The sequence below is a fragment of the Neptunicoccus cionae genome (genome assembly GCF_002860325.1).
Classification (GTDB): domain Bacteria; phylum Pseudomonadota; class Alphaproteobacteria; order Rhodobacterales; family Rhodobacteraceae; genus Amylibacter; species Amylibacter lutimaris.
Map to the genome: position 1 here is coordinate 230,686 of NZ_PKOJ01000006.1, position 57,671 is coordinate 288,356.

The 57,671-nt window shown below is 56.5% G+C and carries 50 protein-coding genes, 2 tRNA genes and 2 pseudogenes (2 of these 54 only partly in view); 29 read left to right on the plus strand and 25 right to left on the minus strand.

Going from position 1 to position 57,671, the window contains the following annotated elements:
* The 3 genes from C0U40_RS14915 to C0U40_RS14925 form a co-directional block, all read right to left on the minus strand.
* A protein-coding gene (locus tag C0U40_RS14915) for a calcium-binding protein (protein WP_101656599.1) crosses the window boundary here: on the minus strand, window positions 1-1,062 show its 5' portion. Its footprint begins 414 nt before the window's first position; the window shows 1,062 of its 1,476 coding nt (coding positions 1-1,062); its start codon is at window positions 1,060-1,062; its stop codon lies off the left edge, out of view.
* Window positions 1,063-1,474: 412 nt separating this feature from the next.
* A complete protein-coding gene (gene ychF / locus C0U40_RS14920; RefSeq protein ID WP_101656600.1) occupies window positions 1,475-2,572 on the minus strand; it encodes a redox-regulated ATPase YchF in 1,098 nt (365 codons plus the stop codon).
* Window positions 2,573-2,669: 97 nt separating this feature from the next.
* Window positions 2,670-3,497 (minus strand): PhzF family phenazine biosynthesis protein, encoded by an 828-nt coding sequence (locus C0U40_RS14925; RefSeq protein ID WP_101656601.1) that lies wholly within the window; start codon window positions 3,495-3,497, stop codon window positions 2,670-2,672.
* A gap of 178 nt (window positions 3,498-3,675) precedes the next feature.
* On the opposite strand from C0U40_RS14925, the gene trpA reads away from it, so the two are divergent.
* The gene (gene trpA / locus C0U40_RS14930; RefSeq protein ID WP_101656602.1) at window positions 3,676-4,467 is read left to right on the plus strand and encodes a tryptophan synthase subunit alpha; all 792 of its coding nucleotides are present in this window, start codon (window positions 3,676-3,678) and stop codon (window positions 4,465-4,467) included.
* 129 nt (window positions 4,468-4,596) lie between these two features.
* Window positions 4,597-6,309, plus strand: a complete 1,713-nt coding sequence (metG, locus tag C0U40_RS14935) for a methionine--tRNA ligase (protein WP_101656603.1) — start codon at window positions 4,597-4,599, stop codon at window positions 6,307-6,309.
* Window positions 6,310-6,409: 100 nt separating this feature from the next.
* On the opposite strand, the gene C0U40_RS14940 is transcribed toward metG, so the two are convergent.
* The 4 genes from C0U40_RS14940 to C0U40_RS14955 all read right to left on the minus strand — a co-directional run bounded on the left by C0U40_RS14940 (window position 6,410) and on the right by C0U40_RS14955 (window position 13,253).
* Window positions 6,410-8,305 carry an acyl-CoA synthetase gene (locus C0U40_RS14940; protein ID WP_101656604.1) on the minus strand — a complete coding sequence of 632 codons (1,896 nt, stop codon included), beginning with the start codon at window positions 8,303-8,305 and terminating at the stop codon, window positions 6,410-6,412.
* A 440-nt stretch (window positions 8,306-8,745) separates the two neighbouring features.
* A complete protein-coding gene (lysM, locus tag C0U40_RS14945; protein WP_101656605.1) occupies window positions 8,746-9,171 on the minus strand; it encodes a peptidoglycan-binding protein LysM in 426 nt (141 codons plus the stop codon).
* Between the two features lie 92 nt (window positions 9,172-9,263).
* The gene (locus C0U40_RS14950) at window positions 9,264-11,807 is read right to left on the minus strand and encodes a penicillin-binding protein 1A (protein WP_101656606.1); all 2,544 of its coding nucleotides are present in this window, start codon (window positions 11,805-11,807) and stop codon (window positions 9,264-9,266) included.
* A gap of 195 nt (window positions 11,808-12,002) precedes the next feature.
* Window positions 12,003-13,253, minus strand: a complete 1,251-nt coding sequence (locus C0U40_RS14955) for an N-acetylmuramoyl-L-alanine amidase (protein WP_101656607.1) — start codon at window positions 13,251-13,253, stop codon at window positions 12,003-12,005.
* A gap of 501 nt (window positions 13,254-13,754) precedes the next feature.
* Between C0U40_RS14955 and C0U40_RS14960 the strand changes: the two genes are divergently transcribed.
* From C0U40_RS14960 to C0U40_RS14975, 4 genes are all read left to right on the plus strand, one after another.
* Window positions 13,755-16,616, plus strand: a complete 2,862-nt coding sequence (locus C0U40_RS14960) for a ribonuclease E/G (protein WP_101656608.1) — start codon at window positions 13,755-13,757, stop codon at window positions 16,614-16,616.
* A gap of 146 nt (window positions 16,617-16,762) precedes the next feature.
* A complete protein-coding gene (locus C0U40_RS14965) occupies window positions 16,763-17,662 on the plus strand; it encodes a DMT family transporter (RefSeq protein ID WP_101656609.1) in 900 nt (299 codons plus the stop codon).
* A 190-nt stretch (window positions 17,663-17,852) separates the two neighbouring features.
* Window positions 17,853-19,016 carry a tyrosine-type recombinase/integrase gene (locus C0U40_RS14970; RefSeq protein WP_101656610.1) on the plus strand — a complete coding sequence of 388 codons (1,164 nt, stop codon included), beginning with the start codon at window positions 17,853-17,855 and terminating at the stop codon, window positions 19,014-19,016.
* A gap of 356 nt (window positions 19,017-19,372) precedes the next feature.
* Entirely contained in the window at window positions 19,373-20,806 is a 1,434-nt protein-coding gene (locus C0U40_RS14975; protein WP_101656611.1) for a DUF2235 domain-containing protein, read from the plus strand.
* Window positions 20,807-21,010: 204 nt separating this feature from the next.
* Here the strand turns inward: C0U40_RS14975 and C0U40_RS14980 are convergent, their stop codons facing one another.
* Complete coding sequence (locus C0U40_RS14980) at window positions 21,011-21,907, minus strand: LysR substrate-binding domain-containing protein (RefSeq protein ID WP_180957717.1); 897 nt, start codon at window positions 21,905-21,907, stop codon at window positions 21,011-21,013.
* Between the two features lie 123 nt (window positions 21,908-22,030).
* Here C0U40_RS14980 and C0U40_RS14985 point away from each other — a divergent pair, with 123 nt between their 5' ends.
* A complete protein-coding gene (locus C0U40_RS14985; RefSeq protein ID WP_286135015.1) occupies window positions 22,031-24,514 on the plus strand; it encodes a CoA transferase in 2,484 nt (827 codons plus the stop codon).
* A 594-nt stretch (window positions 24,515-25,108) separates the two neighbouring features.
* Here C0U40_RS14985 and C0U40_RS14995 read toward each other — a convergent pair.
* Window positions 25,109-26,104 carry a LysR family transcriptional regulator gene (locus C0U40_RS14995; protein ID WP_145991947.1) on the minus strand — a complete coding sequence of 332 codons (996 nt, stop codon included), beginning with the start codon at window positions 26,102-26,104 and terminating at the stop codon, window positions 25,109-25,111.
* Between the two features lie 63 nt (window positions 26,105-26,167).
* On the opposite strand from C0U40_RS14995, the gene C0U40_RS15000 reads away from it, so the two are divergent.
* From C0U40_RS15000 to C0U40_RS20425, 7 genes and pseudogenes are all read left to right on the plus strand, one after another.
* Entirely contained in the window at window positions 26,168-27,106 is a 939-nt protein-coding gene (locus C0U40_RS15000; RefSeq protein WP_180957718.1) for a tripartite tricarboxylate transporter substrate binding protein, read from the plus strand.
* Window positions 27,107-27,112: 6 nt separating this feature from the next.
* Window positions 27,113-27,625, plus strand: a complete 513-nt coding sequence (locus C0U40_RS15005) for a tripartite tricarboxylate transporter TctB family protein (RefSeq protein WP_101656615.1) — start codon at window positions 27,113-27,115, stop codon at window positions 27,623-27,625.
* Between the two features lie 11 nt (window positions 27,626-27,636).
* The gene (locus tag C0U40_RS15010) at window positions 27,637-29,127 is read left to right on the plus strand and encodes a tripartite tricarboxylate transporter permease (RefSeq protein ID WP_101656616.1); all 1,491 of its coding nucleotides are present in this window, start codon (window positions 27,637-27,639) and stop codon (window positions 29,125-29,127) included.
* Between the two features lie 14 nt (window positions 29,128-29,141).
* The gene (locus C0U40_RS15015) at window positions 29,142-30,341 is read left to right on the plus strand and encodes a CaiB/BaiF CoA transferase family protein (protein ID WP_101656617.1); all 1,200 of its coding nucleotides are present in this window, start codon (window positions 29,142-29,144) and stop codon (window positions 30,339-30,341) included.
* 2 nt (window positions 30,342-30,343) lie between these two features.
* Window positions 30,344-31,198, plus strand: a complete 855-nt coding sequence (locus C0U40_RS15020) for an HpcH/HpaI aldolase/citrate lyase family protein (RefSeq protein ID WP_101656618.1) — start codon at window positions 30,344-30,346, stop codon at window positions 31,196-31,198.
* A 546-nt stretch (window positions 31,199-31,744) separates the two neighbouring features.
* Window positions 31,745-32,188 (plus strand): IS110 family transposase, encoded by a 444-nt coding sequence (locus C0U40_RS20420; protein WP_353616046.1) that lies wholly within the window; start codon window positions 31,745-31,747, stop codon window positions 32,186-32,188.
* 38 nt (window positions 32,189-32,226) lie between these two features.
* Window positions 32,227-32,585: pseudogene (locus C0U40_RS20425) on the plus strand (transposase).
* Window positions 32,586-32,829: 244 nt separating this feature from the next.
* On the opposite strand, the gene C0U40_RS15030 reads toward C0U40_RS20425, so the two are convergent.
* Window positions 32,830-33,435 carry a hypothetical protein gene (locus C0U40_RS15030; RefSeq protein WP_101656619.1) on the minus strand — a complete coding sequence of 202 codons (606 nt, stop codon included), beginning with the start codon at window positions 33,433-33,435 and terminating at the stop codon, window positions 32,830-32,832.
* An 81-nt stretch (window positions 33,436-33,516) separates the two neighbouring features.
* On the opposite strand from C0U40_RS15030, the pseudogene C0U40_RS15035 reads away from it, so the two are divergent.
* Window positions 33,517-34,575, plus strand: a pseudogene (locus tag C0U40_RS15035) (IS110 family transposase).
* A 58-nt stretch (window positions 34,576-34,633) separates the two neighbouring features.
* On the opposite strand, the gene C0U40_RS20230 reads toward C0U40_RS15035, so the two are convergent.
* From C0U40_RS20230 to C0U40_RS15075, 9 genes are all read right to left on the minus strand, one after another.
* The gene (locus C0U40_RS20230) at window positions 34,634-34,810 is read right to left on the minus strand and encodes a hypothetical protein (protein ID WP_180957719.1); all 177 of its coding nucleotides are present in this window, start codon (window positions 34,808-34,810) and stop codon (window positions 34,634-34,636) included.
* 43 nt (window positions 34,811-34,853) lie between these two features.
* Window positions 34,854-35,603, minus strand: a complete 750-nt coding sequence (gene map / locus C0U40_RS15040; protein WP_101656620.1) for a type I methionyl aminopeptidase — start codon at window positions 35,601-35,603, stop codon at window positions 34,854-34,856.
* Window positions 35,604-36,175: 572 nt separating this feature from the next.
* Window positions 36,176-36,445, minus strand: a complete 270-nt coding sequence (locus tag C0U40_RS15045) for a hypothetical protein (RefSeq protein WP_180957720.1) — start codon at window positions 36,443-36,445, stop codon at window positions 36,176-36,178.
* Window positions 36,446-36,485: 40 nt separating this feature from the next.
* A complete protein-coding gene (locus tag C0U40_RS15050) occupies window positions 36,486-36,677 on the minus strand; it encodes a hypothetical protein (protein WP_101656621.1) in 192 nt (63 codons plus the stop codon).
* Window positions 36,678-36,726: 49 nt separating this feature from the next.
* Window positions 36,727-37,848, minus strand: a complete 1,122-nt coding sequence (locus C0U40_RS15055; RefSeq protein ID WP_101656622.1) for an alanine/ornithine racemase family PLP-dependent enzyme — start codon at window positions 37,846-37,848, stop codon at window positions 36,727-36,729.
* Window positions 37,845-39,044 (minus strand): DUF1611 domain-containing protein, encoded by a 1,200-nt coding sequence (locus tag C0U40_RS15060; protein WP_180957721.1) that lies wholly within the window; start codon window positions 39,042-39,044, stop codon window positions 37,845-37,847. The genes C0U40_RS15055 and C0U40_RS15060 overlap by 4 nt, the downstream gene beginning before the upstream one ends.
* Before the next feature lie 70 nt (window positions 39,045-39,114).
* Window positions 39,115-39,912 (minus strand): hypothetical protein, encoded by a 798-nt coding sequence (locus tag C0U40_RS15065; protein WP_286135016.1) that lies wholly within the window; start codon window positions 39,910-39,912, stop codon window positions 39,115-39,117.
* A gap of 19 nt (window positions 39,913-39,931) precedes the next feature.
* Window positions 39,932-40,285 (minus strand): hypothetical protein, encoded by a 354-nt coding sequence (locus C0U40_RS15070; protein ID WP_101656623.1) that lies wholly within the window; start codon window positions 40,283-40,285, stop codon window positions 39,932-39,934.
* Between the two features lie 446 nt (window positions 40,286-40,731).
* On the minus strand, window positions 40,732-41,277 hold the full coding sequence (locus tag C0U40_RS15075; protein WP_101656624.1) for a hypothetical protein: 546 nt from the start codon (window positions 41,275-41,277) through the stop codon (window positions 40,732-40,734).
* Between the two features lie 81 nt (window positions 41,278-41,358).
* Here C0U40_RS15075 and C0U40_RS15080 point away from each other — a divergent pair, with 81 nt between their 5' ends.
* The gene (locus tag C0U40_RS15080; RefSeq protein WP_101656625.1) at window positions 41,359-41,964 is read left to right on the plus strand and encodes a Crp/Fnr family transcriptional regulator; all 606 of its coding nucleotides are present in this window, start codon (window positions 41,359-41,361) and stop codon (window positions 41,962-41,964) included.
* Window positions 41,965-42,230: 266 nt separating this feature from the next.
* Here the strand turns inward: C0U40_RS15080 and C0U40_RS15085 are convergent, their stop codons facing one another.
* From C0U40_RS15085 to C0U40_RS15095, 3 genes are all read right to left on the minus strand, one after another.
* Window positions 42,231-43,055: an aldo/keto reductase gene (locus C0U40_RS15085; RefSeq protein ID WP_101656626.1), complete on the minus strand. Its 825-nt coding sequence runs from the start codon at window positions 43,053-43,055 to the stop codon at window positions 42,231-42,233.
* Window positions 43,052-44,023 (minus strand): TIGR03571 family LLM class oxidoreductase, encoded by a 972-nt coding sequence (locus C0U40_RS15090; RefSeq protein WP_101656627.1) that lies wholly within the window; start codon window positions 44,021-44,023, stop codon window positions 43,052-43,054. Before C0U40_RS15090 ends, C0U40_RS15085 begins: the two co-directional genes overlap by 4 nt.
* Before the next feature lie 63 nt (window positions 44,024-44,086).
* A complete protein-coding gene (locus C0U40_RS15095; protein ID WP_101656628.1) occupies window positions 44,087-45,268 on the minus strand; it encodes an MFS transporter in 1,182 nt (393 codons plus the stop codon).
* An 84-nt stretch (window positions 45,269-45,352) separates the two neighbouring features.
* On the opposite strand from C0U40_RS15095, the gene C0U40_RS15100 reads away from it, so the two are divergent.
* From C0U40_RS15100 to C0U40_RS15145, 9 genes are all read left to right on the plus strand, one after another.
* A complete protein-coding gene (locus C0U40_RS15100) occupies window positions 45,353-46,249 on the plus strand; it encodes a LysR family transcriptional regulator (RefSeq protein ID WP_101656629.1) in 897 nt (298 codons plus the stop codon).
* A gap of 599 nt (window positions 46,250-46,848) precedes the next feature.
* Window positions 46,849-47,700: an ATPase gene (locus tag C0U40_RS15110; protein ID WP_101656631.1), complete on the plus strand. Its 852-nt coding sequence runs from the start codon at window positions 46,849-46,851 to the stop codon at window positions 47,698-47,700.
* A gap of 30 nt (window positions 47,701-47,730) precedes the next feature.
* Window positions 47,731-48,651: a homoserine O-acetyltransferase MetA gene (metA, locus tag C0U40_RS15115; RefSeq protein ID WP_101656632.1), complete on the plus strand. Its 921-nt coding sequence runs from the start codon at window positions 47,731-47,733 to the stop codon at window positions 48,649-48,651.
* Window positions 48,648-49,586, plus strand: a complete 939-nt coding sequence (locus tag C0U40_RS15120) for an alpha/beta fold hydrolase (RefSeq protein WP_101656633.1) — start codon at window positions 48,648-48,650, stop codon at window positions 49,584-49,586. The genes metA and C0U40_RS15120 overlap by 4 nt, the downstream gene beginning before the upstream one ends.
* Before the next feature lie 68 nt (window positions 49,587-49,654).
* A complete protein-coding gene (gene ppk2 / locus C0U40_RS15125; RefSeq protein ID WP_101656634.1) occupies window positions 49,655-50,530 on the plus strand; it encodes a polyphosphate kinase 2 in 876 nt (291 codons plus the stop codon).
* A 133-nt stretch (window positions 50,531-50,663) separates the two neighbouring features.
* A complete protein-coding gene (locus C0U40_RS15130; RefSeq protein WP_101656635.1) occupies window positions 50,664-51,278 on the plus strand; it encodes a TetR/AcrR family transcriptional regulator in 615 nt (204 codons plus the stop codon).
* Window positions 51,279-51,415: 137 nt separating this feature from the next.
* Window positions 51,416-51,823, plus strand: coding sequence for a DUF2852 domain-containing protein (locus C0U40_RS15135; protein WP_101656636.1), 408 nt, complete (start codon window positions 51,416-51,418; stop codon window positions 51,821-51,823).
* Window positions 51,824-51,897: 74 nt separating this feature from the next.
* Window positions 51,898-52,338 (plus strand): RDD family protein, encoded by a 441-nt coding sequence (locus C0U40_RS15140; RefSeq protein WP_101656637.1) that lies wholly within the window; start codon window positions 51,898-51,900, stop codon window positions 52,336-52,338.
* An 84-nt stretch (window positions 52,339-52,422) separates the two neighbouring features.
* A complete protein-coding gene (locus C0U40_RS15145) occupies window positions 52,423-53,256 on the plus strand; it encodes an arginyltransferase (RefSeq protein WP_101656638.1) in 834 nt (277 codons plus the stop codon).
* A gap of 171 nt (window positions 53,257-53,427) precedes the next feature.
* Here the strand turns inward: C0U40_RS15145 and C0U40_RS15150 are convergent.
* Window positions 53,428-53,504 (minus strand) — tRNA-Asp (locus tag C0U40_RS15150).
* A 46-nt stretch (window positions 53,505-53,550) separates the two neighbouring features.
* Window positions 53,551-53,627, minus strand: a tRNA-Asp gene (locus tag C0U40_RS15155).
* Window positions 53,628-53,870: 243 nt separating this feature from the next.
* Here C0U40_RS15155 and C0U40_RS15160 point away from each other — a divergent pair.
* Together C0U40_RS15160 and C0U40_RS15165 are read left to right on the plus strand one after the other, a co-directional pair.
* On the plus strand, window positions 53,871-54,743 hold the full coding sequence (locus tag C0U40_RS15160; RefSeq protein ID WP_101656639.1) for a DMT family transporter: 873 nt from the start codon (window positions 53,871-53,873) through the stop codon (window positions 54,741-54,743).
* Between the two features lie 141 nt (window positions 54,744-54,884).
* Window positions 54,885-56,666: a sensor histidine kinase gene (locus C0U40_RS15165; protein ID WP_101656640.1), complete on the plus strand. Its 1,782-nt coding sequence runs from the start codon at window positions 54,885-54,887 to the stop codon at window positions 56,664-56,666.
* 24 nt (window positions 56,667-56,690) lie between these two features.
* Here C0U40_RS15165 and C0U40_RS15170 read toward each other — a convergent pair whose 3' ends face one another.
* Window positions 56,691-56,996 (minus strand): ArsR/SmtB family transcription factor, encoded by a 306-nt coding sequence (locus C0U40_RS15170; protein WP_101656641.1) that lies wholly within the window; start codon window positions 56,994-56,996, stop codon window positions 56,691-56,693.
* Window positions 56,997-57,089: 93 nt separating this feature from the next.
* Here C0U40_RS15170 and C0U40_RS15175 point away from each other — a divergent pair, with 93 nt between their 5' ends.
* Entirely contained in the window at window positions 57,090-57,524 is a 435-nt protein-coding gene (locus C0U40_RS15175) for a YeeE/YedE family protein (protein WP_219619805.1), read from the plus strand.
* 1 nt (window position 57,525) lies between these two features.
* A protein-coding gene (locus C0U40_RS15180) for a YeeE/YedE family protein (protein WP_101656643.1) crosses the window boundary here: on the plus strand, window positions 57,526-57,671 show its beginning. The gene runs 298 nt beyond the window's last position; only the first 146 of its 444 coding nucleotides appear in the window; its start codon is at window positions 57,526-57,528; its stop codon lies beyond the right edge, outside the window.

Here is a 57,671-nt window from a genome sequence, read left to right on the forward strand (position 1 = left end):
ATCGATGGTGATCTGGGTAAATCCGTGATCCGTGTCGGAACTGACCAGCAGAACCACCTCTCCGTCGATAACGTCCACCGACAGACCTGACACATTATCAAGTGTCGTCTCATAAGTATCTGCCAACGATCCCATATGGTTAAGCGTACCGGACGCAGAAAGCTCCAGCACCGAAATCCCGTCATCCGAACCCGCCACCACCAGAAAGCTGCGGCTGTCATATTCGAAGCTCTCGATATGGCTGGCGTTCTGGAAACGGGTGTCGAGCGTGTCGAGAAGATGCTCCACCTCTCGCAATGTCCCGTCATTTGACACAGAAAACACCGTCAGGCTCGACGTTCCGGCAGAGGCCATCACCAGATAATCCGAGCTTTCGACCGTCACCGCCGCCAGCGCCTGCGGTTTGTAAAAACCTGACCCGTCAGAGGGCGCCACATCCCCGATAAACTGCAAAGTTCCGTTGCTTTTGATGCGAAAACTGCTCAGCCCTGCATCAAACGCCGAAGCCGCAAACAGATAATCCGTGCCCGCAACCGACAGATGCGCCAATGCGCTGACATCGCCCAGAAACCGCTTTGCCGTATCTGCGAAATATCCGCTCTGATCCATCGTGAACCCGTCCCCAAGCTGATAGCTGGTGATCCCGTCCCCGCCGCTAAAGACATAATCGCCGCCCGCGGTTGTCACCGCTAATGTCAGCCCGAACCCCGCAAGAGCGCCCGCGCCGGTTGCAGGCGCGAAATCACCGCCACCGGTGACATTATAGATCACCGCCTGATCTTCGTAGCGGGTAGCAGGGATCAGTCCGACAGAACCGCCGATGGTCGCAAAGGTCATGTTCCACACCGTCCGCGTTCCGGAGCTGTCGGTAAATTTTTGCGAGTCGACCACTTCCCCGATACGACCGTCAGAGAAATCAAAACTGGTAAGCGCACTATCCGCAGCGCTGGCCGCGATCACGGTCCAGCCGTGATCAAGCCCGACCAGTTCGATATCCGACACACCCTGCAAAAGCAGCTTCTTGGTATCTGTCACTGTCGCTTCAACTTGAAATGTTAACATACCGGCACCGTGGCAATGGCGCTGGGTTCCCCGGTTTGACGGGTTGAACTGTGGCGCGTTTCATCTGGTGTCCGAAGTGCGCGACAGTTTTTAACAGAATCTTACTAGATCAATTTGTAGCTTCTACAACTCTTCGAAAACCTAAAGTTAACGCGGCTTCACTGGAGCGAAAATTCATATTACCTAATGATACTAGTGCTTTAACAAATTGGCGAAATTAAAAATCTATTAAACTTTGCGGTATAGCAAACCGGCAAACCGCAGGCATTCCAGATCGAACGGGCACCTGTTATCCACAAATTTGATCTGATCGCCGCCTTCATCAGCCTGCACAGAACTAGAAAACCCCCGCCGCCTTTGGCATTCGGGCAACGGGGGTTCTGAAACTGTTCTAAACGTTTGGGACTATGTGTCAGGTATTGAAGAGGAAGTGCAGCACATCCCCGTCAGACACGATATAGGCCTTGCCCTCGGCTCGCATCTTACCTTTTTCCTTGGCACCCTGCTCCCCGCCATTGGCAACAAAATCGTCATAAGCGATGGTTTCGGCGCGAATGAACCCGCGTTCGAAGTCCCCGTGAATGACACCCGCCGCCTGCGGTGCGGCTGTGCCGACCGGAATGGTCCAAGCGCGGGCCTCTTTCGGGCCAACAGTGAAATAGGTTTGCAGGTCCAGCAATCCGTAACCCGCCTTGATCAACCGCGCGAGCCCTGCTTCTTCCAGACCCATTTCCTCAAGGAACATATCAGCCTCTTCGCCCTCAAGCTGGCTGATTTCCTCTTCGATCGCGGCTGAAATCACAACGCTGGCCGCGCCTTCAGCTTTGGCCATTTCCGCCACAGCCGCAGAATAGGCGTTTCCTTCGGCTGCGTTTTCTTCTTCAACGTTACACACGTACAAAACCGGCTTGCTGGTCAGCAGTTGCAGCATATCCCAGGCCTTGCGCTCGTCCTCGGCCACGTCAACCGTGCGGGCCGGACGGCCCTCTTCCAGTGCTTCTTTGGCGCGGCGCAGCAGCGTATCTGCCAGAACCGCATCCTTGTCGCCACCTTTCAGCTTGCGGACCAGTCCGGTCAGACGCTTCTCAATGCTTTCAAGATCAGCGAGCATCAGTTCTGTTTCGATGGTCTGCGCATCCTCAACAGGGTTCACACGGCCATCCACATGGGTGATGTCGTCATTCTCAAAACAACGCAGTACATGGGCAATTGCATCGCATTCACGGATGTTGGCAAGGAACTGGTTGCCAAGCCCCTCCCCTTTGCTCGCCCCTTTCACAAGGCCGGCAATATCCACAAAGGTCATCCGAGCCGGAATGATCTGTTTGGACTTGGCGATCTCTGCCAGCGTGTCCAGCCGTTTGTCCGGTACAGAAACCTCGCCCACGTTGGGTTCGATTGTGCAGAACGGGAAATTCGCCGCCTGCGCTGCTGCCGTCTTGGTGAGCGCGTTGAACAATGTGGATTTCCCCACATTCGGCATACCCACGATCCCAGTCTTAAAGCCCATTCCAGCCTCCGAAATTTGATGTCGCCTTCTAGGCTGCAACGGGGCGTTTCGCAACCCAGAAGACGCAATCACCACCGGGCGGAACCGGCGTGCAGGGTCAGATGATCTGTCGGGTCTCGCCTTCAACGCGAACAGGGGCACCTTTGCCTGTTTCAGGTGTAACCACCAGCCGCGACGGCATATCCATATCCTGCCCCTGATAGATCGTGAACGGCGTCTCCCCGCGTCCGCTATCCCGCAGGTATCCCGCCAGCGCTGCACCGGCTGCTCCGGTTGCGGGATCTTCGTACACACCATGGCCGGCAAAGGCATTACGGCTAAAGAATGTTTCCGCATCCTGACGATAAACCAGATTGATCGTGACAAGCGAATGGGCCTGCATCAGGGCCGCGCCCTCGTCAAAATCATAAGACATGTCGCGCAGCAGGCCGTGATTCCGCAACGGCACCAGCAAATGGCGCGCTCCGCCTTCAACCAGCTTGATCTCCAACGCGCTGTCCAGATCCTGCTCGGTCCAGCCAAACAGGGCCAGCACATCGGCTTTCAGGGTGTCCAGGGCGGGTTCCTGCCGTGTCGGCGGCGAACTCAGACGGGCCGCCCAACTGGTTCCGGACTGAAATGCCTCTACACTGATGTCCGCATCATTAAGGGCTAGCTGATAGGTCCCGGCCCCGTGAGCCGCCCCGAGTGCGGCCCCAAGCGCTATCGTCGCATGCCCGCAAAACGCCACTTCTGCTTGGGGTGCGAAATAACGCACGCGGTAGCCGCCCCCTTGCGGCGCGGCAAATACGGTTTCCGAATAGCCGACCTCGGCAGCAATCTTTTGCATCTCGTCAGCAGACGGCAGCGCGTCAGTGACAACCACGCCCGCTGGGTTCCCACCGGCACCATCAAGGGAAAACGCGGCGATTCTTTGAATTTGCATTGCAAGTTCCTTTCGTTCGTTTTCTGCCCATCTAAGCCTCGGACCCATCCGGTACAAATGCCCATTTGTGGCCCTGAAGTTCACAAAAAATGATTGAACAGGCCTGTTCCTCACTTTGCCCCATTGAATTTAGCGGCAGTCACGGGCATTCATCGCTGAACTGGAAAGAGGGCCACACATGTCACGTATCGATGCAAAATTCGCTGAACTGAAAGCCGCGGGCAAATCCGCGTTTGTTTCCTACATCATGGCCGGAGACCCGAACGTCGAAGCCTCGCTCGAAGTGATGAAAGGCTTGCCCGCCGCGGGTGTGGACATCATCGAACTGGGGGTCCCTTTCACTGATCCGATGGCAGATGGCGCAACGATCCAGCTTGCGGGCCAGCGCGCCCTTGATGGCAAGATGACCCTGAAGAAGACGCTCGCTATGGCGACAGAGTTCCGCAAGGAAGACAACACAACCCCGATTGTGCTCATGGGCTATTACAACCCGATCTATCACCACGGCGTTGACCAATTTGTCAAAGATGCCAAAGCCGCCGGTATCGACGGTCTGATCGTCGTAGACCTGCCGCCAGAAGAAGATGATGAACTCTGCCTGCCCGCCAATGCCGCCGGTCTGAACTTCATCCGTCTGGCGACTCCCACAACGGATGCCAAACGCCTGCCTAAAGTGCTGCAAAATACATCCGGCTTTATCTACTACGTCGCGATCAATGGCATCACCGGCTCCGGCTCTGCCAATGCGCAGACTGTGGGTGCCGAAGTGGCCCGCATCAAGGAAAGCACGGATATTCCGGTCTGCATCGGCTTCGGGATCAAAACCCCGCAGGATGCACAGGAAATGGCCGCCGTTGCAGACGGCGCGGTGGTCGGTTCTGCCATTGTCGAAAAGCTCGGCGCGGGCGAACCCGCAGCGGATGTTCTGGCCTTTGTTAAAACACTGGCAGATGGTGTCCACGCCGCCTGATTTCCATTTTCGGCCAATATCCGGGGGTTAAAGGGGCAGCGCCCCTTTGATTCCCCTCTGGCTTGGCGGTAAGTCTTCCGCTAAACCACGCAGCACGCTCCCACGCATAATAATCCAAGGCACGTATCCATGGCCCGTATTCTGATCACCTCCGCCATTCCCTATATCAACGGGATCAAACACCTCGGCAATCTTGTAGGCTCGCAACTGCCTGCTGACTTATATGCCCGCTACAACCGTGCGCGGGGCAATGAGGTGATGTTCATTTGCGCCACCGATGAACACGGCACGCCGGCAGAACTGGCCGCTGCCAAGGCTGGCAAACCGGTTGAAGAATACTGCCGCGAAATGCACGCCACGCAATCCGAACTGGCCGAAGGGTTCCGCCTGTCTTTCGATCACTACGGCCGCTCTTCTTCCGAACGGAACCATAAGCTGACCCAGCATTTTGCCGGCAAACTGGCGGATGCGGGGCTGATCGAAGAAGTGCTTGAAACACAGGTCTATTCCAACGCCGACGGACGCTTCCTGCCGGACCGCTATATTGAGGGCACCTGCCCGAACTGCGGCTCAGAAGATGCACGCGGTGACCAGTGTGAGGTCTGCACCAAGCAGCTTGATCCGACCGATCTGATCAATCCGCGCTCTGCGATTTCCGGCTCGACCGATCTGGAAGTGCGTGAAACCAAACACCTCTACCTGCGCCAGTCGACCATGCGCGACAAACTGGACCAGTGGATCGACAGCAAGACCGACTGGCCGGTTCTTACCACCTCAATCGCCAAGAAATGGCTGCATGACGGGGACGGTCTGCGGGATCGCGGCATCACGCGGGATCTCGACTGGGGCATTCCGGTCAAACGGGGAACCGAGGACTGGCCCGGCATGGAAGGCAAGGTTTTTTACGTTTGGTTCGACGCGCCCATCGAATACATTGCAGGCACTGCCGAATGGGCCGATGCCAACGGCAAGACGGATGCCGATTGGGAACGCTGGTGGCGCACCGACAAAGGTGCAGACGATGTGAAATACGTCCAGTTCATGGGCAAGGACAATGTGCCCTTCCACACCCTCTCCTTCCCGGCCACGATCATGGGATCGGGGGAGCCGTGGAAGCTGGTGGATTACATCAAATCCTTCAACTACCTGAATTATGACGGCGGCCAGTTCTCTACTTCCAAAGGGCGCGGCGTCTTCATGGATCAGGCGCTCGATATTTTGCCGAGCGACTACTGGCGCTGGTGGCTCTTGTCCCATGTTCCCGAATCCTCGGACTCAGAATTTACATGGGAAAACTTCCAGTCCTCTGTGAACAAGGATCTGGCGGATGTTTTGGGCAACTTCGTTTCCCGCGTGACAAAATTCTGCCGCTCCAAATTCGGTGAGGTTGTTCCCGAAGGCCCCGCCTACGGCGCTGCCGAGCAGGCAGTGATCGAGGCATTGCAGGCCCGTCTGACAACCTATCAGACCCATATGGAAGCAATGGAAATCCGCAAGGCCGCGAACGAGTTGCGGGCAATCTGGACCTTGGGCAACGAATACCTGCAAGAGGCCGCCCCCTGGTCCAAGTTCAAGGAAGACCCCGAGGCCGCTGCAACCTCTGTACGTTTCGCCCTCAATCTGATCCCGTTCTACGCCATACTGTCCGAACCCTTCATTCCGGACGCGTCAAAAACCATGCTGGACGCAATGAATACGGCGCCGGGTTGGCCTGACAGCGTGGTCGATGCTTTGAACGCCCTGCCAGCCGGACACGCTTTTACTGTGCCAGAAGTGATGTTCGCCAAAATTACGGACGATGCACGGGACGAAATGCAAACCCGCTTTGCCGGAAAATCCTGACGCCCCGACTAATGCCGCAATGGCTTCAATGTTCCAAACATACTCATAAAAAAGGGGGCCGCGGCCCCCTTTTCCATTACCGCTCCAACGGAAACAGGGGCTAGGCCCATTCCCAAGGATTAATAAAGCCGCCAAGAACATCAGATACTTGCGCGTCCGTCACCGACGGGTCGGTTTTCTTAAGCTGTGCAACCAGCCCGCGTTTCTTGTCTTCGATTACCTCGGCCACAGAGGCGCCAACACCTGCATTCGCAAGCGCTGCGTCATAGATCCGCGTGATGGCCTTGCGCCGCAGGTCCGGTTTAAAGATCTTGCCCACGGCCGTTTTCGGCAGTTCGTCCAGAATTTCGATGTACTTCGGATGGGCCGCCCGTTCCGGAACGTGATCCTTGGCAAATTCCATCAGTTCGTCGACAGAGGTGTTCGCACCTTCCACGAGTTCTACATAGGCGCAAGGCAGCTCCCCTGCATGTATATCCGGCTGGCCGATAGCACCCGCAAAGGCCACATCCTTGTGTCCGGCCAGCGCCTCTTCGATCAGGGCCGGATCGATATTGTGACCGCCACGGATAATCAGGTCTTTCGCACGACCGGTGATCCAGAGATAGCCGTCACTGTCGAACCGCCCCAGATCGCCCGTGCGCAGATGGGTGCCACCCGCATAAAGACCAACGTTTTTGGAGGCATCTGTGTAAGTCTCTCCGACCATCACGCCCGGGTTGTTGACGCAGATTTCGCCAACCTCATCCACTTCACACTCTTTGGTGATAGAGCCGTCCTCGGCGCAATGCAGGATTTTAACGTCCGTATAGGGATAGCGCAGACCAACAGACCCGATTTTCTTCTCCCCGTATTTCGGGTTGCCGGACACCAGACAAGTGGCCTCCGTCATGCCGTAACCTTCAAGGATTTCAACACCTGTCACATCCTGAAAGCGGCGGAACAATTCCACTGGCAGCGGCGAAGACCCGCACATCGCGCCTTCCAGCGTGGAAATATCCGCATCCACAGGACGTTGCATAAGTGCTGCCGCCGCCGTGGGAACAGTGACCATATAAGTCGCCTTGTAGCGTTCTACCAGCTTCCAGAAGTTGTCAAACACCCCGTCCCCGCGATAACCAGCAGGGGTCGGGAAAACGATATGCGCGCCCGATGTGATCATCGCCGCCCAGAACACATGAGCCGCCATGACGTGGAACATGGGCAGCGGACAGATCACAATATCCGTTTCCTTCAGCAGCATAAGGCTGCCCAGCATCCCGTTATAAAGGATACCGGAATGGCGGTGCTGCGCGATTTTCGGCATGCCTGTGGTGCCACCGGTGTGGAAATAGGCGCAGAACGGATCGTTCAGATCCTCTTCAAAATTCAGTTTGTCACCGGATTGCGCCGCCAGCGCCTTGTTAAAGTCGAGCACTTTGGCATTGTGTTTCGCTTCCACTTTCGGGCGTACCAGCGGCACGATGAACTTTTTCAAACCCGTCAGATGGGTCAGCAAATCCACCTCAACGATGGTTTCCACATTGGGAGCTTGTGCCACGGCTTCTGCAGCCAGTTGAGCCACTTCGGTTTTCGGGAAGGCTTTAAGGGTTACCAGCACTTTGGCACCGGTTTCGCGCAGAAGTGCTGCGATCTGGTCGGGCTTCAAAGTCGGGTTGATCGGCGCCACGATGCCCGCTGTCATACCGCCCATCATGGTAATCGCCGTTTCATGGGTGGTAGGCAGGAGGTACGCCACAACATCCTTTGGGCCAACCCCAAGAGAACGGAACAGATTGGCCGCCTGAGTAACCTTGTGTTTGGTCTCGTTCCAGGTCAGCGTGATGTTCGGGTCTGTGGGACCGGACAGCAACTGAAAGCTGACCGCTGCACGGTTGCCGTTGGCCTCGCAGGTCTGTTCCAAGCGTTCATAAACAGTACGCGCAGTCCAGCGGTCTTCGACCGGCATTTCGGATTCGATTTCAACAACGGATGCCAGATCACGTAAGATGGCCATGAATTTATCCTCCCAGAAAGGCGTTCGGGCGCCTGTATTTATGGGGACAGAATGGGGGTAAAAAACCGTTAGGGCAAGGTTTACGCTGGGGAAAAAACAAAGTTTGACCCGAGTGAGTTTTCAGCGGGGACTTTGCACACAAAACGATCAGTGCAAACCGGGAACAAGCACACCTTAAAGACACCGCACTTCTGGCGGCAGAATGGCAGTTTCCCGCAACCCTGTGCGCCTAATAACTGTATCGTCCATCCTTCACATAGGAAGCGTCAATTAAGTCGCTTCAGTGTGACGGGAGCTTAAATCAAATTTTCATCAATTTGACCGTGACAGATCTGCTCTAAATCCATTGCACAAAAAACAACCCCGCCAGTTCAGGCGGGGTGTCCTAATTCTATATACATGTGACACAAACCTGCGCATCACAATTTGGGGGTGCAAAATTACGCGACAGGGATACGCAGAACCTGCCCCGGATAAATCTTGTCGGGATGGGACAACATCGGTTTGTTGGCCTCGAAAATCTCGTTGTAGCGGTTGCCATCTCCCAGCGCTTTCTGCGAAATCGCCCAGAGCGTGTCGCCCTTCTCTACCGTGTGGAACACCGGATCGTCGCCCCCTGCACTGTCGTCGACAGCGGCCACACCTTCTACGTTGCCAACTGCAAGAATGACCTTTTCTTTCATTTCCTGACTAACAGCAGTACCGCCAACCGACACAGTGTCGCCATCTACTTTGATGTCCAGCCCTGTCGCATCCAGACCAAGATCCGCGATCTCTTTCTTCAGCGCGTCTTCTGCAGGAGCCGCTTCCGCAGCACCACCAAATACCGATTTACCGGCATCCTTAACAAAACTCCAAAGTCCCATAAATCTCTCCTAAAAAGTTGATTGGCGTGAATGCCTGAGGCCACCATTGGCCAGCCTGCGGCGAAGATCAAGTAATCCCCGCAGGCAAATTCCTAGTAAAGACCGCCGGACGATAGCGACCCGAAAGAGGCCTTGGGAGGAATTACCTTCTGCTGGCCCGTGGAAGTGGTGATGACGGTTTCCGTGTCATCTTCTCCGCGTCCGTAAAGTTGCAAATCCTCACCCATCGCAAAGCCGCCATCAATCACGCTGAACATGCCGTATTCCGGCTCTTCGCCCATGCGGAACAGTTCGGCCACCACATTCGGACCGGTGGCATCCGGCGGCAGGCGCGCGCCGGAGTAGCGGTCAAATTTGATAAACCGCGTATTGGGCGGCACTTCGAAATCAGAGGAGCCATAAAGTTTGATCGCTTTTTTCATAAAGCTGTTGAACACAGGACCGCACATGCCACCGCCCGATGCACCGCGACCAAGGGCCCGGGGCCGGTCATAGCCGAGGTAACAGCCGGCGACGATGTTGGGGGTAAACCCGACGAACCAAACATCTTTTGCATCATTTGTTGTTCCGGTTTTACCAGCAACAGGTACGCCCAGTTTCACTGTTCCGCTTGCGGTGCCCCGCTCTACAACGCCGCGCATCATGGAAGTCAGCTGATAGGCCGTGACAGCATCCATAACCCGTTCGCGGTTGGACACAATGCGCGGCGATACACCCGGCTCTAGAGAAGCCAGTTCGCATCCTTCACATATCCGTTTGTCATGGCGGTAGATCGTTTTGCCCCAGCGATCCTGCACACGGTCAACCAGCGTCGGTTCGACCCTCTCGCCGCCGTTGGCAAACATGGCGTAGGCTGCGACCATCTTGAACAGCGTCGTTTCCTGCGAGCCGAGCGCATTGGCAAGGTATTCCCCCATATCGTCGTAGACCCCGAACCGTTCGGCATAATCCGCAACAACATTCATCCCGACATCCTGCGCCAGCCGGATGGTCATCAGGTTACGGGACCGTTCAATACCAACCCGCAGCGGGGCCGGCCCGTAGAATTTATTCGATGCGTTTTTCGGACGCCACAATCCTTGCGGTGTCTGCACTTCGATCGGGGCATCCACCACAATGGTGGATGGGCTGTACCCGCTGTCCAGTGCGGAAGCATAAACAAACGGCTTGAAAGAAGAACCCGGCTGACGTGTCGCCTGCGTTGCACGGTTGAATACAGAGGCCTGATAGGAAAACCCGCCCTGCATCGCCAGAACCCGGCCCGTATTGGTATCCATAGCCATGAAACCGCCCTGAATACGCGGAATCTGGCGCAGGCTCCAGCGGACGAAAGATCCGTCGCTGTCTTTGGTTACAGCGCGCACATAGATCACGTCCCCGACGGACAGCAGGTCAGACGGTTTGCTTGCCCGTTTACCGGCGCGCCCGTTATCCAGCAGAGGCCGCCAGTTAAATTCGTTCTTGGGCAGGTAGTGGCCGTCTTCGTCCTCATCCACCCCTTCAATCCCGATACGTGCAGAGGAGTCACCCAGTTCCAGAACCACGGCCGGATGCCAGCCGTCGATGTCCCGTGGCATATCCACATCGCCCAAGGCTGCGCGCCAGTCCGCTTCGGTGCCGAGTTTGGCCGGATCAACCTTGCCTGCCGGTCCCCGATAGATGCCCAGATTCCGGTCATATTTTTCCAGACCGGCCCGCAACGCCAGCGCTGCTTCTTTTTGCAGCACAGGATCCATCGTCGCACGAATGCTCAGCCCGCCCCCAAAGAACTCGTCCTCACCAAAATCGCTCGAAAGCTGTCGTCTGATTTCATCGGTGAAATAATCCCGTGGCGGACGCTCTGCGCGGGAGGATTTGAAATCGCCCGACTGCACGGTCAGCAGGTCACTTGCCTCTGCCGCTTCGTAAGTGGTTTTGTCGATGTATCCGTTTTCGTACATCTGCCCGAGCACGTAGTTGCGCCGTGCAATCGCGCGTTCCTTCTGGCGCACCGGATGATAATCGCTCGGCGCTTTGGGAAGTGCCGCCAGATAGGCCGCTTCTGCCACAGTTACCTCTTCAAGGTTCTTGCCGAAATACGTGTCAGCCGCAGCCGTCACACCATAAGAGTTCTGGCCGAGGAAAATCTCGTTCAGATACAATTCGAGAATTTTGTCCTTGTCGAGCGTCTCTTCCAGCCGTGTCGCAAGGATAATCTCTTTAATTTTCCGTTCAAAAGATCGTGACCCGTCAAGCAGGAAGTTTTTCATCACCTGCTGCGTGATGGTGGATGCCCCGCGCAACCGGCCGCCCTGCGCCGCATCAAGGGCGGCCTTGACGATACCTTGCAGGTCATAGCCTTTGTGTTCGTAGAAATGTTTGTCTTCGGCGCTGACGAAAGCCTGTTTTACAACATCCGGCACTTCGTCGGCAGGCGTAAACATGCGTCGTTCGTGGGCAAATTCGTCCATGACCTTGCCCTCGCCGGAATACACACGGCTGATGGTAGCAGGTTCGTAACTCGCCAGTGCCTGATGATCCGGCAGGTCGCGACCGTACATCCAGAACACCGCGCCCACAGCAACCACCACCATAACAGCACCGATGGTCAAGCCGCTGAAAATCCAGCCGAAAATATTCAGTATAAAACGCAGCACCCGCGCGACTCCCCAACTCTTGCAAGGTATCTTACCAATCCGCATGACACGGGTCAAAGCAGCCCAAGGGCCGATTTGGCTCAAACTCGCTCAAATCCGACTTATCAGGGCTGATTTAGGGGTTTTGAGCGAAAGATAAAGGGATTCTTTTACGTGTCCGTCAATCTCGCCCCTGCGGAAGGCCGGAACAGCCCCCTATTGGCGCAATAAACGGCCCTGCGCTGCATCCTCCAGCGTCCAGGCATCAAGCGCGTTCAGGATACCGGCAATCACCTGTCCCCGCCAGCGTTTGGTCAGAAGATTGTTCAGGTCGCTCTTGTTCGACATAAAACCAAGTTCCACCAGAACTGAGGGAATATCAGGCGCCTTCAACACGGTAAAACCGGCGCTCAGGTGAGGCCTTTTACGGATACGACCAACCGATTTGGCAATGCCGTTGACCAGCATTTCTGCAAGCATGTCACTGCGCACGCCGGTTTCCCGCTGGGCCATATCCATCAGCACCGCCGCGATCTGGTCATCCTGATTGCTCAGATCCACACCTGCCAGAAGATCAGAGCGGTCGTGCTGCTCTGCCAGTTGCGCCGCCATTGTGGAAGATGCTTTAGCTGATAGGGTATAAACCGTTGTTCCTGTTGCACTTCCCTCTGCCAGAGCATCGGCATGAATGGAAAGAAACACATCCGCACCCAAGGCACGCGCTACTGAAATCCGGTCCGGCAAGGACAGAAACACATCTTCAGTGCGGGTCAGTTTAGCCTGAAACCGCCCCGTGCGGATCAGCGCCTCTTGCAGTTCCCGAGCGAATTGCAACACGAGGTCTTTTTCCTCGTAGCCGTCTCGCTCTGCTCCGCCATCCACTCCGCCGTGACCTGGATCAATCACTACGACTACAGGTCTGTCGCCCAACTGGCGCTGTTTTGGCTTGCCCGCCTCTGTCGGCTTGGGCAAAGCCCATCCGTCCTCTTCCCGTTCGGAGGACTTCAGTGCAAATTCTTCCCGACTGGCAGAGGCCATAGTGACATCGAGAATCGCAGTTCCGCGCACTTCGTTAACCCGCATTTCAGCCTTTTGCGGCAGAATCGGGTAGGCCAGATCAAGCACCAAACGCGACCAGCCGGGCCGGAAGATGCCAAATCGTAACCCCTTTACCACGTCGCTTTGATCGACTTTACCCGGTTCAAAGCCGCTCCAATCCACTTCTTTGAAATCAAATACGATGCGCGGCGGATCGTTCAGAGCAAAGACACGGTATGGCACGGGCTGGGAGAGATGCAATCGCAGATTGACCGTATCGCCAGAGTTGTCCTCTATGGTAGATCGCGCCCCGTCAACACGCGCAAGCGCCTGTAAATCCTGCGCCCAAACAGGGTGAACCCCTGCCAGAACCACGCTCGCAAACAAGGCCGCACCGGCAACCGCCTGTTTGAAAAATCCACTGCTCATTTTACTGCCTCGCCTCTTTTCCAGAGATCACTTTAACGGGAGTTTCCCGTGCCCGCACACCATAGCGCAGCTAAAAACCGATTGTAATTCCCCAATCCACCCCATAAGACTAATTTGTAACAGCGGTTCAAAGAACCCCTGCTTAAACAGTTTCGCTGATGAAACGCGATGATGGTCTGGGCCCCGAGCGGCGCCCGCTGTCAGGATCGCCTTCACCGGCAGGGCCAACCGGCCACCCGAATTGCGCAGGCCGCGCCTTTACAGCAGAGCCAGCGCCAGAGCTTGGCATCCGACCATAAGGATGCTGGAGATAACCGCGATGAAACGCGTTGACTATGTTGACTACACGCAGGGAGCAGGCCAACCGCCTGCCCCGTTTTTGCGTCTTGACGACAGCAACGCCATTCAAATCGCCCCAATTTACCACGCAAACTCTACATCGGCTCCCCCTGGAAACAGCGGGGTCCGCCCCTGTGCGGACGTGCGTGCGAAAGATACACTATGGCTAAAAAGATGCTTATTGATGCCACCCACCCGGAAGAGACCCGGGTTGTGGTGGTCGATGGAAACAAGGTAGAAGAATTCGACTTTGAATCTGAAAACAAACGCCAGCTGGCTGGCAACATATACCTTGCAAAAGTAACACGGGTCGAACCCTCGCTTCAGGCAGCATTTGTGGATTACGGTGGAAACCGGCACGGATTCCTCGCATTTTCGGAAATTCACCCCGATTACTATCAAATCCCTGTCGCCGACCGCGAAAAGCTGCTGGCAGAGGAAGCCGAATACGCCAAGGCAGTTGCCGAAGAAGAAAACCGCGAGAAGCCGAAGCGCTCCCGCCGGACCTCCCGTTCCAAAAAGAGCGAAGCCGCCAGTGATGGCGCGGCAACCACCAAGGACGAGGTTATCTCTTCGGATGTGATCGATCTGGAGTCTGACGACACCGGTCTGGTCGATGTGCCCGAAGCGGCTGAAAAGAAGGCCACTCCGCAGGTCGCAGACGAAACCGCACCCGAGTCAAATGAAGACGCGGTAGCCGAGGCTGCACCATCCGATGCCGAAGCCCCCGCAGAGGCTCCGGCAGAAGCAGACGCCACTGTCGATGCTGAAACAGCCGAAGCGCCCGCGGAAACCGTCGCCCCGAGCGAGGAAACACCTGACGAAGGCCCCATCGTGGAGTCTCAGGTCGAAGCCGTAGAATCTGATGATGCCACCGAAGAAGTCGAAACCGGTGACGCCGAAGCAGAAGCCGATGATGTGCGCGCTGAATTCCGCCCGCGCAAACCACGGGCACGGCGTTACAAGATTCAGGAAGTCGTCAAGGTTCGCCAAATCCTGCTGGTTCAGGTCGTAAAAGAGGAGCGTGGCAACAAAGGCGCTGCGCTCACCACATATCTGTCTCTGGCCGGTCGCTATTGCGTCCTGATGCCAAACACAGCCCGTGGCGGCGGTATTTCCCGCAAGATCACCAATGCGTCGGACCGCAAGAAGCTGAAAGACATCGCAAACGAGATCGAAGTCCCCGAAGGTGCAGGCCTGATCATCCGCACAGCCGGTGCGAAACGCACAAAAACCGAGATCAAACGCGATTACGAATACCTGATGCGCCAGTGGGAGCAGGTCCGCGACCTGACCCTGAAATCTATCGCACCTGCCGGTATCTACGAAGAAGGCGATCTGATCAAACGGTCGATCCGGGACCTTTACAACCGCGACATCGACGAAATCTTCGTTGAAGGCGATGCGGGTTACCGTGTGGCCAAGGAATACATGAAGATGCTGATGCCAAGCCACGCCTCCCGCGTGCGGCACTATGCTGAATCCCTGCCCCTGTTTGCACGCTATCAGGTCGAATCCTACCTCGACGGAATGTTCAACCCGACCGTGCAACTGAAATCCGGCGGCTATATCGTCATCGGCATTACCGAAGCGCTGGTCGCGATTGACGTGAACTCCGGCAAGTCCACCAAAGAAGGCTCGATCGAGGATACTGCCCTGCGCACGAATCTTGAAGCCGCCGAAGAAGTGGCACGCCAGTTGAAACTGCGCGACCTTGCCGGTCTGATCGTGATCGATTTTATCGACATGGAAGAACGCCGCAACAACGCTGCTGTTGAAAAGCGCATGAAGGACCGGCTGAAGAACGACCGCGCCCGCATTCAGGTCGGCCGTATCTCCGGTTTCGGCCTGATGGAAATGTCCCGCCAGCGTCTGCGCCCCGGTATGCTCGAAGCCACGACACAGCCTTGTGCAGCCTGTCACGGCACCGGCCTGACCCGCTCGGACGACAGCATGGCTCTCTTGATCCTGCGCGAGCTGGAAGACGAAGGCACACGCAAACGCACCCGCGAGGTTCTGGTCACAGCGCCCGTGGCCATTGCCAACTACCTGCTGAACGAAAAGCGCGAACATATTGCTATGATCGAGGCCCGCTATGGCATGGCTGTCCGGATCGAAGCAGATGTTCACCTGATCAGCCCGGACCACAAGATCGAAAAATTCAAGACCTCTACACGCCGGATACCGAAGGCGCCGGTCCACGCGGCTGTCACCATCGACAGCGTAGAACCCTTTGAGGTTGACGAAGACGAACAGGCGCCAGCGGCAAAAGCCAATCCTGTCTCTGACGTGGACACCGAAACTTCGGACGAACAGCCCAAGAAGAAGCGCCGCCGCCGTCGCCGTCGCGGAGGTAAAGACCGCGCGGATACACAGAACGCGGAAAACGGGGATCAAAACGGGTCCGAAGACGCGAAATCCGACGCCAAAGAGGACGCAGCAGCGACCGAACAGGGCGAAGAGACCAAATCCGCCGAGACCGCTGCAGAAACAGCAGAGGCTCCTGCCAAGAAATCGCGTACGACGTCCCGTCGCCGCAGCAGTTCCAAAGCCAAAGAAGACACGAGCGCCGGTGAAGCCGAGCAGCCGCAGGACGCTTCCGCTCCGGCAGACGCGCCTAAAGGCGACAGCTCCGATGCACCAGCCGCGGATACGAAGGCCGAACCGGATGCGGAACAAGCCGCTAAACCGGCAGAAGAGAAACCGGCAAAACCGGCCCGCAAGCCGCGCACCCGCAAACCCGCAACCCCCAAAGCGGATAAGGCCGAAACAGCCAAAGCGGAAGACGAGGTAGAGGAAACCAAACCCGAACCGGTAACTGCCGAGCCGGCCGCCGCTTCGGCCCCTGCACCCGCAGCCGCACCGGAGGTGGTTGAAATTCCGATCACCAAATCCCCTGCGCCTGCGCAAGCCGCACCGGAAACCGCGGCAGAGCCGGAAGCAAAGGCAGAAGAACCGGCTGCACCTCCGGCCAAACCGAAGCCGAAACGTTCCGGTTGGTGGTCCCGCGCCACAGGCAAATAGGCCGATATACAGATGCAATAAATAGGGGCCCCTGTGGCCCCTTTTTTACGTTCGGTGGTTTGGGCAAAGAAATATTGTACCCCTCCGGCTTCTCCGTTAGGCATGTCCCATCAAGATATTGTAGACGCAGAGTTTAATTTTCCCAGATGAGCGACGAGCAATCCCAACCGCTAAAAGCTGCCATGTTCATGACCGGTGCAATGTTCAGCTTCACGCTGATGGCGGTGTCCGGGCGGGAACTGTCAGACTCGCTCGATACCTTCGAAATCATGACATACCGTTCGGCCATCGGGCTGGTGGTGGTCCTGTGTCTGGCAGCAATCAACAAACGGATGGGCGAAATCTCGACCAACCGGCTTGGCCTGCACACCGTGCGCAACCTGTTTCATTTTACCGGACAGAACCTGTGGCTTTATGCGCTGATCTACATCCCCCTGTCCCAGCTTTTCGCCTTTGAATTTACCAGCCCGCTGTGGATTGCCCTGCTCGCGCCGCTGTTTCTCGGCGAAAAAATGAGCCGCACACGGATCATATCTTTCATCCTCGGGTTTATCGGCATTCTGATCGTGGCCCGCCCCGAATCCGCACCAATTACGCTGGCCACCGGCGCTGCCGCCGCCTGCGCCATCATGTTTGCCTTCACCACGATCGCCACCAAAAGCCTCAGCCGCACAGAGCCGACCACCTCCATCATGTTCTGGTTAACCGCCATTCAGGGTGTTCTCGGACTAGCCTGTGCGGGATACGATATGGATATAGCCCTGCCCGCGCTGAACGATTTGCCTTGGGTGTTCTTTGTCGGCCTTGGCGGCCTCACCGCCCATTACTGCATTACTACTGCGCTGAAACTGGCCCCTGCAACAATCGTTGCACCACTGGAGTTCCTGCGCCTGCCGCTTGTGGCTGTGGTTGCCTTCTTCCTCTATGGCGAACCGCTGGTCGCAGCGATTTTCATCGGCGCAGCTCTCGTCTTCGGGGCCAACTACCTCAACATCCGTGCGGAAAACAAAGCCAACCTCGCCCGCGCCCGCGCGACCGCCCACTAAGCAAGACGCTGTCTGGCCTCAATGTTCCCCAAATACTCCCGCCGGAGGGGTATATCCTTCGTATCAAGCGCTTTCACAAACGCTCTGAGATTTAAATCGTGCTTTAATAAGAGTGCGGTAGCGTCTCAGCGCGGTCCGGAATTTCCCGGGCAGTGCCATCTGCGTTTGTAGATATTTCGGAGGTACACATATGGCAAAATCCAATTTCTTTACAGTCGCACAGTTAAAGTCCCAGCCACCTGGCAAACATTGCGACGGAAAGGGGTTATGGTTGTTTAAGAGGAAAGACGGCGGGGCACAATGGACCTTCCGGTTTTCACTGTTCGGTCGGCAGCGCGAAATGGGGCTCGGCTCCTATCCTCTCCTGTCTCTCGCAGAAGCCCGGAAAGCGGCTCATGATGTGCGGCGGATTGTGGCGAACGGTGATGATCCAATCAAGATCAAGCGGCGGCAGAGAAACCATGCAAGCGCACAAGTAGGTCGGTTCCATGTTCTGGCCTATGCTGCATTTGAAGCCCATCGCTCCACGCTGAAGCATGAGGGGTCGGACGGGATGTGGTTCAGCCCGATCAAGAACCATCTTCTGCCCCATCTGGGAATGATGCCGGTCGTCCGGATTGACCAGCATGACATCAAGCAAGCACTGTCCCGTGGCTGGGAGACGTCTCCTGTTACAGCAAAGAAGCCTCTTTCCCGCCTGAAGGTGACCCTGAGCTACGCCATCGCAGAAGGCTTTGAAGTGAACCTCGGCATCATTGACCAAGCACGCATCCTGCTTGGAGCACCAAGGCACACGGTTACCCATATCGCCGCGCTCGACTGGGCTGAGGCGCCTGCCTTTTACCAATCCCTTGGAGAGCTCGCCCCCGCAGAACTTGCGCTTCGCATGCTGATGCTGACAGGAGTGCGCTCGGATGCGGCTAACAATATGCGGCTTGAGCAGATCACGGAGGACATCTGGACGGTGCCTGTAGAGCATGTCAAAGGCCGCAAGGGCTTTACCAGACCTTTCAGGGTACCTCTGTCCAATGAGGCCCTGCGGGTGGTCGACCTCGCCCGAGCGATTGAGCGGAACGGCTATCTCTTCCCCAACAGCCGTGGCGGCCCCCTGAATAAGATTTCCATGCGCAACTACATGGTCGAGCGCGGCCTTGAAGCCCGCCCCCACGGGTTTCGCTCTACACTACGCACATGGCTGTCCGAACGCACAGAATGCGCCCGGGAGGTGGCTGAGGCTTGTCTAGGCCACTTCGCGGTCAACGATGTGGAGGATGCGTATAACCGTGCGGACTACCCCGAACGGCGGAAGCCATACATGACGGATTGGGCGGGTTACTTTATTAGTGGGGACTGAAGCTAAGCGTCAGTTCTCAGGAAATCCATATAAGCCTTCCTATCACTGGTATGTGTCGGCGGTGGACATTCACGTCTGACACCAGGCTCACATCATTTCTAGGTGCAGAAATCCATTCGCTTCGCGGGCATCGAGAAAATTCTGACCTTAGCTTTAATGAACATGAACAGCCCGGAGCCGTCGGTCGTGGGCACTTTGGGTTGCTGCAATGCGACCCGTCGAAGGAGGCATTCACTGCGCAAGCAACATCACAAGCTGCCTGAATTTACGCATCGCGGACTTTCTTAGCGGAGACGTTGACGCTTTGCGCCGATTACTAGATGCTGGAACAAATCACGAACCAGAGGCCATCAAGCATGCCCAAGAACATCCTAATCTTTTCTGATGGGACCGGCCAAGTCGGTGGGCTACGGCCCGACCAGCGGCTCTCGAACATCTACAAAATGTATCGCGCGATGCGTCCAGGACCGTCCTCCCCGATCGATCCAAAGGAACAGGTCTGTTTCTACGACGCAGGTCTCGGTGCCGGTGAGGTGGGAGGCCTCACGCTCCGGCGGATCAGGAACATCTTGTCAGCTGCGGTCGGCACCGGGATCGATGAAAACGTCATCGATTGTTACGAGAAAATTATTGCCTACTATGAACCAGGTGATCGTATCCTCCTCTTCGGGTTTTCAAGAGGGGCATATACGGTTCGAGCCGTTGCTAATGTAATGAACCTTTGCGGCGTTCCGACAAAAATGCCGGACGGATCGTCGGTGCCGCGCTACGGTCCGCGACTTAGGAAAATCGCGAGTGACGCGGTAAACTTCGTCTACAATCATGGCAATGGCTATCCGCGCGGCCAGAATCCCTATTACGAAAATCGCGAGGAACTTGGCCGCCGGTTCCGGCAGAAGTACCGAAGCTTCGTGCCGGATGCGGATGAAGACGTTCAGGGCAACGTTCAGCCTACGTTCATCGGCGTTTTCGACACTGTCGCCGCGCTCGGTAACGCTCAGGTAAGTTTACTTGCCAGCATTGTCGCATTAACGCTCTTTGTCGCCTTTAGTGCGTCGCTTTGGTTCTCCTGGCCATGGTTCGTCTGGCTTCCCCTTCTGAGCCTCCTTGGTCTCATCGGATTCTGGTACGGGAAGCTGAAGTGGTCGCAGTGGAAGTACTTCTCACCAGACGAGAAAAAGCCACTCAAACTGTCCCGTCTCTCAGACTGGCCGGCGATCTGGAAATACGGCCACTACGCCAAATGGAATCTGAAAAATTATGACCAGTGGCTAGATTCTGATGTCGGTCATGCTCGCCATGCGCTCGCGATAGACGAGCATCGCAAGAGCTTTCCCCGCGTGAAATGGGCGATGGCGGCTGAAGCGAAGAAGACCGAAGACCGTGATCCGCCGTGGTTGAAGCAAGTCTGGTTCGCCGGCTGCCACAGCGACGTTGGCGGCAGCTACCCAGAACCGGAGTCTCGCCTTAGCGACATCGCACTCAGTTGGATGCTAGAAGAGATGAAGGCATGTGTTCCAGGCGTTCGGATCAACAAGCACAAGCTGTACCTCATGCCGGATCCTACGGGTATGCAGCACGAGGAAGCCTTCATGTTCGCTTTTGGTCCGGTCCAGAAGCGCTGGCCGGTAGTTCCGCGCGAAGTGAGCACTGCCTTTGCGCTACATCCATCAGTTATCGAGCGTCTTGAAACCGGGCTGGTTTCGCACGTTGGTGAGATGCGACCATACCGGCCCGAACAACTCCGTAACCATCCCGCAGCGAAGTCTTATTTCGATGATGGACAGTGACCGAATTCACTGTCCTATCATGGTAAATAGTTGGGCCACGGCTACTATCGTAACCGGTGTCAGCGACCCGAAGCCGACGTTCGATGATCCGTGTACGTGCCGCGGCGCGGCATGTGGAGCCGGACATCCGCGATGGGCGCTCGATCAGAATTTGGACCAAGGCCCCAGAGTGTGGAAAAGGCCGCCCTTTTTCGGTTCTCGGCGCTAAGCTTTCTCCCGAAACCAGTTCACCAGACGGGCAAGTGGCGTGTTTTCTTCCATGATCGGCCGATGCTGCAGGAAGTATGCCGTATCGTGCTTTGAAACACTCCGCCCGGCGCGCATCAGGTGGCCCTCCGCCAGCAGCCGATCGACCAGGCCACGCCAGCCCAGAGCGAGGCCCTCGCCACTCAGAACGGCTTGGATAAGGAAAGGATAGGCATCAAACTCGATAGGATTCCCGAACAGTACTGGTTTGCAGCCCGCTTCGGTGAACCAGTCTTTCCATGTCAGGAAACCGGAGCGCCCGACATCCAGATGTAGGAAGAGATCTGGAGGCACATCAGAGAGGTCGTCATTGCCCTGCACGTGTTGCGCGTAGAAGTCCGGAGTGCAGACCGGAAAACACTCATCCGGGAACAGAGGTATCGCGGGTCGTTCTGGATGGGCCTCAGGCTGCCAGACTACGGCGGCGTCGATGCTTGAGAGGTCGATGTCTTCCAGTTGATCCGTGGTCACTACACTTACGCGTGCGCCCCGCATGGACGTCCGAAGATCGCTGAATCGCGGCATCAGCCACTGATCCGCAATCCCGAAACTGCACGCCAGAACGACCTCTTCGCGGTCGGTTGGAGCCGAAATGCTGTTCCATGTGTCGCGAACGTGACCAAATCCTAATGCTACCGCATCGGCCAGCCTCTGTGCATTGCCGGTCGGCACGATCCGGTTGTTGTTGCGGATGAACAGAGGCTGGCCCAGACGCAGTTCCAACGTCGAGACATGGCGCGATACGCCCGGTTGGCTCAGGTTCAACTCCGCCGCTGCACCCGAAAAGCTGCGATGGCGCACGGCCGCTTCGAAAACCATCAAAGCGTTGAGTGATCCCGCTATCTGCCTATTCATCTTGTCCATAAGTATTTGTTATGCAGGCACCAACTTTTTGTCCAGTGTTCAGACCGGTTGCGACGATATATCCAGATGGAAGTGAACGTATCCCGCGGCGGGAAAGGCATAAGGAACCGACCAATGATGACCGATCGTCCTCTCTCCAACATCCGCGTTCTCGATTTCGGGCAGTATCTGGCGGGGCCCCTTGTCGGCATGATGCTGGCCGACATGGGCGCCGAGGTCATCCGCATCGATCCGCCCGGCGGTCCGCGCTTCAAGTCCCCGGCAAGCGATATGCTGGCGCGCGGCAAGTCCTCTCTTGTGCTGGACCTGAAGAATGCGGACGACCGGGCCGTCGCACTCGATCTCGCGGCACGCTCTGACGTTGTGATCGAGAACTTCCGCCCCGGCGTCATGAAGCGGCTGGGCCTTGGGCCGGACGACCTTCGGGAGGTCAATTCCGGGATTATCAGCCTCTCGATGCCCGGCTTTGCGTCGACCGATCCCGAGCTTGCCGGACTGGCTGCCTGGGAGGCGGTGATCGCGGCGCGGACCGGGCAGTTCACCGACATGGGGCTCAACCGACGACTCATGGGTATCAACCCGAGCTTCACGCCGCTTGCCCTCGCCTCCGCCTATGGCGGGGCTTTCGGTGCGATGTCCGTGCTCTTCGCGCTCGCGGCGCGGGACCGCAAAGGCGGCGACCATATCGAGGTTCCCTTGGCCTCGGCGCTTCTGGAAGGGCTGGTCTACAATTGCGAGCAGATCGAGGATTATCCAGCACGCTACAAGTCCCCGCGCGAGGTCGAACTTGACCGCCGCACCGCCAATGGACTACCGATGAACCTGCGCTTCGAGGAACTGTCGGAGTTCCTCGATCCCTTCTACCGCACCTATACCTGTGCCGATGGCCGTGGCTTCTATGTCGTCGCCTGCTCCATCGCGGGACATCCACAGCGGGCCTTGCGGACGCTCGGACTGAGCGATCTGGCCAACGAACTGCCAGACTTCTCCGCCTATATCGACTGCAAGGACTGGCCCGCCGCTTGGAGCGCCCGGAATTATCCGGTCGGCGCGAAAGACCGCGCCCGGATCTCATCGGCGATGAAGGCGGCATTTCTTACCCGTCCTTCGCATGAATGGGAGGCGCTGTTCGGTGCGGCCAAGGCGCCCGGCACCGCACAGCGATTCACGCAGGAATGGCTCGCCGATCCCCATGCTCTGGCATCGGGCCTCGTGCTGGTTGTTGACGATCCGCGTTATGGAAAGATGCGACAAATGGGCAATGTCGCCTGGATCGCCGATGACGCGCTGGCGGCAGCCAAACAGCCGGGTCCGACGCTCGACAACGCGCGTGACCGGCTCGGCACGATCCTTTCCGAACGTGTCCGACCTGCGCCCGTGAGAACAGGCAAAGGCGGTTGGCTCGAAGGGCTCAAGGTTCTCGATCTGACAAATGTCATCGCCGGACCGACAATCGGTTCCACACTTGCGCGCTTTGGCGCCGAGGTGACGCTGGTCCAGCCGGTCGAGCCCTCGGTCGATCCGTGGAACGCGGTGGTCTTTGGTCTGCATGCGCAGCGCGGAAAAAAGAGCATACTGCTGAACCTCAAGACCCCGGAAGGCAAGGATGCGCTGACCAAGCTTATTGCCGAAGCCGACGTGATCACGATGAACGGCACAGATGAACAACGCGACAAGCTGGGCCTCTCGCCCGATCGGCTGGAAAAGATGAACCCGCGGCTGATCCTTGTCCAGCTCGATGCCTTTGGCGGGCCGTTGCGGGGACCGAAGTCCGACCATCTTGGCTATGATGACCTTGCACAGGCGGCAACCGGCGTGATGGTTCGCTTTGGTGGCGGTATGGCAACACCCGAGGAGCACGCCCATTTCGGCACCATCGATGTGCTGACCGGCTTCTGCGCCTGTATTTCGCTCGCAGCCGCTCTGGAGCGGCAAAACCGCACCGGGAAAGGCGGAATCGCGCGCGCTGCGCTCGCGGCCGCAGGAAACCTGATTCAGGCGCAATTCATGTATGACTTTGAGGGGCGTGGGCCTTTCGACGAGCCCTCTGGTCGCGAGACGCGGGGATGGACGCCGTTTTACCACTGCTATGAAGCGGCTGATGGCTGGATGTTCTTCGCCGCCCCCGAAGAGCAGCGCGAGGCCCTGCGCGCGGTCCCAGATCTTGCCGATCTTGCCGATCAGCCCGAAATAACCTTGTCTGCCATGCTGGCCGAACGTTTCGCTACGCGCCCCTTCGCCCACTGGGCAGCGGCCTTTGCGGGCACATCATCCACGGTGGTCCTGCTCGGCTCGCTCCACGCAACCCGCGATACAGCGATACAAAGGGAAAGTGACGGGGCCATCGACCTGACACAGGCGACCTTCCGGGTCATCCGCCACAACCGCCACCCGATGGGTCGCTGGGCTGATCTTGTTGCACCCAACGCGGTGCGACCGGAGCGCGGGCGCATCACTATACCCGGACCGATGCCAGAATACGGCACACATACCCGCGAGGTCCTTGGAAGGCTCGGATACCATCCGGAAACTATTGACGCGATGATCGGGGCAGGCGCTGCCAGCGAAAGCTGGTCGGGAAATTACCTGCCAGAATGAAGTGCCTCCAAAAGGGATGGAAATGCATGTCCGGAGGACGATGTATGAAACGTCGATGTCGGGACGTCACTTCATAAGCCAACGATATCTCTTCAGGAGTCACGCCCTTTCGTTCACTTTGCAGAAATTGACACCTGAACGCTCGAAGTCGCTACTCGCCCGCGCAGCATGCCTGCCGGTGCCAATAGAAACCGAAAGTCAGCTTCCGACGGTCCTGCATGTTGTCTCTGCGATTGCAGCGAATGTCGGCATTCCGCCCTTCAAGACTGGCTTCTGCGCCGCAACAATCCAACATCAAGGGCGGAAAGCGGAAGTTCGCTGCAAACGCGAACGCGACGCTATCCTAGTTTCGAAGCGGGCATTCAAGGCATGCTATCCCATTCCGACCAACAATGTTCGGCTCTGAATGCTCAAAGCAGCCAAGCGCTGAGTTTGACAATGCCGGTGCAACCTCGCGCTCCTTCAACTCGACTTCCACGGAGAGCTTCTTGGCGCAGCTCTAAAGCGGGAGAAGTCACCTACGATATAGATAATCGCATCCAACCTCGGGTCGGTTCAGCCTTTGGCTGCTCTGTTAACTACTCGAACTGTCGATCAGCGAACGCTAGTGGCCGGAGACGCTCCTGCCCATCTGGATTTGGAAAGCAGCGCAAGTGCCACATCGCGCGTCAGGTCAAACACGACTTTGCGGGCCTTGTTGGGAGGAAGTCGTTTAGACGAAGCCAGACACACGGTTCGTTGAATAGGCGGATTGACAATTTCTGCGGCACGGATCGATCCACCGATCACCTCATGCGCAATTGCCGCCTTGGATACTATCGAATAGCACGAACCTTCCGAGGCAAGTCTCACCAGAACCGACGGTGCGTCTGCCTCAAACTGAAAGTTCAGAGTGATGCCGGCATCGCTCGACCATCGTTCCAAGACCAGCCGCAGCCCGTGTGGCGGTCGCGTGCCGACCAAAGGCACGTTGGCAAGCTGTTGAGCGTCAACCGTGTCGCCTTGAACAAAGGGCGCGTCTGCAGCGCCAATGAGGTACAGTTGCTCGGTCAAAAGGGCTTCCGATGTATGATCATCTGACTCTTGAACGTTGAAGAGCACCGCGATATCCGCACGCCCCTCACGTAGGTGCTCTGCCAGATCGCCGCTCATGAGCTCGAATATCTGGAGCCTTACACCCGGATATTTCTCCGCCACGGCGAGCATCAGCGGAGGCGCCAGCACCGGGCAGACCGACCCGGGCAAACCCAGCCGGATCTCGCCGTGAATTTCGTCGGCACCTCGGTGGTATCGTCGCTCTACCTGCTCGACAAGCGTCAAAATCTCGCGCGCCTGGGCGCTGAAATCGCGACCGTCGTCCGTTGCCGAAACACCATGCGCGCTGCGAACCAGCAGCCGCGTTCCAAGCGCGTCTTCCAGCTTTCTCACATGCTGGCTGAGCGCAGGTTGCGCAATATTCAGTGATTTTGCCGCCTTTGAAAAGCTTCCCAGGTCCAGAACGCGCAGGAAGCTGCGGATATGTTTGTTCTCTATCACAGAGGTATAATAATTTGTAATATTATAAAGATCAACATTGTATTTCCGTATCACAGCATCAGTCCTTTATGGTGTGTGAAAGGCACGTACTTTGCGTGCGGTTTGGGAGGAGCCAACATGAAACATTCACAGACACTCGCGCTGGTGGCAGCCGCTATGACGTTTGCCGCACCGGCTCGGGCCGATTTTCCGCAAAAGCCGATCAACCTCGTGGTTGGTTTTCGCGCGGGCGGTGGCAGTGACACCGCAGCACGAATTCTTGCGGCCGAAATGGAATCAGCGCTGGGGCAGAAGATCATCGTCGAGAACCGCGGGGGCGCGGGTGCTGCAGTCGCGACAGAATACGTTCGCGCGCAAGACCCTGACGGTTATTCGATCGGGTTTGCAGTTGCGACGACTTTTTCATTTACACCGCTCACCGGAAGCGTGGCCTATACGGCGGACGACGTGACCTTTATCGCCACTACGCATGGCTATCGGACCGTGATGGCCGCACCGCTGGAAGCCCCTTTTGATGACTGGGCTGGTATGCTTGAAACCGCCAAAGAGCGCGGCTGGATCAATTATGCATCGATCATCCCGCTGGACCGCGCAATCATGCAATATGTCGGCAAAAAGGAAGACATCGCCGTCAATATAGTCCCGACCCGAGGCGGCGCCGGCGCGCGGCAGGCGGTGCTTGGCGGTCACGTGGATCTGGCGTTTTCGGGCTCGAACGCGCTGCCGATGATGGAAGACGGCGCGCTGAAGATCGTCGCCGCACTGAACCCCGAAGGCATCGAGGAACATCCCGCCATTCCGACGCTGGACGCGCTTGGCTATGGCGTCAGCGCTGTTGAGGCCGCCGTGTTCTTCGGGCCCGACGACATGGATGCCGAAGCTGTGGATAAGCTTGAATCCGCGCTGGCGGCAGCCGTGCAATCCGACACATTCAAGGATTTTGTGAACAACAAATTCCGCGGTTTTGAGACCTTCAAGACCGGGGTCGAAACCGCCAAGGGCATCGCTTCAGACGCCGTTGCATATCGCGATTTGCTCGAATTTATTTCGGAGTAGGGTGCGATGTCGTTTCCCCCTCAAAGACCCGGCGACCCCACGCCGCCGGGTCTTGCGACAGACCTGCTCCTCGGGATCGTAATCGTCCTGTTTAGCCTTCTACTACTCTTCTGGATCATCCCGACCCAGGTGAATGACGCGGGTGCCTTCGGACTGCCGCCCAGCCTTGCGCCCCGCGCGCTGGCTTGGCTTATGGCCGCACTTGGCACCGTGCTAATTGCAGGGAACCTGCGCCTTGGGGGCGAAGACCCGTTGGCCGGGAAACTGACGTGGCAGGATGCCGGGCACCTTGCACTTTGCATCCTTGCGGTGGCGCTCATGTTGATCGTGATGCGCCTGGTCGGAGACGCAATCGGAAGGCCATACTCGGGGTTCTGGATTGCCGCACCCTTGGGATTGATCGCATTCACGCTGATCCACACCCGTGCCCCGCTGTGGGCATATGCATTCAACGCATTGGCCGCGCCCGCCGTAATCTATGCCGGGTTCTGGTGGGGCCTGGAACTGCCTTTGCCCTGACAGGAAATCACATGGATATCATTTTCGCAGCCATGCTCGACGCACTGTCGCTGACGACGTTTCTGTCGGTTGTGATCGGCGTCATGATCGGGATCGTGATCGGCGCGGTGCCTGGACTAAATGCCCCTATGGCCATCGCGGTGGCGATCCCACTGACATTCACGATGGCACCTCTCGCGGCGATCGGCATGCTGGTCGGCGTGATGAAGGGGGGTGGCTTCGGCGGAGCAATCGGAGCCATCCTGCTCAACACGCCGGGCGAGCCGCACTCTGCCGCAACCACCCTTGACGGACATCCGCTCGCCAAGGGCGGCAAACCGCGCAAGGCCCTGCAGACCGCGCTCTATTCCTCCGTCGCGGGGGACAGTTGCTCTGACCTTGTGCTGATCCTGCTGGCGCCCACTCTTGCTGTCTTTGCTCTTCGCGCCGGGCCGGTCGAGCTCGCGGCTATCCTGGTGATTTCGCTCACGCTGATCGCTTCTTTGTCGGGCCGGTCGCTGACTAAAGGAATATTTGCCGCAGCGCTTGGCGCCTTCCTTGCCACGGTCGGAGTAGACCCGGAAACCGCTGCGCCGCGCTTTACCTTCGGACAGGTTGACCTCTTCGACGGCCTTCCCCTCGCGGCCGTTGCCATCGGTGTTCTCGCTGTACCCGAAATCATCCTGAGGTTACAGGAAGGCCTTCGCTACCGCCCCGATTCCAGCAGGGTCGTTGCAAATAGCGAGGGGGATGATCGCCTGACTTTCGGTGAATTCCTGAACTTGAGACGCACCGTCCTGCGTGGAGCGGGCATCGGAACGGCCATCGGCGCACTGCCGGGGCTTGGCACAACGCTCGCTGCCTTTCTCAGCTACGCCGCCACCAAGCGGTTCTCGACAGCGCCCGAGAAACTCGGCACCGGCGCGACCGAAGGCATTGCAGCGACTGAAAGTGCCAATTCTGCTGTCTCAGGTGCGAACCTGATCCCGCTTTTAACGCTGGGTATCCCCGGCAATCTTACCGCCGCCCTTTTGGTCGGTGCCTTCCTGATCCACGGCGTGACGCCCGGACCTCTGATCTTCCAGCGCGATACGTCGCTGGTTTACGGGCTCTTTGCCGCGATGATCATGGCCAATGTCATGGTGCTGATCATCGGAAGCCTGGGACTTCGCGCCTTCGCGCTGATCGTAAAAGTCCCTCCCTTCATTATCTATCCCATAGTGCTGTTGCTTTGCGTCGTAGGCATTTACGTGAGCCAGGGTGGTTTCTTCGCCGTCGGGGTCATGCTGACATTCGCGGTGCTGGGCTTCTTCATGCTAAAGCTCGAGATCTCCATTGTCTGCTTCATCATCGGGCTCGTGCTCGGCCCGATGATCGAACTCTCGATCCGTCAATCCGTTATCCTGCTCAGCCGCAACCCCGCTGCCATCCTCGATCATCCATTCGCGCTGTTCCTGTTTGCTGCGTCACCATTCGTGGCGTGGCTGCTGATCCGCGATCGTAACCGCCTGTCCGACGGCTAAAGGAAAGGAATTCCATGAAGACCCCTTACTCACCTGACGCCAAAGGTCCGCTCCACGGACTGCGCGTTGTCGACATGACGCGGCTTGCCGCTGGTAACATGATGACCCACATGCTGGCCGATTTCGGGGCCGATGTGATCAAGATCGAACGCCCCGGCAAGGGCGACGATTTGCGCCGTTTCGGTGAAGCCGAAAGCTGGTGGAAAGTCTACGCACGCTCCAAGCGGAGCATGGAACTTGATTTCCGCTCGGAGGCAGGGCGCGCAGTGCTCGACAAGCTGATCGCCAGCGCCGACATCCTCTGCGAGAACTTCGTCCCTGGCACTCTCGAAAAGTGGGGAATGGGGCCGGATGAGCTTTGGCAATCCAATGAAAAACTGATCATCGTACGCGTTTCGGGCTGGGGGCAGACGGGACCATACAAGGACAAACCGGGGTTCGGCAGCCTGATCGAAGGCATGTCCGGCTTCGCGGCGATGACAGGTTGGGAAGACAAGCCGCCGCTTCTCCCTCCGCTCGCCTTGGCCGACATGGTCGCCGGACTTGCCGGGTTCGGCGGTGTCCTGTCCGCCGTAATCGCCCGAGACAAGGGCCAGACAAAAGGCCAGGTCGTGGACCTCTCGTTGTTCGAACCGCTGTTCGGCATCCTCGGTCCTTGGGCGGCGGCATACGAAGCGACGGGCAAGGTGCCGCAGCGTATGGGAAACTCCAGCGAGGTCGCAGCCCCGCGGGGCCTCTATCCGACCAAAGACGGCAAATACATCGCAATGTCGGCTTCCATGCAATCGATGTGGGAGAAGCTTGCCGCTGCCATCGGACGGCCCGAACTTAACGATGATCCCAGATACGCGACGTCGCGCGCGCGGGTCGAACATGCAGCAGATCTAGACGCCATCATTGCCGCGAGCATGAAGACCCGGACACTGGACGAAAACCTCGCCCATTTCGAAGCGCAAGGGGTCACCGTCGGCCCGATCTGCGACATCTCGGACCTGATCGATCACCCTTACATCCGTGGCCGTGGCGTGTTGCAGGATTTCGAATACGAGGGCATGGAGCGTTTGCCGATGCATCAGACATTTCCGCGTCTAAGCTCCACGCCGGGTGCCGTACGCGCGCCCGCGCCAAGGCTGGGCGAGCACACCGCAGAGATCCTGGCCGAACTCGACATCGATGATCTGGGCATAGTCTGCTTTTCCAGGGAAGGCGCGTGACCATGTGGCGTTCCCTCCTGTTCATACCGGTTCTGGAAGAGAAGTTTCTCGCCAAAGCCGCGAGCCGCGGCGCCGATGCAATCGCGCTTGATCTCGAAGCAAGCGTCGCTTCCGACCGTAAAGACGAAGCGCGGGCGGCACTGCCGGACGCGGTCTCGCGCCTTGCGCCTCAGGTTGATGTGACGGTCCGGATCAATGCGCTCTGGACACAGGCGTTTCGCGACCTCGAGGTCAGCGTGATCGAAGGCGTCTCGGCGATCCATCTGCCGCTTTGCGAGAACGCGGCACAGGTCCGAGCAGTCAGCGAAATGATCGGCGAGCTGGAAAAGGAACGCGGCCTTCCGCAGGGAGAGATCCGTCTGGTGGCGTTACTTGAGTCAGCCAATGCAGTGCTGAATGCGCGACAGATCGCGACCGCCTCCCCACGGCTTCTCGCCCTGACGGTCGGAGTTGAGGATTATGCAACGTCGATGGGCGTTTCTGCCACGCCGGAAGTTCTGGCGCCTGCTGTTCAACAGGTCAACCTGGCCGCTCGTGCCGCATCGGTCGCCTCTTTCGCCGTCGCCGCAAGCATGTCCGATTTTCGTGATGTAGATGGCCTGCGAGCCGCTGCCTCCTATGCCCGCGCCATCGGTTCCACGGGCGGCTACGCGGTTCATCCGGCGCAGGTGACGGTTCTCAACGACGTCTTTTCACCAACGGATGCCGAGCTTGGCTGGGCACAACGTGTTGTTGAGGCAGCCGAGACTGCTGCGAGGCAGGGCCAGGGCGTAACGAAGCTCGACGGCCAGATGATCGATTTGCCGCTGGTGATCCGAGCCCAGTCCATTGTCGCGCGCGGACAGACGTCTGGCTGAAGTACCGGAGTCCCAGCACCGCAAAGCGTCTTCAAATCCGCCGGCATCAGAGCGACACCGACCGAAAGCCCACAAGTCACAGCCTTCAGAAGAGATCTTTCACCGCCACAATCATTGATTCTGCAGGCGACAAAGGTCGGCCTATTTGCGTGACTCACAGGTAACATTCCTGTTGCAGACGAGAATTCACAAGCGCTGCGACAGGCAGCAATAGCTGGCCGCACCGAAGTATTCTTGATCTTCGATAGACGGCAGCTAATGGGATGTACCGGCGGCTTCACCCAGCAGGTTAGACTGAGCTTAGTTTCACCTGCATATAGGAGAAGTAGCATGGCGAAGACTGAATTTGATGAGCTGAAGTCTGTTGGCATCTATATTGGTAAGGACACATTTCACTTGGTTGGGTTCAACCACGATGGGCAGCGCGTCTTACGCTAACAAATCAAGCGGCTTGCGCTGGTGGCGACTTTCGGGAGGTTGCCACGGTGTATTGCCAGGATGGAAGCATGTCTGGGTGCGCATTTTGTCGGCCGCACCCTGCGCAGGATGGGTTCTGAGCCTCGGATTATTCCAGCGATCTACGTAAAGCCGTTCAATAAGGGCCAGAAGAACGACTACAATGACGCGGAAGCCATCGCTGAGGCGGCGCTGCGCCCGAACTTGACTGCGGTCTTTGAGTGGAGCCAGGACCAGCTCGATTTACAAGCATTGCATCGCGTGCGGTCACGTCTGGTGTCGCGTCGAACAGCAACAATAAATCAGGTCCGTGCGTTTCTGATCGAACAGGGTATAATGGTCCGCAAAGGCTTGCGCGCATTGAAGAATTCCTTCAAAACCATTCTTAATAACGCAAAGATGAGATATCACAGCGGATGCGCAAGATACTCATCGTACGCTATGGTGATTGGATGTGGATGGATGATCGGATCGATACAGTCTCAAAAGAGATCGAGGACATCAACCGGACGGAAGAGAACTGCGCCCACGTGATGACGGTGCCCGGAATTGGCCCGATGATCTCGACGGCGATGGTGGCTGCTGTCGGTGAACGTGAGGCCTTTGACCGTGGTCGCGACTTTGCGGCTTTGCTAGTGTTGGTCCCTCGGCAATTCGCACGGGCGGCCGAACTATATTGGGACGGATCACGAAACGTGGAGGCAGGCATTTGCGCATGCTGTTCGTTCAGGCGGCCAAGGTCATCCTGATGCGGCCGCTCCGATGGTCGGTCTTTAGCTTCGGTACATGGCTCACCCGCGCATCAGAGCGAATGCATCGCAATAAGCTGGCCATCGCCTTGGCGAATGAATCGGCTTGGATAGCGTGGAGTATATTGAGACATAAAACGGCGTCTGATGCACCCAAAGAAGAGATCATGGCTGGCGTCTAAGGCACCACCACGATCCAAGGAAGTTCGCGATAGTTTGAAAGCATGGAACGGAAATATTACGCCCCCAGAGTCTGATAGGCCAAATGATCATAATCGACCTTGCAACTGATGAGATACGGCGCGTGCGTAACTCCAACAAGGCCACGACCCGCGTGTCGATCAACAGGCCGGATACATATGAGCGACTTCCGAGAACTTGCCAGAAACCATGTGCGAACAGCAGCCGGTACTTACATTTGGGCCGTTAGTTTCGCATCTGCATAACCCGTTTGCGAAGCGTCGACGCGGTGACAGATTCGGTTAGTTTCTGTATGGTGCGCAAGCCTACCGTTTTCTGACCGTTTGGTAATAGTTTGGCGTCTACCACATAAAATATCCATTCCGAAACTTCTCTTTGATCCTGCCCGTCATGCCATGCAAATATATAGATGTCAGCCAGGCGGCAGCCTGAATCGTTGGAAATGTAGGTTTTGCCGTCAGGATAATGTCCTTTGGCCGCCGCAATACCAAAACGAGGTGGCCCGGTAGATGTGCCCCAAGATTGTTGCTTAGCAGATTGCTTGACCTCAATTCGCAGCCCATCTTCCCGTTCGAGGTCCCATGCTGCCCAGTCACTTCCGGTGTGCGTGCAACCTCTGCCCAAGATCTCGCAAACCATCGCCTCAACCCAAAGACCTCTTAGGTTGTTTTGCATTTGTGGAACGTCGAACATGTTCCGAATTCGGGCGTAGATCTCTTTATTCATGTTTTCAGGATGGACTGTAAGTTCGAAGTCGACAACTGAATAAATCCCATTTGGTCGACCGGCAGCTTTAGGCGTGCTGTATTGCAGCAGTTGGAACTGACGCAATGTCCGGTAATGGGATGTACCGGCTGCTTCACCCAGCAGGTTAGACTGAGCTTAGTTTCACCTGCATATAGGAGAAGTAGCATGGCGAAGATTGAATTTGATGAACTGATGTCTGTAGGCATCGATATCGGCAAAGATACTTTCCATTTGGTTGGTTTTGATCCCAGTGGGCAACGCGTGATCCGTCAACAGATTAAACGGCTTGCCCTGGTGGCGACTTTTGAGAAGTTGCCACGGTGTATTGTTGGGATGGAAGCGTGCCTGAGTGCGCGTTTTGTCAGCAGGACGTTGCGCAAGATGGGTTTTGAGCCTCGGATCATCCCTGCGATTTATGTGAAGCCTTTCAACAAAGGTCAGAAGAACGATTATAATGACGCTGAGGCAATTGCCGAGGCTGCGCTGCGGCCAAACTTGAAGGCGGTCTCCGAGAAGACGCAGGACCAACTCGACCTACAGGCGTTGCATCGTGTGCGCTCACGTCTGGTGTCGCGTCGTACAGCAACGATCAATCAGATCCGCGCCTTTCTGATGGAACAAGGGATCACTGTCCGCAAAGGCCTGCGCGCGCTGAAGAATTCCTTTGAGACGATCCTGGATGAGCGCAAAGATGAGATATCACGCCGGATGCGCTCTATCTTGATCGGCCTTTACGGCGACTGGATGTGGATGGATGACCGCATCGACAAGGTCTCCGCAGAGATCGAAGAGATCAGCCGTACCGAGGAGAACTGCCGAAATGTCATGACGATCCCTGGTATTGGTCCGATGATTTCCACGGCGATGGTCGCGGCGGTAGGTGAAGGCGAAGCCTTTGATCGCGGTCGTGACTTTGCGGCCTGGGTCGGCCTCGTTCCCCGACAATACAGCACCGGTGGACGAACGATCTTGGGGCGGATCTCGAAACGAGGAAGTCGATATCTACGGATGCTGTTCGTCCAAGCAGCAAAAGTCATCATGATGCGGCCACATTGATGGCCCGACTTTAGCTTTGGCCAGTGGCTGATACGAGCGTCAGACCGCATGCATCGAAACAAGGGCGCCATCGCCCTTGCAAATAAACTGGCGCGCATGGCCTGGAGCATTTTGAGACATAAAACAGCGTTTGACACGCCAAGAGATGAGGTTGCTGTCGGTATCTGATCGACCCTCAGCAATCCAAAGGAGTTCGCGATAGATAGCAAAGCATGGAACGGAAAAATTACGCCCCCAGAGTCTGACGGCCCAAATGGTCATAATCGACCTGTCCGCTAATGAGATCACGGCGCGTGCGTAACCCCAACAAGGCCACGACCCGCGTGTCGATCAACAGGCCGAATACATATGAGCGACTTCCGAGAACATGCCAGAAATCATTTGCGAACAGCAGCCGGTACATACATTCGGGCCGCTGACACCGCTGAAGCCGGCGGGCCGTCAGCTCAGCCTGGCAGCGTAACGGTAATCGGCCCGCGATCTGTCGCTACGATCGTGTGTTCATATTGGACGACAGGCGCGGCAGGCTCGCTATAGAGTGTCCATTGATCCTCGCGCTCGGTGGCCCAAATGCCGCCCGAAGACAGGAACGGTTCGACCGTCAACACCAGTCCTTTGTTGATGCGGCGTTTGTCGCCCCGGGTGGGCCATGTCGCGATTTCAGTGGGATATTCGTGAAGCGATAGCCCAACGCCATGGCTAGCCAGATTTCGTATGAGCGTATAGCCGCGGTCCGACGCAAATCTGCCTATTGCTTTACCAATGCCTGCAAGCGGCCTGTTGCTACCAACTTGCCTGATACCAATCTCCATCGCGCGTTTCCCGTCCTTGCAAAGGCGCTCCAGCGATGGTTTGACCTTGCCGACATTAAAGGTCGCGCCATTGTCGGCGAAGAAACCATTCTTTGACGCTGATACATCTATGTTGACCAAATCCCCGACCTGGATAATGCGATCACCAGGGATGCCGTGAGCAATTTCTTCATTCACGCTAATACAGGTCGCGCCGGGGAAGTCGTAAATTGCTTGCGGAGCCGACACCGCCCCTTCAAGGTCCAAAAGTGTACGGCCGATGTCGTCAAGTTCGCGCGTTGTCATCCCCGGTTCTATCGCTTTTGCCATCCGATGCATCGTGTTCGCGACGATCCGGCCGACTTCTTTAAGGCCGTTTAGCTCATCGTCATTGGTGATCGTCATAGGATGTCCTCAAGCTGGTCAATTTGTTCGGCAACATACCGGCTTGGGATCGCTTTGTCCCACTCGTTCGAAAACGTACGTTGAATACATATACAAATTTAAAGAATAGCTGAATTGGTGCCGCCGCAATACAGTGCTGGTGTACCTAGCCAAGGACGGCTCTGGGCCGTACACACCCTTTAGTACAGTCGGCACGAGTTGAGACGACTTCCTCAATTGGACCAGCAGGCGCTCCTAAGGAATGCCTCGACCCTTGCGCAACATCACAGTTGATCCTCAGCGATCTATTGGTCTGTGAGCGCCTAAACCGGAATTCAGCCTGCTTTTCTTCTGGCAAAGCAATGGACGAACAGCTGCCAATCGGATCGAGGAATATCAATCAAGCTCTCATGATGAACGACCCCGAAAATATTCGCCGGAGATTGGAGGCAAGCAAATTGTTAGCAATGCAGAGTTGTCTCCAAGGCGCTCTTGTTACGCGACATGGATGTGTTGGATGCAAAGGTATTTTTCTTGCAGCGCTGCAGTCAAAGCAGCAATCGCGGAACTCTATGCACTTGCCCCTGCCCCGCTTACTTCCCGAAGATCGCGAGTAGTGCCGCCCTTGACCGCGCACTCAACCTTAGATCGTTATTTCCGGACGCGAGGCGGATTACCTCCAGCCACCCCAGTTCGTTTTCCGTCACCGGCGTCCCGAAGATGTCGAGAATGGCTTTGGCGCCTGTGTGCCCGACGGCCTGTTCCAGAGCATTGCTCATCAGGAACGCCGGGTCAAATTCAAGTGCGTCTGCCATGCTTGGCACGCGATCCAGCGCAAGTTTGCTTGCACCGTTCTTGATCATGTCAGCGCAATCGCGATTTAGGGTCAGCCTGTTTGAGGCATTACCGTGACGGCTTTGGCTGAAGGTTGGCCTCTTGCTTGAGGCGCGCCTTGCGAAGCCGGTCGTTCTTGGCTTGTCGCTGCTCTGCCTCTTCTTCTACGATTGCGCGGACAATTCGGGTTGTCTTGTCCAGCGGTGTTTCCACATTGGGGCTGTGCGCTTTGAACACATTCATTTTAATCAGCTTTGCCAAGGGGCAACCTCCTTTTTGATCTAGCTTAGGTTGAACTGAGTAGGATCGGTCAGACCGATGCCAGGTGTTTGTCTGGACCGTGGGCATCATGTGCATTTGGCGCGGATCGGTCGCTGCGCAGAATTGTTTCGACGTCAGGGGCCGCCATCGCATGCATCAAGGCGCCATACCCCAACTGAAAACGAATTTCCGAACCAGTAAGGAGCGTCACATCCTTTGCTTCAAGAATAAGGTGGTCACTTGTGGCACCGACAAATTTTGTATTGGCAGGCATCGAAAGCCCAGCCGCATCCGTGTCTTGTTCCCCGATCGCGAGAACGATCCGCGTCGTTTTTGATATGACAGGGAAGAACAAATTCTTTGCAATGGTTTGGTCCGCACATCGCAGCAATGGGCGCAAGGATTTCGCATCTGTCTCGATCACTTCCGCGACAAGTGTGAAGGCATCCCGATACGTGCCGTCAATATGAGCCCCGGTTATCGGATCGACGCCAAGAAGGATCGCTTCCCCAAGGCGAAGATCGTTGATCCGACCTGTAGCATGCGGCCCGAACGCCCAAGTCAGGTTTGCCGAGTTGCCGCCCGATACCGTCTGGAGGAGAAGCCGGAACTGGCACTCGATATCATTTGCAAGGAACGACAGGGTCCGCATATTGATATCCGTTGGCGCAATTCCATTCAGACAGGCGAAATTGGCACCAATGCCTTTTAGCGCCACACCGGGCGTGTCCATTATGCGCCGCACCATGTGGCGGGTGTTTTGTGGCAAAATCCCCTCGCGCATGTCTCCCATTTCGATCATCAGGATGATACCGTGCACTTTATTGTGCCGGAGTGCCGCCGCACCAAGTGCACTGATCACAGAAACCTCGGTGTTGTAGCTCGTCTCGCAGAGTTGCACGACCTCTTCGACCTGACTCAGCATCGGCGTCCTTATCATGGTGACCGGACAAGTTATCCCCGCCCTGCGCAACCGCTTCACATTGCTCAACCGTGCCTCGGCCAGTCCCGCAGCGCCACCGTTCAGCATGGCTTGCGCGATAGCGGGATGACCACACACCGCTTTTGTCACCGCGGACACACGGATTCCCCGTCTCTGCAACCGCCCGACAATCGTCCGTGTGTTGTGGGATATCTTGCGCAGATCTACTTCCAGGCGCGGGCTATTCAAATCGCAACCAATGGGCTTCCCTGCCGTAGGCCGGGATAGGCGGCCAAAACCATCGCCAACAAATGCGCGGCGGGTCGGCTAAGGGCATCGGTCACAGGCAGATTAAGTATCTCAGCCTGCTCGACAATCGCTATCGTGATCTCGTCTTCGGACATGCCCTCATGATTGAGGGTCATGCCAATAACTTTGGTATCCGAAAACGCCTCAATCAAGGCTATCTCGCCCGCGGGTGTTGGCATTGGCATGTCAGGAAAATCGCAGCGATGCATGCGATTTGGGGCGTGTTGAAGGATAATGGCGTCCGGCTGGCTGCCGCGCAGGATAAATGCCGATGTGCAGAAGGCGGGATGGCTCAACGCGCCCTGGCCTTCGATCAGAATGACATCCGGTTGCTCGGCCTTAGATGCCGCAACGATTGCGCCCTCAAGCTCGCCGCAACAGAATTGGGGCGGCACCGCATCCATTGCCACGCCATATTTAGCCCCCTGCATAAGTCCTGTCTGGCCTGTATTGACCAACACGGTCTTTATCCCCTCTGCATTCAGCGCAGCTGCCAGTACCGTGGCCGTGGTCCGCTTTCCGATGGCGCAATCTGTCCCCAAAACAGCAATGCGCAGCGCAGCGACCTGAGCGACACTGCCATCGAACAAGCGCATGTTCTTACTGGGCTTGGGCTTGCGAATATCGCGGATAGTGACCTGTTGATCCAACGCGGCTTGCGCAATTTCGATGTCGTCGCTGAGGTATTCATGCAAGCCGCAGACAATATTCATACCGCGTGCGATTGCATCCAGTACAACGCCACGATCAACGATGGAAAGCCGCCCTGTTGAGGGAGCCATTCCGTAGATAAACGTATCAGGGATCGAGGGCTCACGGGCGACAGCGGAGCCCAGATCCTTCAAAATTGGTATCTGGTTGCTTACGCCATCAAGAACCTGCCCGCTATTTGCGCCGCTATGGGTGCTGTCGATGACTGAAACAATCCTGTAGGCTTCGGAATAGCGCACCAGACCGTTCGCGGTCTTGCCATCAATTCTGGCAAAGTTGCCTTCACAATAGACAACAGCTGTGGGCGGTGTGGAGTTCGGCGTTTGAAGGGTCGATCGTGACGGCGCATCATGGATCACGGATGACATTTGCGGGCTCTGGATCGCACCGCGCAGGGACTCTAACGTCTTGATTTCGGTTTTCATGGTATATTCCTTTTGATTGCGAAAATGATCCCTGACGGGGTGTTGCGGCGCAGATTCGGGTGCAGCAGGTTCAGTTTCTCAGAACGCACTGACCTTTGGACTTCTGGAAATTCCGGTTACATTCCCAACGGCTCCCGGATCTGTCGAGATGACCGTTAGTGGGGATGATGATCTCCTCGCATCCGGTGCCGGACGCTGCATACCCTCTGTGGCACCGCCATCCCTCGCTGTAAGAAGCATCGTCAAAATATGCGAATTCCGGAATGACAACGGCTATACACAGACCATCCTGTTCATAAAAACCACGTTGGCAGGACCACGGCCGGCCATAATTAGAACCGTTTAAATAGCCGTTGAGCGGAACCGCGATTGCGGTGCAACCGTCATTCAGTTTTTCGAACCCGCGGTCACATTTCCAAGCGGATCCGTAGGTTGAGTCAATTAGGTAGCCGTTTTTAGGCACGGCGATCTCCTTGCAGGTCTCACCGGTTTTCATAAACCCGCGCCGGCAGCGCCAGCGTTCGCCAGTATGGTCTAGAAACCCTCCATCGGGAACGACTACCGCTATGCAGCCTTTATCATCGGTATTGAGAAAGCCGTGCAGACATTCCCATCCGGTGCCATAAGAACGGTTTGTCTCATAGGCATTCTCAGGGATTAAGATAGCCACACAGTCTTCGTCACTGAGACGGTACCCGATGTTGCATTCCCAACCGTCCCCGTAGCTTTTGGCGCTGGCGTTTTCCGGCATGGTTTGAGCAAACGTAGGCACTACAAAGAGAAGAAGTGCAAAAATCGGGCCTACGAAAACGATCCATATCTTTTGGAAGCCCGTTAAAACAGATGTTGGGCAAACTGCGATTGCCAAGTGCCGCGATGCTCTAAAGTTATGATCCATCGAGCTCAAGCCCCGCGAGGCAAGCGTCTGCGAGGTTTCGGTCAGGCTTATCCGATCCTGGGCGGGTCGCCCAGCCTGTGTCCATCATTGCGTTGCGACGACCATAGCCTGAGAGATCCTGAAGAATGTTAAGCTTTTCTATTCGTTCTGGATCAGCCGCAGAAATGTCGAGACAGACCGGAACCATCGCCAAGGTCACTTCGTCCTTTGCCAGGTTCTGCGCCATCGTTTGGGCGTTGCCGTCTGTGGTCCAGCCTCCCCAAGTAAAGCCTAGGATAGTAACCGCAATCGCGCCACCCAGAGCACCGTAGATGCCGGGTTTCGTCCATTCAGGAAATGTCATTTTAATGATCCTTTGGCGGAGAAAGTGCCGCCTCACTGTGTTTCGCGCTGACAAGACATTTTGTCAGAGCTGTTTCTAAATCGATAGGACTTCAGCTTGCTGCTTAGAGCCGAACGTTAACCGCTGGATTTTTTGCCAGAAAACCGAATGAACCTACTGGCAGGGTGGTGCGATCGTGCGCGAAAGCATCGGCAATCCGCACAAACATCAGTTTCCTGCAAAGCGGCGTGACAGCTGATTTTTTCATGATAGATAGTCGAAGGCCGCTCTGGCAGGCGATGTGCCGCTGCCGAAGAAGACCACAACGTTGTATCTTGTACATAGTCCCTTAGCGTCTGAAATACAATCTTAGTCGATCAAATCGAATATTAATCGCCGCCCATGATGTTAAAATTAGGACGCGAGCGAACGTTTTATCCGCCGTGGCGGCAACCCGCAGGCATCAATCAGGCGTAGCTACGTTTCCTTTTGAACGCCCAAAAGCCGACACCAATCAAGAAGATCAAGACAGTAAACGTCGTAAAGCCTGATTTCACAATGGAAGCGACACTTGCCGCCGTGACAGTGTTGGCTGATATTTCTGGCCAGCTTAGGATCATGAGGCAGATGCCGGCGTTCTCCAGATAGTCAGCGATAGCTGCAGCAATAGAAAACCAAATTCCAATTCGAACAAGCTTTCGACTTACGTCTCGTGATCCAAACCAATTGAACAATGATATAAAGGTCATCGCCATCAGCGTAGGATAAGCTAGATCAAGTGGAATTTGTCGCGTGAGGTAATACCTCCTCCCACTAATTCCCAAGGCATCGATCAGCAAATTTGCCAGTTCAGCCGAATATCCGCCGGGGCGCATGTCGAAAGCGCGCAGGCCGGATAAAGCCTCGATGTGCGCCAGAGTGCCAAAGACCATCAGCAGATAGAATCCGGCGGCGGCAAGACCGAAGAGCGCTGCTTGCCGGCCGTACTGTTTAGTTGGTATCGTTATTTCCATTGGTTGCTCTCCTTACCCTTTCGCACCGATGTACCGAGGGCAAGCAAAGCTGGCATTATCGTTTGATAAGGGATTCGCGATTTGGACCTGTTTACTTATCTGACATGTTCGCCGACCGGTTTGGACAAAGTTAACGCGCGTAGGTTCGCGGCAGCATGGCGTGTTGATTATGTAGAAAAGGGACGTCGCATTGCGACCCAAGGCGAACCAGACCCATTTGAACATATCATTCTTGACGGGCGCGCGACGAGCCAAATCACCGACACCGAAGGCCGAGCCGTTTGCGTCGGCTTCCACGCTGGCCCATGCGTGGTCGCACCAAATGTCGCGAGAACCAGAAACGGTGCCTCGCGCGTTTCAAACGGTGCCTCGCGCGTTTCAATAGACGTGAATGCAGATGTACTGGTTGCGCAACTGGACAGCCGCGCCTTGACTGAGCTTATGGTGGCAGCGGAGCCAATTCGCGAATGGGCAAACGGCATTTTGCAACAAGAGCTGGCGCGGAAAGCTGACCGGGAGTGGTGCCTTGCCGCACTCGGAGGCGCAGATCGACTTGCATGGTTTCGCAGGAATTTTCCGCGCTACGAAGAGCTATTTGGCCATTATCTGATAGCATCTTTTCTTGGAATCACACCGGTCACACTCAGTCGGCTTCGCAGTGCCGAGCGAGACACGCCTGTTGATTGAAGGTTCGATTGCGGGAACCTCACCTAGTCATTCAGACCTTGGCGGCAATCAAACCGAAACGGTGCTTTGTCCGGCGTTGCTGACCGTGACGCAAACTAAAGCGAAGGGTCGTTTACTGCCAAGATGTTAACGCTGTATCGCAGCAATCGATATTTTGGGTGATAACCGGAGTTTCGCTGCACGCGCCCACCAATAGGGATCCGGGAAAGAAAGCAGCCATTGGGGATTCATTGGCCCTACGGTATCTACGCAGGGCCAACATATGATCAATCCCACTCGGGCGCGAGCGTCCCCGGACTAACGATGCGTCCTTCGGCTGTACCAACGGCATCAATGTGGGCGATCTCTTCTACGCTTAACACAATATCTGCAGCGCGGAGATTATCGGCAAGCCGGTCCGGGTTACTCGTGCGGGGCAGCGCGATGCTCATGGGCCGCGTCAGGATCCAAGCCAGTGCAATCTGAGCTGGGCTCACATCATGTGCGTTCCCGATCTCGCGCAGCGTGGCGTTCTCCATGACCTTGCCTTGTGCCAGCGGCGAATAGGCCTCGACCGGTATCCCCTTGCTGTCGAGATGAGCGATCATCCGTGTCTGGTCGATCAGCGGATGCAATTCGATCTGGTTGGCGGCCAGCGGCGTGTTCAACGCAGCCTGTGCTTGGTTGACCATATCCATGGTGAAATTCGACACGCCTCCATGGCGGACTTTGCCCGCTGAAATCAGATCATTTAGCGCGCTAATGGTGTCGGCAATCGGCACGTCTCTCGACGGCCAATGAAGGAGCAACAGGTCTACATAGTCCGTCCCCAGTCGTTTCAAAGACGCTTCAGTCGCAGCGATGAAGGCTTCTGGCGAGAAGTGCTCGGGCAGGATCTTGGTGGTAAGGAACACCTCATCGCGGCGGACATCGGCGCGGCGCAAACCTTCGCCAACTTGCTCTTCGTTTTCATAGGCCTGCGCCGTATCAATATGGCGGAAACCTTCGGAAAGCGCCGCGGCCACCATATCGGCTACCGTATCTTGCTCAAGTTGAAATGTGCCGAACCCCATGGACGGAATTTGGGCAGGGCCGATAAGGGTAATACTCATTTTATTGTTTCCATTGTGTTTTCTTGTGCAAACTCAGGGATGACGTGCTTGGCTAACTCGGCCAGAACGTCTTCGATTTCGCGCTGTGATTGGCGCAAGTTAAAGGCGATGTGGGCGACACCTGCAGCGTGCAGCGATTGAAAATGTGTGATGAGCGCATTGCGACCGATACGGCTCCCGAACTGGATTGGCCGAGAGGGCGCATCGGGATCAGGGTCAAGGTCCAGGTGCATGACGGACAGGACCGGCGCGGGGGGTAGGCCAGCATCGGTGCGCGCTTGACGCCACATCGACAGACGGCGTTCGGCCTGCTCAGGAGGGCCGGGATAGGTGAACCAGCCGTCCAAGGTGCGGGCAATCCATTGCAGGCTTTGCTGGCCCATCCCGGCCATGACCATCGGGATACCTTCTGGCACATAGGGGCGCACGGTGACGGGGCCTTGTGGTCCTTGCAGCGCATCACCTGACCAGAGGGTGCGCATCTGGTCGACGCGATCGCGCAGGGTGGCTCCGCGGGCCTCATAGTCCCGCCCCATCAGAGGGTATTCCACCGGACGGTCCCCGGACGCAATGCCAAGGATAAACCGCCCGCCCGACAGATGGTGCAGGCTGGCCGTCATCTTGGCCAGCAGGATCGGATCCCGCAGCGGCAAGACGATACCCGCAGTGCCAAGCGCGATACGATGGGTGCGGCCTGCAAGAAAGCCGAGATAGGGGAACGGATCGAAGACCTGTCCCGCATCCCCGAAGCTCGGATCGTGAACCGGCACGTCCCGCAGCCAGACCGCATCGAAGCCAAGGTTCTCGGCCAGTTCCACGCCCTTGGCGGGATTTGAGATGTCCGGCACACCAAAGGGACGACCCTCGATACGGGCGAGGCGTTGCCCGGCTTCAGACCAGTCGCGGTCCAGTGGCAATTCAATGCCAAACGTCATGCGGTCTTTGTAAATCAGATTCAGGGCAGACATGATACGAACCTCCTGTTCATTGGTCTGCCCCGCTGCACGTTAGATACGGCGGGGCAAATGTGGTTATTCAGCAGCAACAGTTTGGGGTGCTGTTGCGTTCAAGCGACCAGACAGGCGCACCAGAACGATCCCGACAACCACCACACCAGCGGCGATGTAGGGCGCAGCGGCAAGGCCGATGCCTTCCACCACAAGTCCACCAGCCCATGCGCCCCCAGCGATGCCGAGGTTGAACGCGCCGATGTTCAGGCCGGACGCCACATCCACCGCACCGGGGGATACTTCGCGTGCGATTTGTACGACGTAAGACTGCAGCGGTGGCACGTTGGCGAAGGCAAAACCGCCCCAGAAGGCCGCAACCGCGATCGCTGCAATCGGGCTGGTGAGGAGCGCGCCGAGTGCGACCAGAGATATGGCAAGGCCAGCAAAGATCACGGTCAGGGATGGCACTGCACCGATACGATCGGCCAGTTTACCGCCTGCAATGTTTCCCACAGCGACAGATGCACCGTAGAGCAGCAGCACAAGGCTGACCGCGCCCGCAGACAGGCCGGTGACTTCGTTCAGCATCGGCGCAAGGAAGGTAAAGGCGATGAAGTTGCCGCCATAGCCGACAGCCGTGATCAGATAGACCAGCAAAAGGCGCGGCGAGGTCAGTACCTGTAACTGTGCCTTGATCCCCGCTGAGGCAGCCTTGGTCAGATTGGCAGGCACCAAGATGGCAGAAGCGATAAAGCCGATTACACCCAGCACGACAACGCCAAGGAAGGTCGACTGCCAGCCGAAGTTTTGACCGATGAACGTTCCCAAAGGAACACCCGTCACCAGCGCGACGGTCAGGCCAAGGAACACCAGTGCGATGGCCGAGCTTTCCTTTTCGGGCTCCACCAGATCGGTGGCGATCGTCGAGGCGATAGCAAAGAACACACCGTGGGCGAGGCCGGTAATAAAACGCGCTGCGACAAGGCTGCCGTAATCGGGTGCAAAGGCGGCATAAGCATTGCCGAGCGTGAACAGCGCCAGCAAGAGCAGCAACAGCGTCTTACGAGGCACACGGTCGGCCATGGCGGTCAGCACTGGCGCACCGATGGTCACGCCAAGCGCATAGAGGCTGACCAACAGACCAGCAGAAGGTATAGAAACGCCAAGATCGGCGGCGATGGTGGGAAGCAAGCCTACGATAACGAACTCGGTCGTTCCGACGGCGAAAGCGCTGATGGTCAGCGCCCAAAGGGCAAGTGGCATCGGTTTTCTCCAATAAATTTGATGTCGACGCCGTATATGCCAGCCGCTATCTATTGCGAGAACAGACAAGTTTGGAATGGATCATTGCAGAAACCGCACGAATTGCTGCGCTTGGGGGATTTGGCTGCCTTCGTCGGAATCGTCGATGATGGGGGCTTTGCTGAATCTGCACGGCGCAGAGGGGTGTCTGCCTCTACGCTCAGCCGATCAGTCACGCGGCTGGAAGAACAATTGAAGGTAACACTACTGCGGCGCACGACGCGATCCATCGAGATCACCCCCGAAGGTGCCGCCGTTCTGGCTGAGGCGCGTGAAATTCTGGATCGCAGCGAAGCCTTGCAAGAGATCGCAACAAGCGGACAAGCTCCCGCCGGACCACTGCGAGTAAACGCACCGGTTCCTTACGTCCTGCATGTCCTCGCCCCGCGTCTGGCTGAGTTCCACGCAAAGTATCCGGACATCCAGCTTTCGATCGACATGACAGACTCGCTGGTGGATCTGATCGGCAGCCACGCTGATGTTGCTATTCGGCTGGGCCAGCTGCCTGATAGCGACATGCTACACCGCCCCTTGGGGAGCACGGCTTGGAAACTGGTGGCTGCGCCGGAATATCTTGATCGCAAAGGCTGGCCAAAAACACCAACCGACCTCGCAATGCTGGAGCAAGTTCGGTTCGCGGCACCTGATCATATCAACACGCTGCGCTTCGCCGGACTGTCCACTCCCGTGACGGTGACCCCCGCCCTGACCGCGGGCAATGGAGAGGCCGTCCGCCAGATGGTGTTAGGCGGCCTGGGCATTGCGCGTTTTTCCGATTTCATGATCGCTGAAGATATTAAAGCCGGGCGTTTGATCGAGCTGTTTCCGGGCCAACTCGAAGCCGCCCCTTTGAATATCTCTGCGCTTTACCTTACCCGCGTCTCCGGGTTGCGGCGACTGGGGGTCTTTCTTGACTGGGTGGGCAGCATTGGTGGAGGTTAAGTCAAGCGAGCGCCTTTCGTCATGTATTATGCTTCCGGGCAAAGCGTGGCCTCCAGAAGGTTGCTCCCCGTCAATCTTGTATAGACATATTTTTAGATGTCGGCTTTCTGGAAGCTGCACCGCAAGGGCGCGGCGCTATGCGATCGGCTGGTAAGGGCCGTTCGCGTGGCTTTGTAAAAACCACGAGCTGCGCACAGCTGCCGTTCATTCTGGCCGCAACGAAAGTCGGTTCTTTTCCCAGTGGTGTCCAACTACACAGCGAGACACCCAAAAGTCACAGGTTTCTCCAATGCATGAGGGAGGCCGCCGGTGAAACGATGTGTATGGATCACCGGCCGGAATGTGTAAGCAATTCTTCAACCGCGAAAAGTAAGATAAAATTGTAGATGCTTTTTGTATCTGACGCATTCCGACCAAATAATATTATACATTACGACCTTGACGATACGACCGCCGGAGGCGCAGGCCAGCGACGGGTGGATCACCTGTTTGTGACGCACAGGCCCCCCTGCTGCCAGCTTGCCCAAACCGCCCATTCGCGCTAACACCTGCCCCACACCGGTTCCGGTAATGACCACTAACAGGCAACAGGCGACGATATGCTTTATAATTCCGCAAAAGACTGGCGTGAGGCACCGCAAAAGCGGGTGATGCTTTTTGGCATGTCGGGTCTTGGGAAAACCTTTGTCTCCAACACGTTGCGGGATGCGGGCTGGTTCCATTACTCGGTCGATTACCGGATCGGCACCCGTTATATGGGCGAACATATCGTCGATAACTTCAAGGCCGAAGCGATGAAAAATCCGTTTCTGGCGGATTTGCTGCGCAATGACAGTATCTACATCGGCTCTAATATCACGTTTGAAAACCTCTCGCCCCTGTCCACCTATCTTGGCAAACCGGGCAACCCGGATCTGGGCGGCATTCCGTTCCGCGAATACACCCGCCGTCAGGCCCTTCATGCCGAGGCCGAAACCCGCGCACTGCATGACACGGTCCATTTTATCAACCGCGCCAAGAATATCTACGGCTATGACAATTTCGTCTGTGACACCTCCGGTTCGATGGTGGAAGTGATCAACGCCGAAAGCCCTGCCGATCCGGTGATGACCGAATTGTGCGAACACGTGCTGCCGGTCTGGATCGAAGGTGCCGACAGCCATATCGAGGAGCTGGTGCGCCGTTTTGCCAAAGCGCCAAAGCCGATGTATTACCAGCCCGATTTTCTTGAACAGCTCTGGTCCGAATATCTTGCCAATAACGCGCTGAGCGAACCGGAAGTGAACCCCGATGATTTCATCCGCTGGGGCTATCGAATGTTGTTGGACCATCGCCTGCCACGGTATCGCCAGATTGCGGACCGCTGGGGCGTCACGGTCAAGGCCGATGACATGGCGATGGTCCGTTCCGCCGGTGATTTCAACGAACTCATCGCCCGCACGCTCGCCTGAGTTACACAATAATTACGTTGGACGCATAAAATGCCTATAACGATCCCTTCCACCCTGCCCGCCTTTGATGTTCTCCAGAGAGAGGGCGTCATGGTGATGACAGATGATGACGCCGCCCGTCAGGATATCCGCCCTTTGCAAATTGGCCTTCTGAACCTGATGCCCAAGAAAATTGCGACAGAGACCCAGTTTGCACGTCTGATCGGCGCGACGCCACTGCAAATCGACCTGACCCTGATCCGCATGACCGAACACCAGTCAAAAAACACCTCTCAGGACCATATGGAGGCCTTCTACCAGTCGTTTCAGGATGTAAAGCACCGAAAGTTCGACGGGCTGGTGATTACGGGCGCGCCGATCGAACATATGCCCTTTGCCGAGGTCAGCTATTGGGACGAAATGGTTGAGGTGATGGAGTGGACACAGACCAACGTGCTTTCCACTTTTGGCGTCTGTTGGGGCGGCATGGCGATGGTGAACCATTTTCACGGCGTGAAGAAACATTTGCTGGATCACAAGGCCTTCGGTTGTTTCCGCCATAAACGGGTGGCAAGCGGGTCGCCCTATCTGCGCGGTTTTTCAGATGATCTGGTGATCCCTGTGTCCCGCTGGACAGAGGTGCGTCAGGATGAGTTGGACAATGCCGGCCTGAAAACCCTGATCACTTCGGATCAGTCCGGCCCCTGTCTGGTACAGGACGATACCCACCGTGCGCTTTATGTGTTCAACCACTTTGAATACGACCGTGACACGCTCAAGCAGGAATACGACCGCGATGTTGCCAATGGCACGCCGATCAATGTGCCCATGAACTACTATCCTGATGATGATCCCGCCCAACCGCCGATGAACCGCTGGCGCAGCCACGGCCATCTGCTTTACGGCAACTGGATCAACGAGATCTATCAGACCACACCGTTTGATATTTCCAGAATCGGGACCGCTGAATGATCCGCAAACTGGCCACAACAGCCGGAGTCGCCCTCGCCCTGGGCTCCGGTGTGGCCAGTTACAAAAGCGCGCGCAATGACGCACGGGCGAACCGCGACTATCCACCTGTAGGCCAGTTCATCACCATCAACGGCACCCGTGTACACTACGTTGTTGAAGGCTCCGGCCCCGCTTTGGTGCTGATCCATGGTGCGGGCGGGAATCTGCGCGACTTTACCTTTAGTCTCTCGGAAAAGCTGGCGGAAAATCATACTGTTATCGCCTTTGACCGCCCCGGGCACGGGTTTACCGAGATTCTTCACGAAAAGGGAGAGAGCCTTGCAGAACAGGCTGCGCTACTGAAAGCAGCGACAGATGCGCTTGGTTATCCGCGGGCAATCGTCGGCGGGTACTCCTTTGGCGGTGCTGTAGCCTTGCGATGGGCGTTGGATTATCCATCAGCGACGCAAGGCCTTCTGCTGATGAATGCAGTTTCAAATCCGTGGGTTTTGCCTCCTTCCAAACTATATGCACTGGCCGCCGGCCCCGTAACCGGCCCGCTTCTCGGCACCACATTGTCGGCCTTTGCTCCCCGTGCTCTGGTGGAGGATACGCTCACTTCAATCTTTGCGCCAAAACCCGCCCCGAAGGGCTATCTGGAGCATATCGGCGCGTCCCTTACCCTGCGCAAGATCACCCTGCGGGCCAACGGGCGTCAGGTGAACGGTCTGTTGCCCCAGATCGAGGAACAATCCCTGCGCTATCCCGAACTTCACATGCCGGTCGAGATAATCCACGGTGCGGAAGATGTGACGGTGCCGCCTTCGGTTCATGCAGATGTGCTTTCAAAGCAGCTGGATAACGTGACCTATACCAAAGTCAAAGGCGTCGGCCATTCGGTTCATCACTACGCGCAAGATGAAATTCTGGCTGCTGCACATCGGCTGTCCCAATAGCGCGCCGGCAGGGCGTTGCACTTCCAGAAAGGCAGCGCCATAGTCGTTTCAAAGCTTAAGAGGACAAGATGCCCAAGACACGTAAACCCTTTGACGGCGCGATTACCAAGTTCTTCGAACAGGATGCGCCCCAATCCATCCGCGAAGCCATCAAAGACGGCAAGAAGGACGAAATCCTCAATCCCGACTATGCCTATGACAAACGTATGGATAAGGACGAATACGAGGAAACGCTGGAAGACCTACAGGTCGAACTGGTCAAGATGCAGGCTTGGGCTGCGGATACCGGCGCGCGGGTTGCGGTGGTGTTCGAAGGACGCGACGCGGCAGGAAAAGGCGGCACGATCAAACGGTTCCGCGAAAACCTGAACCCGCGGATAGCCAAAGTCGTCGCCCTTCCCAAACCCTCTGATGAAGAGCGCAGCCAGTGGTACTTCCAGCGTTATATCAAGCACCTGCCTTCCGCCGGTCAGATCGTCCTGTTTGATCGAAGCTGGTATAATCGGGGCGTGGTAGAGAAGGTTTTCGGGTTTTGCACCAATGCCCAGCGGGATCATTTCTTCAATCAGGTGAATGATTTTGAGGGAATGCTGGTGGATGACGGGGTGATCCTTGTAAAAATCTGGCTGACAGTCGGGCGCGCCGAACAACTCCGCCGGTTTCTGGACCGTGAAAGAGATCGCTTGAAGCAGTGGAAGTTGTCGAGCATTGACGTCACCGGACTGTACAAATGGGACGACTATACCAAAGCGATTTCCGAGACGTTCCAGCGCTCTCACAGCGAGCACGCCCCCTGGACTGTGATCCGGTCGGACGATAAACGCCGCACCCGCATCGCTGCCATCCGCCGCGTTCTGAGCGATATTCCTTACGACGGACGGGACGACGAAGTGGTTCAGACGCCGGACCCGAAGATTACCGGTGGCCCCGATATGTTGCTGTAATTACGGGTCGCCGTAACGCTCAACGAAACGCGCGTGGATCGCTCACGCGCCGGACGCGCCGCTATCGCGGCTTGAACAGCTACCCGCATGGGGTTATCTCCTTTCGAAACGTCACAAAAAGGCAGCGCAGGATTTGGCCCGCAAAGGATACCATCACGGCAACCTGAAAGAGGCTTTGGTCGAAGCGGCAATCGCCCTGATCGAGGAAAAAGGACCAACCGGTTTCACAATGGCTGAAGCCGCCAAGCAGGCAAATGTCTCTGCTGCTGCGCCTTATCGCCATTTTTCGGGCCGGGAAGAGATCATCGCGGAAATAGCACGGCAAGGGTTCGGAATTTTTGCCGATCTCATGGAATTTGCCTATCAGAAGGGCCAGCCCTCTGCCTTGTCAGCTTTTGAATCCACGGGCCGGGCCTATCTGGCCTTTGCCCGTAAATATCCCGGATATTATATCGCGATGTTTGAAAGCGGCGTGCAGATCAACGCGAATGCAGAGTTGGCCACTGTAGCCAATCGCGCAATGAATGTTCTGACGCAGGCGGCAGAGGATCTTTGTCGTCACCTGCCAGCTGACAAACGCCCGCCTGCCAGCATGATCAGCCACCACGTCTGGGCCTTGTGTCACGGAATGGTAGAACTGTTCGCACGGGGGGAACCGGGCACACGCTCCCCCTTTTCTGCCGAAGACCTGCTGGAAAGCAGCATGGGAATATATCTGCGCGGTCTTGGTGTGCTTGATAAGGACTAGCCTCGCTCCACTCCCTACTTCCGCAAAACCTTCCTTTTCCAAAAATTTCACCCCCTCCTCTTGACTTTCGCTTGCGAGACCCAAAATATGTAAATGTAATTAACATTTACATTACGCAACTTGAAAGGACAATCCTTATGTCAACGCCCTCCAACTGGTTTTCCTCCGCCGAAAGCTGGCTCGATGCACGGGGCAGAGGGGCCTGGATGGCCGCCATGATCCTCGGCTTTATCTTTTTCTGGCCTGTCGGGCTGGCAATCCTCTTTTACATGATCTGGAGCAATCGCATGTCTCGTTCGTTTTTCTGCTGTCGTCCGTCCAAGTCTGTCAGCCGCCACAGTGCGCACACACAGTCTTCGGGAAATACCGCTTTTGATGCCTACCGCGACGACACTCTGAAACGGCTGGAAGACGAGCAAACAGCCTTCCAAAGCTTCCTTCAACGCCTGCGGGATGCAAAGGATAAGACAGAATTTGACCAGTTTATGAACGAACGGGCCCGCGATGTGGCTTCTCCTGCTTCACCGGAACCCAAAACCGTGTAAACTTGGCCCTGACAAACCTCCCTGAAGCTGCGCTGCTCTTGCAATAGGGCAGCGCAACCTACATATGAGCGATCATGCAAACGACCCATCACCCCGATCCCCGCCTTGATGCGCAGTTCTACGACGGTGTCCCTGCCAAACGGCTCGTGGCGTGGGCGCTGGACCTGATCGTCGTCATTGGTATTTGTCTGGCCTTTATCATTGCCAGTCTCGGACTGATGGCATTTTTCATTCCGGTTCTCGCTTTCGCAGCGAATTTTTGCTATCGCGCCTTCTGCCTGCACAAATGGTCCGCCACTTTGGGCATGCGCGCAGTCGGCATTGAGGTGCGCAACAGCGCCGGAGACCGGGTGAACACGGCGCAGGCAGTGTTCCACACAGGCTTGTTTATCTTCATCTTCATGTCCGTGCTCGGCATTTTTGCCAATTTCCTGTCAATTCTGTTGAACGACAAGGGTCAGGCGCTACATGATTTGCTGCTCGGGACTGTTGTTATTAACTGTCCGGCAGATTGACACCCACCCCGTCAGAATAGCGGGTTGCAAAAATATGCGGACCCGCGCTAGGCTCTGGGCTGGACCGCTGCCCAAGGAACTGACATGCGCCATACTTTGCCACTGGCACCACAGTTTTACGTGACCGCTCCCCAGCCCTGCCCTTATCTGGATGGCAGGGTTGAACGCAAACTTTTTACAGCACTGCAAGGGGACCATGCTTCTGTCCTGAACGATGCCCTTTCCAAACAGGGGTTCCGCCGGTCCCAGAACGTGCTTTACCGCCCGTCCTGCGCGGAATGTAATGCCTGCCTGTCCGCCCGTATCCGCGTGGATGATTTCAAACCCCGCCGCAGCCACCGCCGCATTTTGAACCGCAACAGGGATTTGTCCCGTCAGGCAACCAGCCCCTGGGCTACCGAAGAACAGTTTGACCTGTTCCGCACCTATCTCGGGGCGCGTCATGCAGATGGCGGAATGGCGGACATGGATGTGTTCGAATTTGCCTCAATGATCGAAGAAACCCCTGTCCGCAGCCGCGTGGTGGAATATCACAGCCCGCCCACAGGCCGCAAAAACAGACAGGAACTGACCGCAGTGTGCCTGACGGATGTGTTGGAGGACGGTTTGTCGCTGGTCTACAGCTTTTTCAATCCTGATATGTATGCCCGCTCTCTTGGCACCTATATGATCCTTGATCACATCGAAATCGCACGGGAAGCAGAACTGCCATATGTCTATCTGGGGTATTGGGTGCCCGGCAGCCCGAAGATGCAATACAAGGCCAGTTTCGGCGCGCTCGAGATTTTCATCAACGGTAAATGGCAGGCTCTGGACAAGCCGGAAGATTTCGAGCTGGACACGCACCCGCTCGCGCAGGATCCAATTCCGGAGCAAGTGGCGGGAATCGATCTGCCAGATGCCCTGACCAAATCCTGAGCTACGGCCGTCCGGCCTCTCGACCCTATCGTTTAGCATCTGACAAGAATGCGCCGGACGATGGGTGAACCAACGCAAACAATGAGTCGCAACCATTTGGAAACATTATTGTATTTCAAAAAAGAAAAGCGGCCCCGAAGGACCGCTTTATCTGTATCAGACCGTTTGGGGTGGCGCGGTTGACGGGGCTCGAACCCGCGACCTCCGGCGTGACAGGCCGGCACTCTAACCAACTGAGCTACAACCGCACGAGGTACTTAAATACCGAGGCGTTTGCCTTCCCAAGCGTTTCAGTGGCGCGGTTGACGGGGCTCGAACCCGCGACCTCCGGCGTGACAGGCCGGCACTCTAACCAGCTGAGCTACAACCGCGTACTGAATCTGCGCCCTACAGCGTAAGGCGTGAGCGGGGTTTTAGGCGGCTATGTTTACCCCGTCAAGCGCTTCTGCAACGAAGTTTGTCATATTCTTTCAGAAAGATATGGCCCGGCCTGTTTTCCTGCTGTTTTCCGGCAGTTGTACTGCCCCCATTTACTTTGCAACGCGTCGTTTAAGGCCTAGACACGAAAGCTTGCCCCTGTTTTCTAATGCAAAGCAAATACTCAAGGCCCCCCTATGCCAAAATCCCGCGCAACACTGTTTATCCTTCTCGGCGCCATTGGCATGAGCCTTGCTGCCCTATTTGTCCGGCTGGTCGAGCAAGCGGACGGTTTTCAGATACTCACTTATCGCTCTGCCACTCTGGCAGCGATGGTGGCCCTTATGGCCTGTATGCGGCGCAGAATCGGCCCCGTCCGGTTTCTGCAATCGCTGGACGGCAAGGATCTGGTTTTGGGGGCGATCCTTTCTCTGGCCTTTACGACCTATATTTTTGCACTTCTGAACACATCGGTGGCCTCTGCCCTGTTTATTCTTGCTGCCTCGCCTCTTTTTGCCACCTTGCTTGCTTGGGGCTGGCTGGGGGAGCGTCCGCGCCCACTGGTCTGCGGGATTATCCTGCTGGCCGTAGCGGGGATCGCATTGATGGCCGGCGAAGGAATCGCGCTTGGGCAAACGCTCGGCAATCTATTTGCCCTCAGCTCGGCCGCTTTCTTTGCGCTGATGCTGGTCACAGCACGAGCCGGCGGCAAAGAGGATGTGCTTGGCGGCACCTTTCTGGGCGGAGTTCTGTCCTGCCTGTTAGCCGCTGCCTGTGCTGTACTGATTGGTGACGGACTGACAGTTTCCCTCCGTGACCTGCTGATCTGCGCCATCATGGGGGCCTTTACCATCGGGATCGGCATCGGTCTTGTAACATGGGGCGCGCCATACGCGCCTGCTTCGGAAGTTTCCTTACTGGTACTGCTGGAATCTGTACTTTCGCCGCTCTGGGTCTGGGGTTTTCTGGGCGAGGCGATGACGGCACGGGAAATCCTGGGCGGAGTAATTGTCATGAGCGCTGTTGCAATACTTGCCTGCCTGTCGGCGCGCGCAGAAGTTACATCCTGATTGCTTTGGAATTGCGTAATTGAACAGATTTTGTTCATTCGTGTAGAAATGAATTCCCTTTCTGTAGATATACCGTGTACTACTCGGCTAAACTGCCGGATCTAATACAATTTCTTTAAGTAACTCGTACCGAGACTAGCTATGACTAACGTGTTTACCCAATGCCTGCGTATAGATCCCGGCGTTCCTTCAGTCCAATTCATCCTCGCAACGTCGTTTATCGTGGCCGCGCTGGCCGTTTGGATCAACTCGCACCGCAGCCTACCGGGAAGTCGCTGGTTCATTCTTGGTATGTTTGCCATGCTGTGGTGGCTCGGGTCGATCGGGTTTGAGATTTCCTCCGCCGGGAAGGACTGCAAGGTGCTCTGGGCCAAGGCCGCATGGCCGGGGATTGTTCTGCTGCCCACCTTCTGGTCGTTTTTTCTTTTCGAATACACCCTGTCCCGACCGGTGCCAAAGCGCATCGTGTCCCTTTGCACCCTTATCATGCCTGCGTTCATTTTTGCGCTGGCTGCCTCCAACCCTTGGCACGAATTGTTTTACGGTGCGGGCACAGTTCTGCGCACGGATACACTTCGTCCTTACGTCTACTACGAGCACGGTCCGTTTTTCTTTCTGGCGATAGCCTATCTTTACCTGCTCACAGTGGGTTGTACCCTGATTGCCGGACGAGCCGTGCTACACGCCAGCCTTGCCGTGCGCAATTTCTTCATCAAATTATTTCTCACCACTGTTATTCCGATCACGACCAACGTGATGCACGTGGTTTTTGACGTTAAACTGTTTGATGTAGACCCGACGCCTTTCTCATTTGCGGTTTCGGTCGGTCTGGTTGTCTGGCTGATCACAGACCGGCGCTGGGTCGACATTAATGCAATCGCGCGGGATATGTTTTTTTACAAATCCCGCGATCTGGTCTTTGTGCTGGACCGCGACGGCACCCTGCTCAACACCAACCAGTCGGCGCAGGATTTCATAGCCGACATTCCAAACCAGCGCCAAACACCAGCAAGCGAACTGACGGCGGTCGGTCCGGTGTTCCGTCGGTTGATGGAGCATGGCGAGCTACCGGATGGCGAAGAAATAACCCATGACGGCAAACACTTCCTCATTCGCGCCTACCCGATTGCTCTTACCAAAGGTCAGGCGCAACTGGGGTGGGCAGTGGCTTTTGTCGATGTGACGACGCAAAAGCTGGCCGCAGAGCGGGCGATCGCAGCGGAACGCGCCCAGGCGCAGTTTCTTGCCACAGTCAGCCACGAATTGCGCACCCCCCTTACAGCCATAAACGGCTCCCTGTCACTGCTCACCAACAGCAAGGCAAAGATCTCAGAGGCACAAGCCGAAAGCCTGATGCAGCTGATGACAAAGAATGCAGCTTCTCTGGCAGCACTGGTTAACGACCTGCTGGACACGCAGGCGTTGGCAAGTTCGGACTTCAAACTCAATCGGGAAAGCGGTGATCTGCGGGAAATCCTATCGGATGCAATTGCAAGCATGGCTACGTTCCTGCCCGAAAAGAAGATCACGCTGGCCTATACCCCCCAAGAACTGCCTGTGCCGGTCTTTGCCGATAGTGTCCGCATCCGGCAGGTGATCGTTAACGTGTTGTCCAATGCGATGAAATTTTCAGGCAGCGGTTCCGAAGTCGGAATTTCCCTGCAAACAACAAGCGATACCGCTACGATATTTATCAAAGACAGCGGCCGCGGCATTCCCCCGAATTCCGAAGACAAGGTCTTTGGCCGGTTCTCACAAATTGCCGAGGGCGCGGAACGTAAAATTACCGGCAGTGGCTTGGGAATGCATATCTCCAGACAGATCATGCTGCAACACGGCGGAACGATCAGCTACGAAAGTGTGCTCGGCGAAGGCACAACCTTTGCCATTTCAATGCCTTTGGAACAAAATCCCGATCGCTAGAGAGTAAAACCGAACCGCACCACCCTAAGGTTTTGCGCAAAACAGCCCGTGCAGGGTTTCCAGCACGGCCGCGGCCTCTGCGCTGGTCAGACTGTAGTAAATCGTTTGCCCGCTGCGGCGCCCCTCTACGAGTCCGGCTTCTTTCAACCGTTTGAGTTGTTGGGACATTTTCGGTTGGGATGCGCCACAGGCCTGTGCAAGATCCCCCACTGACCGCTCCCCTTCGACCAGACGGCACAGGATTTGCAAACGCGCCTCTGAAGACAGCATCGCCATCAGGTTCGCCGCGCTCTGGATATCGCCTTCCAGAAATTCGTCAGAAATATTCATATGCGCCTCATTGAATATACAATAAGATGAATATATAGATTCAGGAGAATCGGACAAGCCCTAAAGGCACCCGACCGGAAAAGGAGTTTGACTATGGAAACGGAATTCACCCCTTGGCTGTCGCTGGGTGGCGGCATGTTGATCGGGGCTTCGGCAGTGTTGCTGATGGCCACGAACGGACGCATCGCAGGAATCAGCGGTTTGACCTCAAGCATCTTCGCAAGCTCCACCAAGGGCGAAGCTCGCGGCGTTTCAGCCCTATTCGTTCTTGGCCTGTTGCTGGCGGCGCCGATCTGGATGCTGGTCTCGGGCAGCTGGCCACAACAATGGGTGCCCTCCAGCCCGCTTCTGATGACCGTCGCCGGTCTGCTGGTCGGATTTGGCGCAACCTACGGCAACGGCTGCACCTCGGGGCACGGGGTCTGCGGTATCAGTCGGGGATCTGCCCGCTCCATCCTTGCCACAATCACTTTCATGACGACGGCCTTCCTGACAGTTCTGGTTGCACGCCACGTTATAGGAGCTTGATATGAAACAGATATTCGCCCTTCTTTCCGGCCTTGTCTTTGGTTTTGGCCTTATCATTTCCGGCATGTCCGATCCCGCCAAAGTGCTGAACTTTCTGGACCTGTTCGGCACTTGGGACCCCAGCCTTGCTTTTGTAATGGGCGGCGC

Excerpts from the sequence above, each read along its gene's own strand:
- ychF (WP_101656600.1), bottom strand. The coding sequence starts at position 2,572 with ATGGGCTTTAAGACTGGGATCGTGGGTATGCCGAATGTGGGGAAATCC.
- C0U40_RS14925 (WP_101656601.1), bottom strand. The coding sequence starts at position 3,497 with ATGCAAATTCAAAGAATCGCCGCGTTTTCCCTTGATGGTGCCGGTGGG.
- trpA (WP_101656602.1), top strand. The coding sequence starts at position 3,676 with ATGTCACGTATCGATGCAAAATTCGCTGAACTGAAAGCCGCGGGCAAA.
- metG (WP_101656603.1), top strand. The coding sequence starts at position 4,597 with ATGGCCCGTATTCTGATCACCTCCGCCATTCCCTATATCAACGGGATC.
- C0U40_RS14940 (WP_101656604.1), bottom strand. The coding sequence starts at position 8,305 with ATGGCCATCTTACGTGATCTGGCATCCGTTGTTGAAATCGAATCCGAA.
- lysM (WP_101656605.1), bottom strand. The coding sequence starts at position 9,171 with ATGGGACTTTGGAGTTTTGTTAAGGATGCCGGTAAATCGGTATTTGGT.
- C0U40_RS14955 (WP_101656607.1), bottom strand. The coding sequence starts at position 13,253 with ATGAGCAGTGGATTTTTCAAACAGGCGGTTGCCGGTGCGGCCTTGTTT.
- C0U40_RS14960 (WP_101656608.1), top strand. The coding sequence starts at position 13,755 with ATGGCTAAAAAGATGCTTATTGATGCCACCCACCCGGAAGAGACCCGG.
- C0U40_RS14965 (WP_101656609.1), top strand. The coding sequence starts at position 16,763 with ATGAGCGACGAGCAATCCCAACCGCTAAAAGCTGCCATGTTCATGACC.
- C0U40_RS14970 (WP_101656610.1), top strand. The coding sequence starts at position 17,853 with ATGGCAAAATCCAATTTCTTTACAGTCGCACAGTTAAAGTCCCAGCCA.
- C0U40_RS14975 (WP_101656611.1), top strand. The coding sequence starts at position 19,373 with ATGCCCAAGAACATCCTAATCTTTTCTGATGGGACCGGCCAAGTCGGT.
- C0U40_RS14980 (WP_180957717.1), bottom strand. The coding sequence starts at position 21,907 with ATGAATAGGCAGATAGCGGGATCACTCAACGCTTTGATGGTTTTCGAA.
- C0U40_RS14985 (WP_286135015.1), top strand. The coding sequence starts at position 22,031 with ATGATGACCGATCGTCCTCTCTCCAACATCCGCGTTCTCGATTTCGGG.
- C0U40_RS15000 (WP_180957718.1), top strand. The coding sequence starts at position 26,168 with ATGAAACATTCACAGACACTCGCGCTGGTGGCAGCCGCTATGACGTTT.
- C0U40_RS15005 (WP_101656615.1), top strand. The coding sequence starts at position 27,113 with ATGTCGTTTCCCCCTCAAAGACCCGGCGACCCCACGCCGCCGGGTCTT.
- C0U40_RS15010 (WP_101656616.1), top strand. The coding sequence starts at position 27,637 with ATGGATATCATTTTCGCAGCCATGCTCGACGCACTGTCGCTGACGACG.
- C0U40_RS15015 (WP_101656617.1), top strand. The coding sequence starts at position 29,142 with ATGAAGACCCCTTACTCACCTGACGCCAAAGGTCCGCTCCACGGACTG.
- C0U40_RS15020 (WP_101656618.1), top strand. The coding sequence starts at position 30,344 with ATGTGGCGTTCCCTCCTGTTCATACCGGTTCTGGAAGAGAAGTTTCTC.
- C0U40_RS20420 (WP_353616046.1), top strand. The coding sequence starts at position 31,745 with ATGGGTTCTGAGCCTCGGATTATTCCAGCGATCTACGTAAAGCCGTTC.
- C0U40_RS20230 (WP_180957719.1), bottom strand. The coding sequence starts at position 34,810 with ATGTACCGGCTGCTGTTCGCAAATGATTTCTGGCATGTTCTCGGAAGT.
- map (WP_101656620.1), bottom strand. The coding sequence starts at position 35,603 with ATGACGATCACCAATGACGATGAGCTAAACGGCCTTAAAGAAGTCGGC.
- C0U40_RS15045 (WP_180957720.1), bottom strand. The coding sequence starts at position 36,445 with ATGATCAAGAACGGTGCAAGCAAACTTGCGCTGGATCGCGTGCCAAGC.
- C0U40_RS15060 (WP_180957721.1), bottom strand. The coding sequence starts at position 39,044 with ATGAAAACCGAAATCAAGACGTTAGAGTCCCTGCGCGGTGCGATCCAG.
- C0U40_RS15070 (WP_101656623.1), bottom strand. The coding sequence starts at position 40,285 with ATGACATTTCCTGAATGGACGAAACCCGGCATCTACGGTGCTCTGGGT.
- C0U40_RS15075 (WP_101656624.1), bottom strand. The coding sequence starts at position 41,277 with ATGGAAATAACGATACCAACTAAACAGTACGGCCGGCAAGCAGCGCTC.
- C0U40_RS15085 (WP_101656626.1), bottom strand. The coding sequence starts at position 43,055 with ATGAGTATTACCCTTATCGGCCCTGCCCAAATTCCGTCCATGGGGTTC.
- C0U40_RS15090 (WP_101656627.1), bottom strand. The coding sequence starts at position 44,023 with ATGTCTGCCCTGAATCTGATTTACAAAGACCGCATGACGTTTGGCATT.
- C0U40_RS15095 (WP_101656628.1), bottom strand. The coding sequence starts at position 45,268 with ATGCCACTTGCCCTTTGGGCGCTGACCATCAGCGCTTTCGCCGTCGGA.
- C0U40_RS15110 (WP_101656631.1), top strand. The coding sequence starts at position 46,849 with ATGCTTTATAATTCCGCAAAAGACTGGCGTGAGGCACCGCAAAAGCGG.
- metA (WP_101656632.1), top strand. The coding sequence starts at position 47,731 with ATGCCTATAACGATCCCTTCCACCCTGCCCGCCTTTGATGTTCTCCAG.
- C0U40_RS15120 (WP_101656633.1), top strand. The coding sequence starts at position 48,648 with ATGATCCGCAAACTGGCCACAACAGCCGGAGTCGCCCTCGCCCTGGGC.
- ppk2 (WP_101656634.1), top strand. The coding sequence starts at position 49,655 with ATGCCCAAGACACGTAAACCCTTTGACGGCGCGATTACCAAGTTCTTC.
- C0U40_RS15135 (WP_101656636.1), top strand. The coding sequence starts at position 51,416 with ATGTCAACGCCCTCCAACTGGTTTTCCTCCGCCGAAAGCTGGCTCGAT.
- C0U40_RS15140 (WP_101656637.1), top strand. The coding sequence starts at position 51,898 with ATGCAAACGACCCATCACCCCGATCCCCGCCTTGATGCGCAGTTCTAC.
- C0U40_RS15145 (WP_101656638.1), top strand. The coding sequence starts at position 52,423 with ATGCGCCATACTTTGCCACTGGCACCACAGTTTTACGTGACCGCTCCC.
- C0U40_RS15160 (WP_101656639.1), top strand. The coding sequence starts at position 53,871 with ATGCCAAAATCCCGCGCAACACTGTTTATCCTTCTCGGCGCCATTGGC.
- C0U40_RS15165 (WP_101656640.1), top strand. The coding sequence starts at position 54,885 with ATGACTAACGTGTTTACCCAATGCCTGCGTATAGATCCCGGCGTTCCT.
- C0U40_RS15170 (WP_101656641.1), bottom strand. The coding sequence starts at position 56,996 with ATGAATATTTCTGACGAATTTCTGGAAGGCGATATCCAGAGCGCGGCG.
- C0U40_RS15175 (WP_219619805.1), top strand. The coding sequence starts at position 57,090 with ATGGAAACGGAATTCACCCCTTGGCTGTCGCTGGGTGGCGGCATGTTG.